This is a genomic window from Kribbella sp. NPDC050124, assembly GCF_044460355.1.
In the GTDB taxonomy this organism is placed as follows: Bacteria; Actinomycetota; Actinomycetes; order Propionibacteriales; family Kribbellaceae; genus Kribbella.
Genome location: NZ_JBITJU010000018.1, coordinates 1 through 55,988, shown reverse-complemented (window position 1 = coordinate 55,988; position 55,988 = coordinate 1). Strand labels below are relative to the sequence as shown.

Below are 55,988 nucleotides of genomic sequence, written 5' to 3'. Positions count from 1 at the left end.
CGCACCCGGAGGCGTTCCTGGCCGCGATGAAGGCGGTCGGCGAGACCGACCCGGCGCGCTGCCTGTTCGTCGGCGACCGGCTGTTCGACGACGTCTGGGGCGCGCAGAACGTCGGCATGCGCGCCGCCCACATCCCGCACAGCGCAATCCCGGTCGAGCAAGTCGGCCACACCGAGGGCACTCCGGACGCGACCGTGCGCCGCCTCGCCGAGCTGCCGGCGCTGATCGACCGATGGAACGCGGCCGCCGCCTGAACCGTCCCGTCACGTGCTCGACGCGCTACGGCTAGCCGCCGGACACCGACTCTGGTTAACGTCCAACCTCCGAACTCCCCGCCCATGGAGGTTTCCAACCATGTTCAGCACCCGTCGTAGATTCGCCGCGCTCGTCGCGGCGGCTGTCGCCGGCCTGACCCTGACCAGTGGCGTCTCCCAAGCCACCACCAACCAGTACGGCGCCCTCGCGCCTGCCGGTGGTGGCTCGGCGCAGCCGCTGCACGTGATGTCGTACAACCTGCGGTACGCCAGCGACACCCCGCCCAACGAGTGGAGCGCCCGCCGGCCCGTGATGCGGGAGCAGTTGCGCGAGGCGCGGCCCCAGTTGATCGGCACCCAGGAGGGGTTGTACGGCCAACTGCAGGACATCTCCGCCGACCTGGGGCCGTCGTACGACTCGATCGGGCTGGGCCGCGAGGGCGGCAGCAAGGGCGAGTTCATGATGATCTTCTTCGACACGCGCCGCCTGCAGCCGCTCGAGTACGACCACTACTGGCTGTCCGACACCCCCGAGGTGATCGGCTCGAAGACCTGGGGTGGCTGCTGCGCGCGGATGGTGACGTGGGTCCGGTTCAAGGACAAGGCGACGTCGAAGGAGTTCTACGCGATCAACACGCACCTGGAGGCATTCGACGCGACCGCGCGGTCCAAGTCGGCCGACCTCATCCTGCAGCGGATGGCCGCGCTGAACCCGGCGCTCCCGGTGATCATGACCGGTGACTTCAACGAGGCCGCGGCCGCGGGAGTGACCGTCTACGACAAGCTCGTGACCAGCGGCAAGCTCGCCGACAGCTGGGTGACGGCCGAGCGCCGCAGCGCCCTGTACGCCACCTTCCACGGCTACCGGCCGCTCACCCCGAACGGCGCCCGGATCGACTGGATCCTGACCACGCCGGGACTGCGCGTCTCGGAGGCGTCGATCAACACCTTCAGCAAGGACGGCCAGTTCCCCAGCGACCACCTGCCGGTCGAGTCCTGGATCCACTGGTCCTAGGCATGTGAAAGGACCCCCGGCCGCGATTGCGGCTCGGGGGTCCTTGCTGGGGGTTTCGGGGTGTGGCTTACGCGGCCAGGGTCGGGTCGGCGAGCAGGCGCAGCCGGCCCAGGGCCTCGCGTTCGATCTGGCGGACGCGCTCGGCGGAGATGCCGTGCACGGCGCCGATGTCGGCGAGCTTCGCCTGGCGGCCGTCGTGCAGGCCGTAGCGGCGCCGGATCACGTCCGCGGACCGCGGGTCGAGCTGGTCGACCAGGCTGAACAGGCCCGAGCGGTCCGACGCGTCCGCGACCAGTTGGTCCGGACCCGGCGCGGTCTCGGCCGCGATCAGGTCACCCAGCGAGGTCTCGCCCTCGTCGTCGATCGGGTTGTCCAGGCTGATGTGGTCCCGGCCGATCCGGATCAGCTCGGTGACCCGCTCCTCGTCCAGGTCCAGCTCCGCCGCGATCTCGTCGATCTCCGGCTCCCGCCCGAGCTTGCGCTCCAGCGTGCGCCGGGCCGACCCGATCTGGTTCAGCTGCTCCACCACGTGCACCGGCAGCCGGACCACGCGGGCCTGCTGCGCGATACCGCGGGTGATGGCCTGCCGCACCCACCAGGTCGCGTACGTCGAGAACTTGAATCCCTTGCGGTAGTCGAACTTCTCCACCGCCCGGATCAGACCCGTGTTGCCCTCCTGGACCAAGTCCAGCAGCGGCATCTGGGATCGTCCGTAGCGGCGCGCGATCGACACCACCAGCCGGAGGTTCGCGGTCACGAACCGCTGCTGCGCGCGCTGGCCCTCGTCGGCCAGCCACTGCAGCTCTTCCTCCGTCGCATATTTGGGCGCTCCGCCCTTCTTGCGTCCAACCCGCCCCTCGGCCAGCAGCTGCTCCGCGAGGAGACCTGCCTCGACCGTCTCAGCGAGCTCGACCTCTTCCTCAGCCGTCAGCAGGGGCGTGCGCGCGATCTCTTCGAGGTAGAGACCGACGCTGTCCTTGCCGTCGATACCGTCGTCCGCGGTGCGGACACGAGTCGTGCGAGCCACCGAAACTCCCTTCGTCGTTACATGGAGAGCAACGCTCGAGTGAGGTTCAAGATTCCACGACGAGTGTGTAAACAGCCTGAACGTTCCCTGAGAGTTCCCGGCACCGATCAGGTGCGGAAACCAGGGTCTGCCTGCCCGTTCGCGGCCGCTTGCCGGACGCCGCGGCCCGAACGTGCGCGCATTTCGGCGTGATCACGCAACTTCTGCGGTGGTTGCACCGGAATTCCGCCGGCGGAGTCCAGCGGCGCACCGGTCCCGAACCTGAGAATCTGGCCAGAATCCGGGTATTTCCGACCGCACAATGTGTTGCACGACACACGGTTGATCTCTCCGTAGTACAGCAACGCCGCAAGTACCCGCCGTGTTCCCGCGCGAAACCGTCACTCGCCGACATCGGGTGGCTCCCTTTGGTGGGGACTGCCGGGGGGATCGGCAGGCCCCACCAAAGCGTTAGGTCAGGCCGAGAGTGTCGAGCTCCCAGGAGAGGGTGAAGGCCAGTTCGCGCCAGGCGTCGTACCGTCCGGAGCGGCCGCCGTGGCCGGCTTCCATCTCGGTCTTGAGCAGGACGTCGACGGCTCCGGTCGCGGTGGCGCGCAGCTTCGCGACCCACTTGGCCGGCTCGACGAAGAACACCCGGGTGTCGTTCAGGCTGGTGATCGCCAGGATCCGCGGATACTGCTGCGCGGTGACGTTCTCGTACGGCGAGTAGGACTTCATGTACTCGTACACCGCGGCGTCCTCGAGCGGGTTGCCCCACTCCTCCCACTCGATCACGGTCAGCGGCAGCGACGGGTCGAGGATCGTGGTCAGCGCGTCCACGAACGGCACCTCGGCGACGATCCCGCCGAAGGCGTGCGGCGCCAGGTTCGCCACCGCGCCCATCAGCAGGCCGCCCGCGCTGCCACCCTGGGCGACGATCCGCTCCGGCCGCGTCCAGCCCTCCTTGACCAGGTGCTCGCCCGCCGCGACGAAGTCGGTGAAAGTGTTCCGCTTGGTCAGCATCTTGCCGTTGTCGTACCACTGCCGACCGAGCTCGCCGCCACCGCGCACGTGCGCGATCGCGAACACGACACCGCGGTCCAGCAGCGACAACCGCGGGATCGAGAACCACGGATCCATCGAGCTCTCGTACGAGCCGTACCCGTAGAGCACGACCGGCGCGTTCCCGTCCTTGATGACGTCCTTGCGGGCAACCAGCGAGATCGGCACCGACGTCCCGTCCGCCGCCGTCGCCCACTCCCGGTACTGCGTGTACGCGCCGAGGTCGACGCCACCGAGCACCGGCTGCTGCTTGAGCAGTCGCCGCTCGCCGGTCGCGAGATTCACGTCGTACGTCGAACCCGGGGTCACCAGCGACGTGTAGCCGAACCGGTAGCGGGTGTCGTGCCACTCGTCGTTGCGACCGGGGGAGACGGTGTGGATCGGCTCGTCGAACTCCAGCGCCTCCGGCTCGCTGAAGCCGTCCGCCGTACGGCGCATGATCGCGAGCTCGGTGAGTGCGTCGCGGCGGCGGTAGAGGATGACGTGATCGGCGAACGCGTCGACGCCGAGCAGCCGGCTGGTCTCGTCGCCCTGGATCAGCGTGGTCCAGGAGGCGGGGGAGTCGAGCGGCGCGGTCGCGAGGGAGAAGTTGGCGGCGTCCGCGTTGTGCGTGATCAGCAACTGGTCGCCGGCGTGCTCGACGTCGTACTCGACGCCCTCGCGGCGGGGCGCGACCACCACCGGCTGACCGGCCGGGTCGTTGGCGTCGAGGAGCCAGACCTCGCTGGTCAGCTTGCTGCCGAGGCCGATCATGATCGCCTGCTCGTTGCGGGTCAGGTCGACGCCGACCCAGAACCGCTCGTCGGGCTCCTCCATCACCAGGACGTCGTCGGTCCCGCCGAGGGTGTGCCGCCAGACCTGGTACGGCCGCCAGGCGTCGTCGACCTTGGTGTAGAAGATCGTGGACCCGTCCGCGGACCAGGCCGAGCCGTAGTGCACCTCGGGCAGCTCGTCCGGCAGCAGCTCACCGGTCGCCAGGTCCTTGATCCGCAGCGTGAACCGCTCGTCGCCCTTGAGGTCGACCGAGTAGGCGAGCAGGCGGCCGTCGGGGGAGACGTCGACCGTGCCGAGCGAGAAGAACTCGTGGTCGCCGGCCACCTCGTTGCCGTCGAGCATCACCTCTTCGCCCGGGATGTCGCCGTCGGTCGCCGGCGGCTCGTGGTCGTCGGCCTTCACCCGGCAGTGGATCGCGTACTGCTTGCCCTCGATCGTGCGCGAGTAGTACCAGTACCCGCCGTGCCGGGCCGGCACGCTCAGGTCGGTCTGCAGCGTCCGGTCCGAGATCTCCTTGAAGATTGCCTCACGCAACGATTCCAGGTGCTCGGTGCGCGCCTCGGTGTAGGAGTTCTCCGCGCGCAGGTACCCCAGCACCTCGTCGTCGGACTTGTCCCGCAACCACTCGTACTCGTCGACGAACACGTCACCGTGGTGACGCCGCTCCACCGGCTTGCGGGCCGCAACCGGCGGCTTCAAAGACTCAATCTCGGACATGCCGCGAGACTACCCGGCACACCCCCCTCCGGCGTACGCGAGTTTCCCCGGACCGGCCTGTTGACCGCGTCCGCACGCGGCGAGACGCTGATCCCGGGGGTAACAGCATGACCACACAGGGGGAATCCGGCCGGTCGCTGCCTGAGTGCGACGTGATCATGAAAGGCGGCATCAGCAGCGGGATCGTCTACCCGCGCGCCGTCTGCACACTGGCCGAGAAGTACAAGCTCCGCCGCCTCGGAGGAGCGTCGGCCGGGGCGATCGCGGCCGCGATCGCAGCCGCCGCCGAGTACGGCCGCGACCGTGGCGGCTACCAGAAGCTGCATGCTGTGCCGACCGAGCTCGGCAGCACGCTGGCCGACCTGTTCCAGCCCTCACGCGGCACGAGCTCGGCGTTCGCCGTACTGAGCTCGTGGCTCGAGCCGGACTGGCCGATCCGGCGGAAGCTCCGCGCGGCCTGGCAAACAGTCGTCCGCTGTACGGCGTGGGTCTTCACCGGGACGCTGGTCGCGCTGCTCGTCCCGGCACTCCTGATCACGCTGATCAGCAGAGGTCTGCCGAGCGACCTGGGCGGCTGGCTGGGAGTGGTGCTGACCGGGCTGGTCTGGAGTCCGCTCGCGCTGATCCTGGCGACTGCGGTGTCCGTGGTGGTCTTCGCTCGCCGGAGTCTCGCGGGCCTGCAGGCGAACGGGTACGGGCTGTGCGACGGCCACACCCAGGATCCGGCGGTCGGCAAACCACCACTCACGGACTGGCTGGCCGCCAAGCTCGACGAGATCGCCGGCCTGCCGGCCGACCGCCATCCGCTGACCATCGGCGATCTGTGGGGCGACCACGCGGTCGAGCTCGAGCAGGCGATCGCCGACAAGAAGAACGGGCGGGTGATGCCGGAGGAGCGGCTCGCCGCACGGTCGGCACGACTGATCGAGCTCGAGGTGATGACGACCAACCTGACCCTGCGGCGGCCCTATCGCTTCCCGTTCAGCGAGCGGATCTTCTTCTTCTGCGAGCGGCGGCTGCGCGACTACTTCCCCGACCGGGTGGTCGCGCACCTGGTCGAGCACTCGACACCGGTCGACGACAAGACCGACAGCCGGGACGGCGCGACCGCGACGGTCTCGATGAAGTGTCCGTGTCACGACCAGCAGGTCCGCCGCCTGCCTGCGGCCTGGGACCTGCCGGTCGTGGTGGCGGCCAGGATCAGCCTGAGCTTCCCCGGCCTGATCAGCGCCGTGCCGATGTTCTGTGTGGACTGGTCGCGGGCCTTCGGCCGGCGCGGGCTGGTCGAGGTGTGGTTCTCCGACGGCGGGATCTCCAGCAACTTCCCGATGCACTTCTTCGACGCCGCGTGGCCGAGCCGGCCGACCTTCGGGATCAATCTCGGGTCGCCGCACCCGGATCTGCCCGGCCTGGTCTGGCGGGCATCGCAAGGCGCGAGTGGGGTATTGCCACCGGTGCACCCGATCGGCTCGGCCTCGTCCTTCCTGACCGCGATCGTGCGCACCATGCAGAACTGGGTGGACACCACGCAGCTCACCCTGCCCGGGTTCCGGGGCCGGGTCGCCGTGGTTCGCGAGCAGCCCGGCGAAGGTGGGATGAACCTGAAGATGAAGCCGGAGGTGATCGAGGACGTGGCGGACCGGGGCGCCGAGGCCGCCGCGCTGTTCGACGACTTCGACTTCGAGCTGCACAAGTGGGTCCGCTACCGGGTGGCGATGTCGGAGTTCGACGAGGTCCTCACGACCCTCAACGACGCCTACCTGAAGGGATACCAGGACTTCCTGAAGGAGTATGGCGTCACGACCGAGAACTACCCGGTCGGGGGCAAGGCAGTGACCGGCGCCGAACTGGCCCTGACCGACGCCTTGATGAAGCACGCGCACTCGGCTGCGTCGCAATCGCATCCGGCCGGCGCAGGCACGGTGCCGCATCCACGGCCTGCCTTCCGATTGGTGCCGAGGCAATGATCCGCCGGGAACGGACGCCGGCGCCGCCGGTCCTGGTCAGCCAGCGAAAACGTGCACTGGACCGCCTGCGCAGCTATCACCAAGGCGACACGAGGCAGAGCCGCTACCCGCTCGACCTGAAGCTCGTACGGCATCAGGCAGTCGTCGCAGCGTTGTCGACGATGTTCGACGAGAAGTGCGCGTACTGCGAATCACCGGCGGCCAAGGGGTTGGTCGAGTGGCATCGCCCGCCGCAGGAGGCGATGGGCGAGGACCGGGAGGTGTCGCGCGACCACTACTGGTGGCTGGCCTACGACTGGGACAACCTCTACCCGATCTGTACGGCGTGCCGCAGCAACAAGGCCCAGTGGTTCCCGGTGACCGCGCCGCGGGCCGAGCCGGAGGCGAGAGGACAGCAGCTGCTGGTCGAGGGACCGATGCTGCTCGATCCCTGCTACGACAACCCCGAGCACCACTTTCAGTACGAGGAGGACGGCACTGTCACCGGCATGGGCGGCCGCGCACTCCAGACGATCCAGATCCTCGGACTGAATCGGCCGAAGCTGCTCAAGGATCGGTCGGCCGCGGCGCAGCAGATCCGGAGAGCGATGGAACCCTTCGGCCTGCCGGAGGGATACACCTCGATCAGCGCGGCGCTCAAGGCGCTGACCGCCGACGACCAGCCGTTCGCCGGGATCCGGCGCTGGACCCTGCGGACGATCCTCCTGCAGCGGAACGCCAGTGTGGCGACGCGGCGCGCGTACGGCTTGGACGACGAGGTGGCGTACGACCTGGTGCGAGGCAGGCTGCCGGACGAGGCGGCCGGGCCGCGGCCGACCGTCCTCGTGACGCCGCCGCCGACGTCGGGTGGCGACGAACTGCTGGCGAACGTGAAGCTGGAACGGATCGAGGTCCGGAACTTCCGGGCGATCCGGGAGGTGGTTCTGGAGTTCCGGGACCCGTTGCCCGACAACGAACCGTGGCTACTGCTGCTGGGCGAGAACGGCGTGGGCAAGAGCAGTTTGTTGAAGGCCGTCGCACTGGCGCTGGTGGACGAGCGGGAGCGACAGCTACGGGAGCCGGATGCCGCCGCGGTCGTCCGGCACGGTGCAAAGACCGGTGAGATCCGGTTGGCGTTCACCGACGGGCGCGAGATCGTGCTGGGGTTCCGCCGGGGACGACCAGGTTTCACCTTCGAGGGCGACGTACCGGAGGTGATGGTGCTCGGGTACGGGCCGACCCGCCTGCTGCCGCCGGCCGGCACTCCGATGCGTTCCCCCCGCCGGGTCGACGTGGACAACCTCTTCGATCCGTGGTCGACCCTGAGTGACGCGGAGGCCTGGCTCGCCGACACCAAGGCCGTCCCTGCGCAGTTGTTCAACCTGCATGCGACCGACCTCAAGGCCCTGTTGCCGATGGAGCCGGATGACCGGCTGCTGCGACGCAGCGGTCGGCTGCACGCGACGTCGTACGGGCGTTCGGCGCCACTGGCCGATCTCAGCGACGGCTTCCGCTCGGTGATCGCGCTCGCCGCAGACGCGATCCAGCACCTGGCCACCTACTGGCCGAGCATGTCCTCCGCGGAAGGCCTCCTCCTCATCGACGAGCTCGAGGTCCACCTGCATCCCACGTGGCGAATGGCCATCGTCTCGCTGCTGCGCACGGTCTTCCCGCGAGTCCGAGTGATCGCGACAACGCACGACCCCCTGTGCCTCCAGCAAACGGAGCCGGGCGAGGTCGTGCTGCTGCGCCGTACCGGCAACACCGGAGTGGAGGCAGTGCCGCGTGACGTGCCGAAGGGACTGCGTGCGGATCAATTGCTCACCGGCGACTGGTTCGGCATGAGCACGACCACCGACCGGGACACCGCAGAGCTCGTGGACGAGCACAGCAGGATCTTGCTCACCCGGGACCCGACGCCGGCGCAGCGCCGCCGCCGGGCGGATCTCGAGGAACAGCTTCGCGCCCGGGTCGGGACGTTCGCGGAGACGTCCGTGGAGCGTCTCGCCCAGAGTGTGGCCGCGCAGGTGATCCGTCAGGAGGCGGTCGACCTCGGTCAGGCCGACGAGCTCGAACGCGCCCGGATCGCCGCCAGCGTCGCCGCCGCGGTCCAACGCCGGCGCGCCAGAGAGGGTGGTCGCCGATGATGCTGCACAAGCGCCCGGCTCGTCCGGACGCCTTCGTGACCAAGGTCGCCGCCGAGATCGCAGCTCTGCGCGCGGCGCACGAGCGAGGCGAGGAGCCCAAGATCACCAAGGCGATCTGGCAGGATTTCAAAGCCGCCTTCAGCGCTGCCCAGCATGGCCGCTGCGGGTACTGCGAGCTTCCGGTCGTCGCCGGCCAGCACGGGGATGTCGAGCACTTCGCGCCGAAGGCGGCGGTGACGGAGTTCGTGAACTGGGAGGCCGAGCGGGGCCGGGAGACCGCCGACCTGGCGAAGCTGACCGGCCGGAGCCCGTCGAAGCGGTTGCCGGCCGGCTACTGGTGGCTGGCGTACGACTGGACCAACTACCTGCTGGCCTGCGCGGTCTGCAACTCGGTCTGGAAGGGCAACCTCTACCCGGTGAAGCAGCCGCCGGTGCGCGGCAACCCCGACGAAGCACAACACGAGACGCCGCTGCTGCTGAACCCGTTCGGACGGCGGGATCCAGCCCGGCATCTACGCTTCGGCATCGACGGCTCGGTCGAACCGCTGGACCAAAGTGACTTCGGCCGGGAGACGATCCGGACGTGTGGACTTGGCCGCCTCGCGCTGGTGCAGGAACGCAACTTCAGCACCACCTCTGCCTTCGGAGCGGTGCAGCAGACCCGCAAGGAACTCGCGGCAGGTGTGCTGCCCGAGGACAGCGAGGGGCTCGCGGACCTGCATCGGCTCGGTCGGCTCGGGGCACCCTTCCCGGGAGTCGTCCGCGCCATCATCCGGCAGGAGCTCGGGCCGCTGACCTGGCAGCAGCTGGACGACCTGTTCGGTGAAGCCGTCGTACCTGTCGACTTGCGTCGGCGGCAGCCTGCCTAGGCGTCGTACGTCGCTACGACCGGGGCGTGGTCGCTCCAGCGTTCGGCGTAGGTGGGGGCTCGGCGGATGGTGCAGGTGGTCGCCGCGGTGGCGAGGTCGGGGGAGGCGATCTGGTAGTCGATGCGCCAGCCGGCGTCGTTGTCGAAGGCCTTGCCGCGCCAGGACCACCAGGAGTACGGACCGGGGCCTTCGCCGCCGAAGCGCCGGCCGAGGTCGACCCAGCCGGAGTCGAACAAGCGATCCATCCAGGCGCGTTCCTCGGGCAGGAAGCCGCTCTTCTTGCGGTTGGCCTTCCAGGCCTTCAGGTCGACCTCGCGGTGCGCGATGTTCAGGTCGCCGCACATCAGCACGTGCCGCCCGTCGGCCCGCAGCTCGGCGAGCCGTGCGGTGATCGCGTCCAGGAACGCGTACTTCTCCTCCTGCCGCGGCGGCGTCTCGAACTCACCGGTGAAGACGTACGTGCTCACCGCCGTCAACGTCGACCCGTCGTCCAGTACGACGTCGGCCTCGATCCACCGCCCGCACCCGGCGAAGCGAGCCGGACCGATGTCGTCGCGCTCGTCCTTGATCGGCCGCCGGGACGCGATGGCCACTCCGGCGCGGCCCTTGTGCCCGTCGATCGTCGGCTCGGCGTGCGCGATGTGCCAGTCGCCGCCGAGGTGCTCCCGCAGTACGTCGTCGGTCGCCCGGACTTCCTGCATCAGCAGCAGATCCGGATCGGTCTGCTCCAGCCAGGGCGCCATCCCTCTCCGGTAAGCAGCCCTGATCCCGTTCACATTCACCGTGGCGACCGTCAGCACGCCCAAACCCTAACGTGCGACCACCGACAGTCTGCGCAACGCCAGGTACCCGCCGATCGCCGGCACGAACGCGAGCAGCTTCGCCCGCCGCGACGCACCCGCCGTGGACAGCGCCGTCACGATCGTCACCAGGTACGCCGTCCCGTGCGTCGGCCCGAGCGCGGACGAGACGGCCGGCCAGTGCACCGTGAACAGGTTGAGAAAGAGCAGACACACGCTGACCGCCTCGATAGCAGCGGCGACCTTCAGCAGGCGAATCATCAGACCCCCGTCGTCGAGCCGGGCCGGACGATCATCAGCACCACGACGACCGTCCACAACAGGGCGAAGACACCGGTGGTCATGGACAAAGCCTTTGCCTGGGGCATCGACTGCGCGCGCAGTTCGGGGGCGGAGCCGGCTGCATCGAGGACTCGCGCCTGCGCCGGAAGCACCGCGAAGGCGAGAACTGCGGCGGCGATCGCGGTGAGCACCATCGAGATGATCAGCCAGTAGTCCGTCAGCACCCCAAGGCCCACCGCGACCGCTATGCCGAACACCGGCACCGTCAGGCCGCCGATTGCGTACCCGCGACTGATCCGGTGCAGCACCTTCAGCACCCCGGTCTCCGGCTGGTCGGACGCCAGCACGCGCCGGGCCAGCGGTGGGAACATGCTGGCCGCGACGGTCACCGGTCCGACGAAGATGATGGCGGCGATCACATGCACGCTGAGCAGGACCTTGTTCATCCGGGATCCGATCTCGGGTGGGCGAGTTTCAGGCAGACTGTAACTCATCTATCAGTCAAGCTGAAACTCGACCCGCCTGCCATGATGTGCCGATGACTCTGCCGACGGATGGGACCGGTCAGCCGCCGATCAGCCCCGCGCTGCTGCTGATGATGCTCGGTCGCCAGCTCCGCGACCGGGCCGACGCCGAGCTCCGCCGGCAGGGCCTGACCATGCGGCACTTCTCGGCCCTCGGCCACCTCGCCCACCAACCCGGTCTCTCCTACAGCGAGCTGGCCCGCCGCGACGGCATCACCGCCCAGAGCATGCAGTCCACTCTTCTCCAACTCCAGGAGATGGGAGCCGTGGAACGCCGTACCGCCCCTGGTCGCGGCCGCACCGCCGACCTCCAGGTGACGGCGTCAGGTCACGAGCTCCTCAACCGCTGTCGAGCCGTGCTGAACGACGTCGACAAGAGCCTCCGCGAGGCTGTCGGCGCGGACATGGCGGATCGGATGGCGATGGCGACTCTCGAGGCCCTGACCGCCTTCAGTGAGTCGTAGCGAGAAGCGCGTCGAGCGAGCGCTCGCAGAGGTCTTCGAGCGTTTCGGCCGGGAGCGTGGGGTTGTCGATCCAGGTCATCAAGGTCTGCTCGACGTACCCCTGCCAGCCGTGGCAGACGAGTTCGACAGCCGGTGTGATCTCGATGCCGCGCTGGCCGACGGCGCCGACGACCCAGGTGCTGAACACCTGCCGGATCTCCGAGTGCAACGCCCGTACGGCGGGATCGCCGGCGGCTGACATCAGCAGGGTCGCCCGGTACAGCTGTGGTGCCTCGAGGACGGCGCGGACGAACGCGCGGATGCCGGAGCGGAGTTGCTCCTCGGGCTGCAGCGACGGATCGGGGGCGGTCCGCAGCATGACTTCCGCGGCCGCTTCCTCGATGACGGCGTACTGGAACTTCTTCTTCGAGCCGAAGTAGTGGAACAGCAGGGCGGGGGAGACGCCGGCCTCGGTCGCGACCAGCTCGACGGTCAACTCGCGGTGCGGGTCCGCGACCAATACCCGGCGAGCGGCCTCGAGGATCTGCGCACGCCGCTGGTCGGGGCGCAGCCGGGCGGACGAGGTCTGGGTCATTCGGCCAGTCTATTGAGTAAATGGTCAATACGCGATTACTGTTGAGTACCTACTCAACAAAGCTGGAGGTCCCCCGATGCGTCCGTTGCCCGGTCAGGTCGTCCTCATCACCGGAGCGTCCCGTGGGATCGGGGCTGCCGTGGCCCGCAGGCTTGCGCAGAACGGCGCGAAGCTGGCGCTGATCGGCCTGGAGCCGGACGAGCTGAAGAAGGTCGCCGAGGACTGCGGCCCGGACGCCGGCTGGTGGGAGGCCGACGTCACCGACACCGAGTCGCTGCGGACCGCGATCGAGGGCGTGGTCGAGCGGTACGGCCGGATCGACGTGGTGATGGCCAACGCCGGGATCGCAGCGCCCGGTTTCAGCCGGAGCATGGACCCGAAGGTCTGGGAGCGAGTGCTCGACGTCGACTTGTACGGCGTCTGGCGCACGGTCCACCTGACGCTGCCGCATCTGCTGGAGAGCAAGGGGTACCTGTTGCTCGTGTCCTCTCTCGCGGCGATCGTGCACATCCCCGGACTCGCGTCGTACAACGTCGCCAAGGCCGGCGTCGAGGCGATGGGTGACACGCTGCGGGTCGAACTCAAGCATCTCGGCGTCCGGGTCGGGGTGGCGCACATGACGTTCGTGGACACCGACATGGTGCGCGGGGTGGACGAGCACCCGGTGTTCGGCAAGGTGCGGACCGGGGTGCCGCTGGCCGGCAAGGTGTATCCGCTGGAGTTCGCGGTGGAGAAGTTCACCCAGGGCATCCGGAAGCGGTCGCGGACGGTGCACGTGCCGGGGTGGATCGGTGCGATGAAGGTGTTCCGCTGGCTGATCCCGCACGTGATCGAGGCCGGCTCCCGATTCAGCGTGCCGAAGGCCGACCGGGCCGCGCTGGCCGACATCCAGGCTCGCGGCGCCGCCGAGTCGACCCGGGCATCCGGCGCCGGTGGACTCGCCGACACCGAGAAGGCCGCGGGACGATGAGCCGCCAGTACGACGTGGTGCTGCTCGGAGCCAGCGGGTTCACGGGGGCGCTGACCGCGGAGTACCTCGCCGAGCACGCGCCACCGAACCTGACCTGGGCAGTTGCCGGCCGCAACAAAGCGAAGCTGGAGCGCTCCGGCAAGGACGTCCTGCACGCCGACGTCACCGACCCGCAGTCGCTCCGCGCCCTCGCCGAGTCCACACGGATCGTGGTCACCACCGTCGGCCCCTACGTCCAGTACGGCGAGGCGCTCGTGGCCGCGTGTGCGGACGCTGGGACGGACTACCTCGACCTGACCGGCGAGCCCGAGTTCGTCGACCGGATGTACGTCCGCTACCACGAGCGCGCCGTACAGACCGGTGCGCGGATCATCCACGCCTGCGGCTTCGACTCGATCCCGTACGACCTCGGCGTACAGTTCACCGTCGAGCAGTTGCCCGAGCGCGTGCCGATCCAGGTCAACGGCCTGCTCCGCGGCGGCGGGCGGCCCTCCGGCGGCACCTTCCACACTCTGATCACGGGGTTCTCCCGGCCGAAGCAGAACCTCGAGGCCCATCGCGCCCGGCGCCGCGTCGAGCCGCGTCCGGAGGACCGATCGGCGAAGGCGGTGCCGGGCAAGCTCCACCGCGAGCAAGGCTTCTGGGCGGTACCGCTGCCGACCATCGACCCGCAGATCGTCGGCTACTCAGCCCGTCTGCTCGACCGCTACGGCCCCGACTTCCGCTACTCGCACTACGCCGCGGTCAGACACTTACCGGTGGTTGCCGGAGGCATCGGTGGGGTCGCGCTCCTGTTCGCCGCCGCGCAGCTCCCGCCGGCCCGCAACGCACTCCTCAACCGTCTCAAGCCCGGCGACGGCCCGAGTCCGGAGCGCCGCGCCAAGTCGTGGTTCAACGTCCGCTTCGTCGGTCGCGGCGGCGGCAAGCAGGTGATCACCGAGGTCGCGGGCGGCGACCCCGGGTACGGCGAGACCGCCAAGATGCTCGGCGAAAGCGCCCTCTGCTTGGCCCTCGACGACCTCCCCAAAACAGCCGGCCAGACCACCACAGCCGCCGCCATGGGCCCCACCCTCCGCAACCGCCTCGTCAAAGCAGGCCTGACCTTCGCCACCCTCAGCCAAGACGACTACTAGCAGACCGTCGACACACGCACACCGCCTCCGGCGGCGGCTGCTCCCCGCGCCTTCGGCGGCGGCTGTTCCTTGCGCCTTCGGCGAGCCGCTTGAGCGGGCTCCGCTGCGGGATCGTGCTAGTCGGGGCGGCGTGCGTCTGCGCTGCAATCGGCCGGTTGAGAATCGGGACCGTGGCGGCGTGGCGGGGCCTTGAACACGTTATTGCTTGTTCGAGGGCTCCGGCTCGCGGGTCTGGACACCACAGTTGGCACAGGGGGTCAGGGGTGTGCGGTGGTTGACCCGGAGTGGGCCCGGAGTGGGCCCGGAGTTGGGGCGGGTGGGGCTGAAGAGCACCCCGGGGGGTGGCAGGCTGGAGGGTATGAGGACGCTTCTCAATGTGATCTGGCTGGTGCTGGCCGGGTTCTGGCTGGCGGTGGGGTATGCGGTCGCCGGCATCATCTGCTGCGTGCTGATCGTGACGATCCCGTTCGGCATCGCGGCGTTCCGGATCGCCGGGTACACGCTCTGGCCGTTCGGGCGGACGATCGTCGACAAGCCGTCGGCCGGCGCCGGCGCGGTGCTCGGGAACATCATCTGGCTGATCTTCGCCGGCTGGTGGCTGGCGCTCGGCCACCTCGTCACCGGGATCGCGCTGTGCGTCACGATCATCGGCATCCCGCTCGGCCTGGCGAACTTCAAGCTGATCCCGATCTCGCTGCTGCCGCTGGGCAAGGACATCGTTCCGAGCGACCAGCCGTTCGCCGTCCGGTGAGCAGACCCGCGAGGTCGCTCACCGTCCTGGGGTCGTGCGGCGCCTGGCCTGAACCCGGTCGCGCCTGCGCGGGCTTCCTCCTGGACTACGACGGCTTCAAGGTCGTCCTGGATCTCGGGTACGCCGCCCTGCCACAGCTACTCCGCCACCACCCGACCGGCGACATCGACGCGATCATCGTCACGCATCAACACCCCGACCACTGCGTCGACGTGAGCGCCCTCGCCCGAGTCCGGTACTACGAAGCACGCGAGGCGCCCCCGATCCCGCTGCACTGCCCGCCGGGCGTTGTCGACGTACTGCGAGCCCTCGAGCCGAACCCGGATCCGGCCACCGTCTTCGACATCCACGACCTCGCGACGACCACCCAGGTCGGGCCGTTCACGGTGGAGACCGTGCTCCTCCCGCACTACGTCACCAACCTGGGCGTGCGGCTGACGGCGCCGGGCCTGTCCGTCGCCTACACCGGCGACAGCGGACCCTCAGAGGACCTCGCGAAGCTTGCCCAGGGCACCGACCTGTTCATCTCCGACGCGACCCTGCAAGGCCCGTCACCACAGACCACACCCCGCTACGTGATGACCGCAACCGAAGCAGCCCGCGGCGCCTGCGAAGCGAACCGCCTGTTGCTGACGCATTTCTGGCCGGGCTCCGACCGCGCGATCTCGCTCGCCGAAGCCCGCCAGGAGTTCGACGGCAAGGTCATCGCAGCCGAGGAAGGCCTCACGATCCCGTTGTGAACCGGGTCAGGCCGATTCGACGATCTTGCGGACGTTGGCGATGTCGCCGCAGCCGGAGTCGATCAACCGGGCCCGTTCCTCGGCGAACGCGTCACCGAGTTGCCGGCGGACCTCTTCGGTCACGTCGGTCCGAGCCGGGTTGAGGACATCGCGCTCCTCCTCGTCGAGGTGGTGCAAGAGCGCCTCGGAGAGCTCGTGCAGCTTCTCGCTGAACTCCTCGCTGCCGGTGTCCTCGACCTCCATCAGCTCGAGCAAGGCCTGGTTCCCCTCGTCGTGCTCGTGCTCGGAGTGCTCGACCTCCTCGGCATCGATCGCGTCCTTGCGCCGCAGGCTCGGGTACACCTTCGACTCCTCGGCCTCCGCGTGCGCGATCAGCACCGTGGCCAGATCGGCCAGTACGGCGGACCGGTCGCTCTGCACGTCGCGCAGCTCACGCAGCGCCTCTTCGAACCACCGGTGGTCCGCGAGGATGATCTCCACCACGTCGCCACCCGTCGCCGGCAGGATCTTCGGCATTCGTTGCCCTCCGTTCTCGAAACGTCTGCCGCGCCGGTACCCCGGATAACCTGCACGCATGCCGACAGCCCTGGTCAGACAGCCCAGCCCACGCCTCGCCGACGGTCTCATCACCCACATCGAACGCAAACCGGTCGACGCCGACCTCGCCGTACGCCAATGGCACCAGTACGTCGACGCGCTCCGGGCGACCGGGTGGACGCCGGTCGAGGTGCCGGCCATCGACGAGTGCCCGGACGGTGTCTTCATCGAGGACACGATGGTCGTGTACGGCGACCTCGCGCTGATCGCCCGGTCCGGCGCCGACCAGCGCCGCCCGGAAGCCGCAGCCGCCGAGCAGACCGTGGCCGCGCAGGGCTACCGGATCGCGCACATCACCGAACCGGGAACCCTCGACGGCGGCGACGTCCTCAAGATCGGCTCCACCATCTACGTCGGACTCGGCGGCCGGACCAACGAGGAAGGCATCCGCCAACTGGCCGAGGCCTTCGGCCCGCTCGGTGCGACTGTGCGAGCCGTGCCGGTGCGCAAGGTGCTGCACCTCAAGTCCGCGGTGACCGCACTCCCGGACGGCACGGTCATCGGATACGAGCCGCTGGTCGACGATCCGCAGGCGTTCGACATCTTCAAGCCCGTCCCCGAGGAGTCCGGGTCGCACGTCGTACTGGTGGGGGAGGACCGGTTGCTGATGGCAGCCTCGGCGCCGAAGTCTGCGGCGCTCTTCGAGTCGATCGGTTACACGCCGGTCGTCGTCGACATCAGCGAGTTCGAGAAGCTCGAGGGGTGCGTCACCTGCTTGTCGGTGCGTCTGCGCGGTTGAGCAACGGACGGGCAGCCTCGGCCGCCTGCACATCCCGCTTCTTGCCCCGGGCCTCGGCGACGTCGCACGCCTCCACCAGCGCCGTGCGATAGACCGCAGTGTCCGGGTGCGAGGGGCCGAGTGCCTTGTCGGCCTCGCCGACGGTCTGGGCCAGCGCCTCGATGGCCGGCGCGATCTCGCCGCCGGCCAGCAGCGCCCGGCCCAGAGCCGCGCGATCGCGAAGGAGCTGGGGATCGTGCGGGTCGAGGTCCTGCTCGTCGACGGCGACGATGTCCGCGAGCAGCTTCGCCTCGGACCGTGGCCCGCCGACCATCAACCGTGCACCGGTCACCGCCTCGGTCGCGGCTCGGGTCAGCTCGTGGTTCGGCCCGAACACCTCCACCAGTTGAGGTGTCACCAACTCGAACCACGCGATCGCCCGGCCGTAGTTCGCAGTTGCCAGCAGCCCTTGGGCGACCCGCAGTCGCACGCGCAGCGTGGCGGGGTCGTCAGCCGGCAACGCCTTCTCCCGCTCGACCAGCGCCGACTGGTAGAACGGCAACGCCTGACCGGGCTCGCTGTCCGCCCAGTACGCCTCGGCCTGCCGGTACGACGGGTCGCTGTCGAACTCGGAGTGCTCCGTGCTCGGGGAACGCCGTACGACGCCTTGCACCGGCTGGTCGACGACCTTGCGGCCGATGTAGTTGCGGCCGCCGGTCGGGATGATCCGGAACCGGCCCTTCTTCGACACCGGGATCCACAGGACCGTCGCGTACAGCGTGCGGACCGACGACCCGCAGCTCTCGCAGACGTCACGGTGCCCTACGAAACGCGTCCCGGTCGGACCGGTGCCGGCAGGCACGCGCCACGCGGTCGACGACGCCGTACAAGCTGCACAGAACGGGTAGACCCCCCGCCGTTCCTCATTCATTCGGCCTATTGTCGTCATCTTCGGGTTCGTCGTCCTCATCGGCTCCGATGGTTGCTGCTTTGGCGAGGGCGGGATCGTCGACGGCGAAGGTTCGCACCGGGCCTGGCGGCGTGTCCGCGGTCTCGAACCGTACCGTCACCCGGCCGAGGCCGGAGCCCCAGACCCACCCGCGGCCGTAGTCCGGGTGGACGACGTCCTGGCCGGGGTAGTAGCCGCTCAGGTCGCGCGCGCGGTCGGGGAGCACGACCACTTCGGGTGCCTTGCCGTCGTCCTCGCTGTCGGTGAAGAGGTCGTCCTGGATCCAGTCGGCCAGTGACGACACGCCTACACCGAGCAACCGGATGCCGCCGGAGATATCGCTCTCCTCGAGCAGTCGGCGTGCGACCCGGGCCACCACCCGCGCGTCGTCGGTCGGCCCGGCGAGAGTGGACGACCGGGTGTGCGTGGTGAAGTCGTGCATCCGGGTCTTCACCGTCACGGTCCGGCCGGACAGCTGGGCCTTCTGCAGCCGCTCGGCGACGCGGTGCGCCATCCGGTCCGCGATGGCCGACAGCAGCGAGCGGTCGACGATGTCGGTCTCGAAGGTGTCCTCGACACTGACCGACTTGGTCTCCCGGTCGCTCACCACCGGGCGGTCGTCGGCGGCGATCGCCAACCGGTGCAGGCTCGAGCCGTGCGCCGACCCGACCTGGCGGATCAGCTCGTCCTCGTCCAGCTGCTGCAGATCCGCAACGGTCCGTACGCCGGCCATGCTGAGCCGCTGTGCGGTCGCGGGGCCGACACCCGGGATCACCGTCACCTGCATCGGCGCGAGGAACTCCGCCTCGGTCCCTGCCGGTACGACGACCACGCCGTCCGGCTTGTCGAGATCGCTGGCGATCTTCGCGATCAGCTTCGACGTCCCGGCGCCGACCGACGCGGTCAGGCCGCCACTGGCCTTGCGGATCGCGTCCTTCAGGTCCTGCGCGATCGCCTGCACGTCGTCGACCGTGAGCCCGGTCAACCCGGACGCGGCCAGGTCGATGAACGCCTCGTCCAGCGACAGCGGCTCGACCAGCGGTGACAAGGCCCGCATCTCGGCCATCACCGCCTGACTGGTCCGCCGGTACACCTCGAAGCGGGGGCCGAGGTACGCGGCGTGCGGGCACCGGGACCGCGCCTCCGCGGTCGACATCGCGGACCGGACGCCGTACTTGCGGGCCTCGTACGACGCCGTCGACACCACGCCGCGCAGACCGACACCGCCGACCACGACCGGCTTGCCTCGCAACGACGGTTTGTCGCGCTGCTCGACGGCCGCGAAGAACGCGTCCAGGTCGACATGCAGCACCGAGGGTTCACCACGCACGGCACCAGTCTCGCCGGTTGCGCCGACAAAACCGGGTACCGGTCAGGCAGACTGAAGTTACGTCGTACCCCGCACACTCCGACAGGGAGGCGCAGATGGGTGAGGAAGTCGACCGGGTGGAGTTCACCCGGGCGGACCGGACCGCGTTCCGCGGCCAGGTCCATCGCAATCTGGACGCGTTCGCACGGATGTTGCGCGAGGCCCGGTTCGCCCCGGAGCGGCCGATGACCGGGATCGAGATCGAGCTGAACCTGGTCGACGAGAAGTGCGACCCGGCGTTCAAGAACTCCGAGGTGCTGAGCGCGATCGAGGACGACGCGTTCCAGACCGAGCTCGGTCAGTTCAACATCGAGATCAACGTGCCGCCCGGGCAGATCGACGGCATCGGGCTGGACACGATGGAGGCGAACATCCGCGACAGCCTGAACGCGGCCGAGGAGAAGGCGGTGCGGACCGGCTCGTCGATGGTCATCGTCGGCATCCTGCCGACCCTGCTCACCGAGCACATCCACCGCGAGGCGCTCAGCACGAACCCGCGCTACGCGTTGCTGAACGACCAGATCTTCGCCGCCCGCGGCGAGGACGTGCACATCGCGATCGACGGCATCGAGCGGCTCGCGGTCACCGCCGACACGATCGTGCCGGAGGCGGCCTGCACGTCGACGCAGTTCCACCTGCAGGTCACGCCGGAAGCCTTCCCGCGGTACTGGAACGCGGCCCAGGCGATCTCCGGTGTCCAGCTCGCGGTCGGCGCGAACTCGCCGTTCCTGTTCGGCAAGGAGTTGATGCGCGAGACCCGGATCGCGTTGTTCGAGCAGGCTGCCGACACCCGCACGCACGAGCTGAAGACCCAGGGCGTGCGGCCGCGGGTGTGGTTCGGTGAACGCTGGATCACCTCGATCTTCGACCTGTTCGAGGAGAACTCGCGCTACTACCCGGCGCTGCTGCCGGTCACCTCCGACGAGGATCCGATCGCGGTCCTGGACCGCGGTGACACCCCAGCTCTTTCGGAGTTGCGGCTGCACAACGGGACGATCTATCGCTGGAACCGCCCCGTGTACGACGTTGTCCGGGAGAAGCCGCATCTGCGGGTGGAGAACCGGGTGCTGCCGGCCGGCCCGACGGTCGTCGACACGATGGCCAACGGCGCCTTCTACTTCGGCCTGGTCCGGGCGCTGGCCGACGACGAGCGGCCGATCTGGTCGCAGATGTCGTTCAGCGCGGCCGAGGAGAACTTCCACGAGGCGGCTCGGCACGGCATCGACGCCGAGGTCTTCTGGCCGGGTGTCGGTACCGCGCGCGCGACCGAGCTTGTGCTAAGACGCCTGCTGCCGTTGGCCTCTCGTGGTTTGGACGCGTGGGGTGTGGACGCCGCCGTACGCGATCGGCTGCTCGGCATCATCGAGCAGCGCTGCCTCACCAACCGCAACGGCGCCGCCTGGCAGGCCGACGAGTTTCACCGACTGTATACAAGGGGTCCGCACGGTCGCCGGGACGCGTTGCGCGGCATGCTCCGCCGGTACTCCGAGCACATGCACGAAAACACGCCTGTGCACGCGTGGCCGATCGACTGAACCGGTTAGTAGATCCGGGACAACGTAGGACAGCGACGGTCACGCTGCGTCGGGTGCCCAAGGCAACTGGGTGGGGAGTTCGATAACGACCCGGACTACAGGGGTGGCGCGTTGGGTGACAGCCCTGCAAAGGTGTGGCCACCGGAAGGTTAGAGAGTGCCGACGCGGGTAGTACTCGGGCACCGGCGTGGCTGCCACAACGGTGGCCGGGCCGGTGGTGGAGTACTACCCGCACGACGATCAGCCCTCCGTCACCGTCGCGACACAACAGGTGCAAATGCAGCGGATGCCGACCACGGTCGGGAGCAGTATCGTTCGGAACGGGTCGACACGACACCCGGAGGTGAGGCAGGGCGATGACGACCATCGTCGTGGGTTACGTGCCGAAGGCCGAGGGCCGTGCAGCCCTTCGGCGAGCGGCCGAAGAGGCAACGCTTCGTGAAGCCAAGCTCGTGGTGGTGAACTCGCACCGGGGCGGACGTAGCTTCGACAGCGACGAGGCCGCGGCGAGCGATGCCGCGTTGGCGGAAGTGCGGGAGCAGCTCGACTCGACCGGCGTGCCCTACGAGGTGCGGCAGCTGGTGCGTGGACTCGATCCGGCGGAGGACCTGGTGGCCGTCGCCGAGCAGGTGCACGCCGAGTTCATCGTGATCGGCCTGCGCCGCCGGTCCCCGGTCGGCAAGCTCATCCTCGGCAGCAACGCCCAGCGGGTGCTGCTCGACGCTCCGTGTCCGGTGCTGGCCGTGAAGGCCGACGAAGGGGAGGACTGAGGTGACTTCGACACGCAGCAAGAAGCTGTGCCTCGCACAGCAGCCCGACGCCGACGAGATGCTGAGCAGAGATCCGTTCGCACTCCTGGTGGGCATGCTGCTCGACCAGCAGATTCCGATGGAGCGGGCGTTCGCGGGCCCGGTCGCGATCGCGAAGCGGATGGCCGGACCGTTCGACCCGTCCACGGTCGCGCACTACGACCCGGACGCGTTTGTCGAAGTGGTGGCCGGCCCGCCGGCCGTGCACCGGTTCCCGACCGCGATGGCGGCCCGGATCCAGACCCTGGCCAAGCACCTCGACGAGGAGTACGGCGGTAACGCCTCGTCCCTGTGGTCCGATGTGAAGTCCGGGGACGACCTGCTGGCCAGGCTGTCGGCCCTGCCGGGCTTCGGCGCGCAGAAGGCGAAGATCTTCGTCGCGCTGCTCGGCAAGCAACTGAAGGTCCGGCCGCGGGGCTGGCGCGAGGCATCCGAGCCGTACGGCGAGGACGGCGCGTTCAAGTCCGTCGCGGACGTGATCGACGTGGCGTCGCTGGTGAAGGTGAGGCAGTTCAAGCAGGAGCAGCAGCTGGTTCAGCAGCGGGTGGTGGCGCGTCCGCTGCGGCGGACCCGCAACGGCTAGGCGGCTGAGAACGGCACCTTTGAACGTTGAAGTGCTCAGGCCCCGACCGGGCGGGAAGGACCGTCCGGGAGGGGCCTGAGCATGTCGTTCGGGGGGTCGCGGCGCGCTTGGACTTGGCTCGCGGATTACAATGTAGTGTTGCCGCCGCCTGACCAGCGAGCAGCCGCACACCGTCGTACCCCGAAGCACTCGCATCACCGCCGTAACGCCGTATTACAAACCCTGCGTCAGACGAGAGGTAATTCGTGTCGTCCAGCTCGTCCGAGAATCTTCCCGCCGAGTCAGCCCGGGCAGTGGCCGCCACCGCCCGCAGCACGGCTCCGAGGACCAGCGCCCGAGTGACCGACCCTGCTGCCAAGAAGGCGGCAGTGAAGAAGGCCGCGGCTCAGCCCGCCGGCACCAAGGAGGACGGTATCCCCGCGAAGAAGGCCGCCGCCGCCAAGAAGTCGCCGGCGAAGAAAGCCGTCCCTGGCAAAGTCACTGAGGCTGGTTTGTCGATCGATCCCAAGACCGGCAAGCCGCGCTCGCTCGACGACGTGGACGAGTCCGACTTCAAGCCCGACGCGGTGCAGGGGCTGGAGAAGGAGCTGACCGAGGACGAGGGTTTCGTCGTCTCCGAGGCCGACGAGACCGACGAGCCCGAGCAGCAGGTGATGGTCGCCGGGGCCACCGCGGACCCGGTCAAGGACTACCTGAAGCAGATCGGCAAGGTCCCGCTGCTGAACGCCGAGCAGGAGGTCGAGCTCGCCAAGCGGATCGAGGCCGGCCTGTTCGCCGAGGAGCAGCTCGGTGACGAGGCCGCCAAGCTCAAGGACAAGGTCCGCGACGAGTACGACTGGATCTCCGAGGACGGCCGGCGGGCCAAGAACCACCTGCTCGAGGCCAACCTGCGCCTGGTGGTGTCGTTGGCCAAGCGCTACACCGGTCGCGGCATGCTGTTCCTGGACCTGATCCAGGAGGGCAACCTGGGCCTGATCCGCGCGGTGGAGAAGTTCGACTACACCAAGGGCTACAAGTTCTCGACGTACGCCACCTGGTGGATCCGGCAGGCGATCACCCGCGCGATGGCCGACCAGGCCCGGACCATCCGGATCCCGGTGCACATGGTCGAGGTCATCAACAAGCTCGCCCGCGTGCAGCGGCAGATGCTGCAGGACCTCGGTCGCGAACCCACTCCGGAAGAGCTCGCCAAGGAGCTCGACATGACCCCGGAGAAGGTCATCGAGGTGCAGAAGTACGGCCGCGAGCCGATCTCGCTGCACACCCCGCTCGGTGAGGACGGCGACTCCGAGTTCGGCGACCTGATCGAGGACTCCGAGGCGATCGTGCCGGCCGAGGCGGTCTCGTTCACGCTGCTGCAGGAGCAGCTGCACGCCGTCCTGGACACGCTGTCCGAGCGCGAGGCCGGTGTGGTCTCGATGCGCTTCGGCCTCACCGACGGCCAGCCGAAGACCCTGGACGAGATCGGCAAGGTGTACGGCGTGACCCGCGAGCGGATCCGCCAGATCGAGTCCAAGACGATGTCCAAGCTGCGCCACCCGTCCCGCTCCCAGGTCCTCCGGGACTACCTGGACTGATCGATGACTCACGTGGTCGCCGGCGTGGTTGCGCTGGCGATCCCTGTCTTCGATACGGCTTCTCTGGCCGCCGCCGTGCTGATGGCGGCGGCCTTGCTGTTCACGTTGCTGCTGGTCGCCCGCGCGTCCGCGCCGGCGACGGCTCCGCTGCGGGCGATCGCGGTGTCGGTCCGGCACCGCGCGGAGGAGACTGCGTTCCTGCGGCTCCGCGACCCGGACGCGGCCGGTCGTCCACGCCCACGAGCACCAGGACGGTAGCGAGCAGTTCCGCTACCTGTTCCTACTCACCTCGTGGAGTCTTGCTGTGCCTTCCTTTCTGGAGGCACCGGTCGCCGGTGCCTATCACCTGATCTCGTCTCTCGTCACCGCCATCGAACCGCTGGCCGGCGCCTACGCCGCCGTGGTCGCGATCGTCTTGTGCACCCTCGCCGTGCGCCTGCTGCTCCTGCCACTCAGCCTCCGGGCGCATCGCGGCATGCGCGCACGGGCCGCACTGATGCCGCAACTGAAAGCGATCACCGATCGCCATCGGGACAACCCGGAGCGACTGCAGCGGGAGGTCGCCAAGCTGCAGGCCGAGTCGGGGACGACGTTGTTCGCCGGCTGCCCGAGCACGGGATCCACTGGCCGATGCTGGCGGTTGCCGTGGCCGGTCTGACCGCGTTCGTGGTGTGGGAGCTGCGGACGGCGGTGCCGATGGTTCCGCTGGAGCTGTTCCGGGACCGCAACTTCAGCGGCGGCAGCCTGTCGCTCGTGCTGGTGCAGATCGCGAACGGCGGCCTGATCCTGGCGCTCACGCAGTACCTGCAGTTCGTGCTGGGCTACTCGCCGACCAAGGCCGGTCTGGCGCTGGCGCCGATGGCGATCGCGGTCATCTTCGTCAACGGCATCGGGGCCACGCTCGGGCAGAAGATCGGCAACCGTCCGATGACCGTCGTCGGCCTGATCGGGCTCGCCGGTGGGTTCTGGGTGATGTCGACGCTGTCCGCGGACGACGGCTTCGGCATGGTGACGATCGCGCTGGCGGTCTTCGGCGTCGGCGCCGGACTGGCCCAACCGGCGGCGACCGCTGCGTTGATGGGCTCGGTCCCGCACGAGCACGCCGGCGTCGGCTCTGCGCTGAACGACACCGTCCAGCAGGCCGGTGCCGCACTCGGCATCGCAATCCTCGGCTCCGCCCTGGCGAGCAACTTCACCGGCCGGATGCCCGAGGGGACGCCGGAAGCCGCTCGCGGATCGATCGGTGAGGCGCTGGCCGTGGCCGCAAGCACTGGCGACAACGCGCTCGCGGAGCTTGCCAAGACCACCTTCGCCAACGCGATGTCCGGCACCTTCGTCGCCAGCGCGATCGCCGTCCTCGGCGCCTCGGTCATCGCCTTCGCTCTGATCCGCGACAAGAAGAAGCCCGCGGACACGACCACCGAAATCCTCGTCTCCACCCTCTGACAGTTGCCATCGGCAAGAACTGTCTAGTGGGGTGCGGTCAGGGCTGTGGTGATGGCGTCGGCCTCGGACTCGAGCCAGGACTGACGGGACGTGATCTTGTCGCCGACGCCTTCGTCCCACATCCGCTGCCAGCCGCCGCCGAGGGTCTCGGCCCGGTACTTCATCAGATGCCACGCCCGTGCGTTGAGAGCGATGGCCAACTCCATCAGCCGGAGCCGATCGGATCCGGACATGCCGTAGGTGTCGGCGATCAGGCGGCAGCGGCGCCGGTGGTCCAGACCGCGCAGTTCGGGGTCGAGATCCGCATCGGCCCCGAACGGCGCCCACCACAGCATCAGGTTGACCAGGTCGCGCACCCGGCTGACCGGACGGGCCATGTCGAAGTCGATCAGGGCGAACGCCCTGCCGTCGCGGAAGACGACGTTCTCCGGCGTGATGTCCTGATGGCCGACGAGCTCCGGGGCGTCGTCGATCGCGGGCAGGCCGGACGGCTCGACCGCCGGCGGGAGGTCGCTGGGGATGCCGAAGCTCACGACGGCGTCGTGGTACGCGCGAACCAGTTCGGCGACCGAGATCATCCGGTCCTCGTCCGCGATCCAGTCCGGTCGTGGCCGCCCGGCGACCTCGCCGTCGACGTACGTCAGCACCTCGCGATCGGCCGGATCCACTCCGAGGAAGCGCGGCGCCCCCTCGAACCCGACCGACTCCAGGTGCTTCAGCAGCGCCCTGACCATCTCGGCGCGCTCACCGGGCGGTCGCCGTACGGTGTCGCCGACGCGGACCAGGCCCTCGGTCACGTCGCCGCCGACCAGGGGAATCTCGTCGCCGTCCTCGGTCCAGATCTGCACGATCCTCCATTCCACAGAGCCAACGATTTGTCTTGACATGTGTCGCGAGCTACCTGGAGCCAGCCGCACGCGGTTCCTGATCTTAGGACTCGCGTTCATAGGACCGTCACTGAATTACCTGGACCGTTGCCTGAGGCAATAGACAGGTTCTGACCGAGGGCTTGGCGGGGCGGGGCGGCGGCTGGCACGCTTCTTGCAGGGGACAGTGGGGGAGCGCTTGTCCTCGGGGGGAGTGGTCGCGCATGACTCTGTCGTTCGAACTCGCCATGACGCCCAGGTTCGGGCTCGAGGTGTCGCCGGCGCTGGTGACGTTCGGTGAGCTGCTGATGCTGCCGTACGCCGCGATGCAGTCGGTGGTCGCCGACGAAGTGAGTACGAACGACGCACTGGAGCGAGTCGACGCCACTGGCTGCCCGGTCTGCCGCACGAGCTGGCTGAGCAGATGTCCCGCGTGCTCGCCGCCGACACGCAGCGCGTCGGGCCCGGTCGGACTTGCGGCCGATGCAGCGGTCGACGAGCCGGACACGGTCGCGTTGCTGCGAGCGGTCCGGCTCGAGTTGGCGCCCGGCGACTGCCTGGTCGCGGAGTGCCTGATCGACTGTCTCGATCAGCACGGTCTGCTGGACTGCTCGGTCGCACAGTTCGCCGCCGAGTTCGGCGTCCCGGAGCCGGTGGTGAGCCGGGTCCTGGACGTGATCCGGCGGTGCGCGCCGCCCGGTGTCGGAGCGACGAGCGTCAACGAGTGCCTGCTCCTGCAGTTGGACGCTCTGGACCTGGACGACGAGTGCACCCAGCTGGCCCGAGCGGTCATCGCAGATCACCTGGAGGGGCTGGCCCGTGGTCACTTCGCCTCGATCGCGACCGCGCTTGGCGTCTCGCGGCAGGAGGTGAAGCGGGTGCTCGACCTGATCAGGGATCGCCTGCGCCCGTATCCGGCGTTCCACGGCAACACAGCGGTGCGTACGGCGTACGTCGTACCGGACATCGTGGTGCGGTCCGAGGACGGGCAATTCGTGGTCGAGTTGGTTGAGCCGGAGTTGACCAGGCTGCGGATCCGGGACGGTCGTGATGGTGTGTCGTCGGCCCGGTCGTTCGTGTCGCAGTTGCGTGACCGGTGGGACACGTTGCAGCGGGTCGCGGAGTACGCCGTACATCGGCAGCGCGGTTTCCTGCTGGAGGGTGACGGTGCCTTGGAGTCGTTGACTCGGGCGGAGGTCGCGGTGGCGCTCGACGTGCATGAGTCGACGGTGAGCCGGGCGGTGGCGGGGAAGTACGTGCTGCTGCCGGACCAGCGGCTGGTGGCGCTGTCGCGGTTCTTCGGTGCAAGCGGTGGGATCGACTACGTGTTGCGGGAGCTGCTCGAGTCCGCGGATGGTCCGCTCACCGACCAGCACCTGGCGGACCGGCTGCAGGCGAGGGGTTATCCGATCGCCCGCCGTACCGTCGCCAAGCACCGCGCTCGGCTCGGATTCGCGGCGGTCTCGCTGCGCTGAGCCGGATGGCACGGTTCTTGCAGAGATCCAGGGTGTGGCCGAGGGCCGGCCGTCCCTGGAGGTGTGGAGCCAGTGAGCAGCCACCTGACCGTGCGGCAGACGGAGCTGGCCTCGGAGCTGCTCGGCGTCGCCAGTGATCGCGAGCTGACCGAGTTCCTCGGCGGACTCGTGACCGAGACGGCCTGGCGACTGGGCGAGTTGCCGCCCGGCACACGGCACCGGCTGGTGCAGCAACTCCAGCGGACGGTGGCCGACACCGTGCCGACCGTCGCCGCGCTGGTCGGAAGCGGCCGGGCGGTCGACGCGACGGCCGCGGCCCGCTGGTACGGGCTCGAGCTGGAAGGCATGAGCGCGGAGGACCGGGACTACGAGATCGCGCGGCAGTTCGTCCGCCTCGCCCAGGCGGAGATCGCCGCGGCGGCCGGGAACCGGCCGCGCCGGACCACGTGACAGGCGGACGAGAGGGCGGAAGGGGCTCCAGATGTTCGAGACGAGTGCACCGACGGCGGAGTACGGCGGGGGCGCGTACGGCGAGGCGTCGTACGGAGAGACCTCGTACGGAGAGGCGCCGTACGGAGAGGCGCCGTACGGAGAGGCGCCGTACGGCGAGGGCCCGTACGAAGGCGAAGGCATGTACGAGGGCGAGGGCATGTACGAAGGCGAAGGCATGTACGAGGGCGAGGGTGCCTACGAAGGCCCGTACGAGGGCGAAGGGATGTACGAAGGGGAGGGCGCCTACGAGGGCTCGTACGAGAGCGAAGGCATGTACGAGGGCGAGGACGAGGGGCCGTACGAAGGCGAGGAAGAGGGGCCGTACGAAGGCGAAGGCGAGGACGAGGGCGAGGGCGAGGAGCAGTTCCTGCCGTTGATCCCGATCGCCGGCAAGGTCCTCGGCGGGCTGCTCGGCGGCCTGCTGAAGGAAGGCGAGAGCGAGGGCGAGGAGGAGTACGGCGCTCAGGGCGAAGCCGGCGAGGCCGAGGAGCAGTTCCTGCACAAGATCCTCGGCAAGGTGCTCGGCGGCGAGATGGAAGCCGGCGCCTCGCCGTTGTCCGAGGCGCAGGAGATGGAGTTCGCCGCGCGCTTGCTCGAGGTGCAGAACGACCAAGAGCTCGACCAGTTCCTCGGCGGCCTCGTCAACACCATCGGCAAGGTCGTTCAGGGCGTCAGCCGGGCCGCGAGCTCACCGCAGGGACAAGCGCTGATCCGCTCGATCAAACCGCTGGCCAAGGCCGCGCTTCCGGCCGTCGGTGGCGCGATCGGCACCTTCGTCGCACCGGGCATCGGCGGACAGATCGGGCGCACGATCGGTTCAGCGGCGAGCTCCTTGTTCGAGACCGAGAGCTCGGGGATGAACCCGGAGCAGCAGGATTTCGAGGTCGCGCGCAGGTTCGTCCGGATGGCCGCGTCGGCTGCGCAGGACGTGGCAACCGCACCGCCTGGCGCGCCCGCCGAGCTGGTCGGCGAGCTGAGCATCTTCCGCGCTGCGCGCAGGTTCGCGCCGTCGCTGTACCGCCGTGGCCTGCGATCCATCTCGCCGTTGGCACGCAGCATCTTCCGCGGCGGCTACGGATACCGGCGCCCCTACGGTCGTCGCTACGGGTACGGCTACCGCCGCTTCGGCCCGCGCTACCGCGGCTACCCGCGCTACGGCTACGGCTACGGCTACCGCCGCTACGGGCCGCGCTACCGCTCCTACGGTTACCCTGCGCCGACGTACGGCGCCCCCGAGCCGGCACCCGAGCCCGCTGCTCCCGAACCGCCACCGCAGCCAGGCTTCCGCTGGGTGGCCGTACCGATTGGTGAGCCGGCACCACCACCCCCATCGCCCGAACCTGCCCCGCCGGCCGGACCACCAGAGGGTGCCGCGCCCGAGGGGTCCGCGCCTACCGCCGGTCAGAGCGAGTTCGGCCGGTACCGCGGCGGCTACGGCCGACGTCGGCGCGGCGGGTACGGCGGGTACGGCGGCTACCGTGGCGGCTACTGGGGTGGCGGGAGCAGCAGCGACGACGGCGACGGGGGCAGCAGCGGACGGTGGGTTCGCCGCGGCGGCCGGATCATCCTGATGGACGTCTGAGTCATGACCATCGACCAGCCCGCGCCCTGGCTCCTGGAGCAGGAGACCCGAGCCATGCTGACCAGGCTCGCGCTGGTCGAACCGTTCGTGCTCCAAGAGACCTGTGTCGCGGCTGCCGCGCTCTCGCCGGCGGCCCTGTCCGGGATCGAGCAACACCTGATCGCCGGGCGGCACGACGTACGCAACCGCGCGCTCGAGCTCATCGCCTGGTTGCGTGGCCCAGGCGCGGCGGCCACACCGGCCGAGCAGCAGCGGCGGTTCTGGACCTTGCGGCTGGCCTTCCAGGACGCGCTCGGCCAGTTCGACCTGTTCTCCGAAGTGGTCACCCAGCGAAGCGAACGCGACAACGGCGTCCTGTTGGCCGGACTGGACGTGGCAGCGGCCGAGGCCTTGCGCTTGCCGGTCAGGTACTTCGACTCGCCACCCGTGGTCTGCTCACTGCACCGCGGGCTCGGCGGTGCGATTCGCCGGGCGCGCACCAGGCTGCCCGGCGGCGGTGACAACCCGGTCGCACTCATCCGGATCCCTCGGGAACGCATGATCGGTTACGGCATCGCGTCGTCGCTGGTGCACGAGGTCGGTCATCAGGCCGCGGCGTTGCTCTGCCTGACCGAATGCGTGCGGGAGCGGCTCGGGGGCCGGCGCCCGGCGAAGCGCCGCTCGTGGGCGCTGTGGGCACAGTGGGTGCCCGAGATCGTCGCCGACCTGTGGAGTATCGCGAGGATCGGCATCGGTTCCACGCTCGGCCTGGTCGGTCTGGTCAGCCTGCCCCGCGGGTTCGTCTTCCGGCCGCCCGACGAGGATCCGCATCCGATCCCGTGGTTGCGGGTGCTGCTGAGCTGCGCGATCGGCGACCGGCTCTACCCGGACCCGCAATGGAACCGGCTGGCCGCGGTGTGGCAGTCGATGTACCCGATCGCCGGGATCCGGCCGGAGATCCGCGCACTGATCGACGAGCTGCGCGCGACCATGCCCGACTTCATCTCGATCCTGGTCGGCGTCCGGCCGCAGCGACTCCGCGGTCGCACGCTGGGCGCCGTACTGCGCAATCCCCAGGTGCAGCGCGAGGCGTTGCTGGACCGCTTCCTGGACTGGCGAACCGAGCCGGACCGGATGGCGCTGGCGCCGCCGACGCTCGCCTTCGCGGTGCTGGGCCAGGCCCGCGCGAGCGGCCTGCTCTCACCTGAGCGCGAGAGCAGCCTGCTGCGGCGGCTGATCATCGCGTGGGCCGTCAACAGCGCACTCGCGACCGCGCGGGCCGGCGGACGGGCCGACGCCGGCATGTACCTGGGCCAGCCAATCATCTGGTCCGACGCAACCAACTGAAGGAATCCCGATGCCTAGAACCGCAGTACTACCAGGCCAGAACCTCAACACCGGCGAGGTCGACTTGACCGCGAGCCCGATGCGGATCACCCAAGGCGGCGTGGTCAGGCTGACCGCCACCGTGGCCCTCACCGGCAAGCACAAGGCGCGCTGGACCGTCACCGGCCCAGCTGTGCTGGCTGATCAGGACCTGCCGATCACGGTACTCGGCACGGCCATCGTCCACGGTGAGATCGATCTGCCGTCCCCGGGGCCGACCGTCATCGAGGCGACTCTGCACACCGGTTCGCTGGACGTGGGCGCCTGGACGGTCGGAATCGAGCTGACGCCGGAAGGCAGTAAGCCGTCAGTGGGCAGGAGCAGTGCGAACTACTACGGCGACGAGGCAGGCCCGATCGAGGTGTCGCAGCGGCCGTTCGCCGCCGGGGACGACGTCTCGGTGACGATGAAGCGGACCGCGGTGGCTGCGACCGAGGACCAGTCGCTGTGGGTGGCCGTCCGGAACAGCACCAACGCTCTCGGCTTCGACAACTACAGCAAGTTCCTGGATCGGGTGATGTGCGGTGACGGCCCGGGCGGGGAGGTCAAGGAGACGCTGCACAAGGTCAAGCGCCGTACGGCGTTGCCGTTCCCCAACGTGGATCGCTACCGGCTGCTGAAGGCGGCGACCGAGGTCTTCCTGATGCTGCACTGTGGTGTCGACGCGGACGGGTTCAGCCGGTTGAAGCTGGACCTGAACGAGGAGAGCCGGCGGCTGCAGCGCACGGTCCGGCCGGGTGACATCGAGGCGCAGTGGCGCGAGTACCTGGTCCGGGTCGCCACCGGTGACGATTCCGCGCTGGAGATCCTGCCGTATCTGGAGCTGATCCGGGCGAAGTTGCGCGACGTCGACGTGGTCGGGTTCGGCCGGCGCAACGACGAGGCCGAGGTGTGCTTCGGCATTCTCGCCGACAAGCTCTCGAACCCGTGCTTCCTCGAGCTGCTGTGGTCGTACTGGAACGACGAGTCCGGGCTGGTCCAGACCATCAACGCGATCACCTGGCGATTCCAGAACCGCCGGCACGGCGGGCCCGGCCGGGATCCGCTGGCCGGCCTGGAGATCGATCCGTTGCGGCCGCTGAACAACCTGCTCTGGGGCTGGATCCAGGACGCGCAGCACCGGCTCACCACGACCCGCCGGGCCTACGAGTACGACCACCACTACGGGCTGGTGCTGGCCTCCCGGCAGGGCCCGCCGGTCCGCGGCGCCGACTCGCGGTCCCGGTTCGTCGAGGCGCTGCACAACCTGCTGCGGCTGTGCGCGATCTTCTACCACTACGACGACGACACCACCCGGATCGCGGACGGCTTCAGCGTGCTGAACGCACTGAAGGAGACCCACCTGCTGCTCACCCAGGGCCAGCACAACCAGTACGGCGACCTGCCCTGGACAGCCCGGCACGAGATGCTGATGAACCAGTGGATCCTGGCCAGGCCGGAGATGCGCGACTTCCTGCCGACCCGGACCATGGTCGCCTACCCCGAGGCCTGGATGGACCGGGTCGAGGCGATGAACAAGCTGCAGGGCGGCTCGGACGCGTCGGTGCTGCACTTCCGCGACCTGGCCGTGTTCGGCGAGCAGCTCCTGCTCGGCATCCGGTTCGGCGCGTGGACCAAGGTGATCGAGCCGGACAAGGCGGCGAACTGGGCACGCTACTGGCGGGCCGAGGTCCAGGGCTACATCCACTCCTACCGAGCGGTGACCGGTGTCGACCTGACCCAAGGCGTCGACGGTTCGATGCCGGCGTACCACCTCCGCAGGCGGTACGGCGCTTACCGCGGCTGATCGTGATGCGCCGCGGGCGAGGTCCGTCCCGGGGCCGGCCGGCAGTGCCGATCATCGACGCGCACTGCCACGCCGGCCCCGGCGACGGCTTCACCGGGCCGTGGGACAGCTCGGCGCCGCTCACGTCGTACCTGCGCCGCTGCGACGCCGCGGGGATCAGCAAGACGAACTTGCTGGCCGCGTTTCACTCGGACTACGGCCTCGCGAACGAGGAGGTCGGGAGGATCGTCGCGTCCGACCCGCAACGGTTCTACGCGTTCGCCTTCGTGCATGCCGAGCGAGACCGTGGCCGGATCCTCCCGCTGGTTCGTCGCGCCGTCAGGGGTCTCGGCTTCTGCGGAATCAAGGTGCACCGCCACGATGCCCGGATCACCCGGGAGATCTGCGAGGTCGCCAGGTTGCTCCGGCTGCCGGTCATGTACGACGTGGTCGGTGAGGTGGCCTCAGCGGGACTGCTGGCCGCCGAGTTCCCCGACGTGAACTTCATCGTCCCGCACCTGGGGAGTTTCGCGGACGACTGGAGTGCGCAGCTGGCCTTGACCGGCATGCTCGCCGAGCACCCGAACCTGTTCACCGACACCTCCGGCGTACGGCGCTTCGACCTGTTGGTGACCGCGGTCCGGCGCGCCGGACCGGCCAAGGTGTTGTTCGGATCGGACGGCCCGTGGCTGCATCCCGGGCTCGAGCTGGAGAAGATCCGGCTGCTCGGCCTGTCGCCGGAGGCGGAGTCACTCGTCCTGTCCGGCAACTTCCTCCGCCTGACCGGGCCCGCGCGCCGCGCCCGGCTGTCGACGGGCGATCGATCGCTTCGCCCGCTGGAGCTGCCAGAGCCAGACGCGGCGAGCCGGCACGCCTAGCAGCCCGGCTGCCGCCTGGACGTCGTCACCGCTGTCGGCGAGGGCGAACCGCATGGCCGCCCAAGCCACCGCCGAGGTGATCTCGTCGAGGGTGGCGCCCCGGACCAGCGATCTGCGCACGCTGTCGTCCAGGCCGCGGTCCTTCCAGGCCGGTCCGTCCGGCCGGGCCGGGCGTTCGTGCTCCGGGATGTCCCCGACCGTGACGAAGCCGTCGGTGAGGTGGCGGTGGACGATCTGCAGGGCGAGGCTGCGCAGGTCGCGCACGTTGCCGGGATAGGCCCTGGTGAGGAGCAGGTCGCGGACGGCGTCCTCGATCTCGGGCGGCTCACGGTCCGGGTACACCTGGCGGAAGAAGTGCCGGAACAGCGGGACGATGTCCTCGGGGCGTTCGCGCAGGCTGGGCAGGTGCAGGGTGCTGCCGGCGATCCGGTAGTAGAAGTCGTTGCGGAAGCTGCCGTCCGCCCGGGCGGCGCTCAGGTCCCGGTTCGTCGCGCAGACGAGCCGGAAGGTGCTCTTGCGCCACAGGTTGCTGCCGACCCGCTTGTACGTGCCCTCCTGGATGACGCGCAGCAACTCGGCCTGCAGCGGGACCGGAAGCTCGCCCACCTCGTCGAGGAACAGGGTTCCACCGTCAGCCAGTTCGAACGCGCCCGCCCGGGCACTGGCGGCTCCGGTGAACGCGCCCTTCTCGTGGCCGAAGAACTCGCTGCCCGACAACGACGGAACGACCGTACTGCAGTCGAGGACGACCAACTGCCCCTTGCCCGGGCGCGGGTCGAGCTCGTGGATGAACTCCGCGACGCGTTCTTTCCCGGTCCCGCTCTCGCCGGTGATCAGCACCGCGGCCGACGTGAAGCGCGCGATCTCGACGGCCTCGCGCAGTACCGCTTGCCAGACCGCGCTGTCGCCGACCAGGAACTGCTGCACATGGCTGCACATGACCAGTTCGTCGATGGTCTGCCAGCGGCGCAGCCGGTCCGCGACGTGCTGCGCCGACTCGGCCGGATCGCGCCAGGTGAACACGTCGGAGGCGCCCGCCCGCAGCAGCCCCCAGCTGTCGTCGCCCCGCAGTCCACCGGCGGTGGAGAGGGCGAGCACCCGTCCCGGCAGCGTTGCCGCCAGCTCATTGATGCCGGCGGCAACATCCGGGGTGGCGGCGCCGAAGACCACCAGCCCGTTGTCCGCGGTTCCAGGTTCGGGCTCGGTCAGCTTGACGTCCAGCGCCTCGAGACCGTGCTGCACCGTCCGGACTGCCGCGTCCGGCGCTCCGATGACCTTGATCCAGGCATCCACTGGATTGCGTCAGCTGCTGCCGAAGCCGTCAGGTCCTCGCCGCCACGGATCGGGACCCGTTGCTGCGGCCTCCGAAGTGCAACGGCACCGTGTCCCGGATGACGAACTCGGTGTGGGTCACCGAGAACAACGACGTGTCGTCCTCGATCTTGGCGCCCTTGATGGCCTTCTTGAGGAGCTTGACGGCGACACGTGCCTTCTTCCGGGTGCTGTAGTCGCGTCCGCTGCGGGCAAGGATCCGGAGATTTCCGCCCTTCCTCCGCTGCACGAACATCCACGCGTAGCGCCCGTTGTTGAGGAGGATGATCTTGAACGAGAACGTGGTCACGATGGCTGTCCTTTCGGATGTCAGTTCGGTCGCGAGGCGCGGTAGGTCCGCAATGCCTGTTGCCCCGCCTTGCGGCGCCGGATCAGGACCTGCTGGACGCCGGGATCGCTCACCGGCCGGTTGAGGACTGCAGCCGGTCGTTCGAACCGGAGCAGGACGGCGTCGGACGCTTGGTCGAGGGTGACGCCGGGCGACCGCAGGACCGCGTTGACACCCCGGTAGCTCCCGCGCAACTCGGTGACCAGGTAGTCGACCTGTGCGTCGAGGTCGGTCAGGATCGCCGACCCCAGTTGGCGGCCGCGGTAGACGTGCCGGAACAGGCCTTCGCGCCGGTCACGGCTGGTCCACTGCGCGAGCCCGATCCCGGGATGGCGGGGACCGGTACGGCGGCTGTAGCTGCGGGTGCGGACCTGGTCGGGCGTGAAGTCGCGAATCCGGCCGCTGAAGTCGCGCGCCCGCATCGGCGTGGCCGAGTTGCTGCCTTCGATCCGGTTCGGCTGGACGCCTGACTCGGCGATCAGGTTGCCGACCAGCCCGGCGGCACCGTTGACGGGATAGCCATAGCGCCGTACCAGGAGTTCCATCACGCGAGCGATCCGGCCTTCCGTCGTCGCCGGGACTGAGCCGGGCGCTGGGGCCGGAGCGGGGGTGGCGGCCTGATCGGAGCGGCAGCGGACCACGGCGAAGAAGCGGCTCTGGTTGCCGGTGAGGTCGAGTCGGCCGTCGGGACGGGTGCGCAGCCACTTCTCGCCGACGGTCTGGCCGACGTTGCCGCCGATCACCCGGATCCGGCCCGGCTGGACCTCGGTCACCACGTCGCAGTGGGTGGCCCGGGTCTGCGGGTCGGAGATGTTGTCGTACGTCGCCCCGCTGTTGCTCCTGGACGCGCAGACCAGGTCGCCGATCCGCGGCGCGAGCTCGGTCGCGCGATAGGCCCAGAAGGGTTTCGACGTGTCGTTCGCGAGCCGGTTCTTGCGCGCCGCGGAGACGTAGGTCTGGTGTGCGGCCGAGTACCGGAATCCCGATCCGGCGCCCGCGGTGCGCATCACGTACGAGATGAACACCGCCGACCACGGATGCCCGGCCTGGTACGCCGTACTCTGCAACTGCGCGTCGGTGACCGTCACCCCGACCCCGACGCGGTAATACTCCCGAAGGATCGGGCTCGCGGCCGGCGACGTCTCGGTCAGCGCCGGTCCGCCCCCGGGTCGCCAGCGCCGGAACTGCTCCCGCGCGACGCGCGCGATGGCGGCACACAACGACGGACCCGCTGCCGCCTCCTTCTCCAGTACGGCGGTACGCGGCCGGGTCGCGCCCGGTAGGTCTGCACCTGGGTCGGCCAGCAGCCGCCAGCCGTAGGTCTGCGGGATGGCCATGTGAGATACCCCTGTCTGCTCGACCCGGAACCGCGCGGAGCCGGCGCCCAGCTCGGCGGCGACGCGAAGGCTGTTGCGTGCGGTCGGTTCACCCGGCCGGAACAGCACGCGCAGCGCGCCGGAGCCGGCCGCCTGGTGTCGGCGGGCCCACGCGATCAACGGGCCTGGATCGGTGTAGAGCGCGTCGAAGGTGTGCACCTCGTCCGGGTCGAGGTGCCGCAGGATCGCCATCAGCGCGGCGCCGCCACCCGAGTGGGCGGTCAGGATCAGCCGTCCGCGGGTCGCCTGGACTCCGGTTGCGGCGCGCAACCGGCGGAGCGCCTCGTCGACCAGCTTGGTCACGGCACCCGGCCGGGTGAGCGCCGGGAAGCTGTAACCACGCCCGGTCTTGCCACCGTGGAAGTGACCGCGGGGCAGCACCAGCAGCGTCGGTCTGGTGCGCCCCGGGGTCGACGGATGGCGCGGGTCGGCCAGGTCGAGGCCGCTGACCGGCGCGATGTCGCGGACCAGATGCATCGATCGGCCGCGGCGCGAGAACCCGTGCAGGTGTACGACGACGTCCACGGTCGCCTGCGTCGGCATCGCACTCCACCGCAGCAGCAACGCCGGGGGAGTGCCGCGGTGCGTGGCGAGCAGCGCGAGCTGGTCGACTACCACCTGCCCGGGACCGACGCGGCCACGCTGATCGGCCACCGGTATCAAGGATGCGGTCATGGGCTGACCTTCCTGCTGATCCGGCCGTTGTCCCATTCCCTGCAAGATCCGGGCCAGCCGGATCCCCCCGAAGAGCGACCGGTCACCCCGGTCACGCGTCTCCCTACCCCTGGTCAACGGTACCGGAGTTTTGTTCATCTGGGATCCGCTCACGGTTCATCGCAGGCGGCGACTCTGAGCGCCATGAGCACCCCCGATCTGGTTCACGAGTTGGGTTTCCGGGTTCTGGATGAAGAGGACGACGACCCGGTCCTGATACGTGCCGACGGGACACCGGTCGACACCTGGCGGGAGGGCTACCCGTACGGCGAACGGCTGCCACGCGAGGTGTACGACCGGGACAAGCGGCTGCTGCAGATCGAGTTGCTCAAGTTGCAGTACTGGGTGAAGCGGACGCAGCAGAAGCTGGTGATCGTGTTCGAGGGACGCGACGCGGCCGGAAAGGGCGGCACGATCAAGCGCTTCATGGAGCACCTGAACCCGCGCGGCGCGCGCATCGTCGCGCTGGAGAAGCCGACCGAGCGCGAGCAGACGCAGTGGTATTTCCAGCGCTACGTCGAGCACCTGCCGGCCGCGGGGGAGATGGTGCTGTTCGACCGGTCCTGGTACAACCGCGCGTGCGTCGAGCGGGTGATGGGCTTCTGCTCGCAGGACGAGTACGAGGAGTTCATGCGCCAGGCGCCGGAGTTCGAGCGGATGCTGGTCCGGTCCGGTATCAAGCTGGTCAAGCTGTGGTTCTCGGTGTCGCGGGCCGAGCAGCAGACCCGGTTCACGATCCGCCAGATCGACCCGGTCCGGCAGTGGAAGCTGTCGCCGACCGACCTGGCGTCGCTGGACAAGTGGGCTGCCTACACCGAGGCCAAGGAAGCCATGTTCCACTACACCGACACGCCGCACGCGCCGTGGACCGTTGTCAAGAGCAATGACAAGAAGCGCGCCCGCCTGGAGGCGATGCGGCACGTCCTGAGCCTGCACGACTACCCGAACAAGGACCACGACCTGGTCGGCCGCCCGGACCACAAAATCCTCGGCCCCGCCGCCGAAGTCCTCGAACACGGCGAATCCGCCAACCGCTTCTTCCCCGTGCTCTAGCCGGCGCTCGTCCGAGGTCAGTCCATCCTGACCAGTGCCTTGACGAACCCGTCAACGTGTTCGGGTGGCCGGACCTCGGTGTCCTCGAGTTTCGAGGTCGCCGGTGCGACCAGGACGCTGCGGCGGGCAAGCTGGGCGTCGTTCACTTCACGGCTCCTTGCATGAGCGCCTTGACGAAGTTGCGCTGGAAGATCAGGAAGATCACCAGCGAGGGCAGGATGATCAGCAGCGAACCGGCACACAGCAGGACGATGTCGGTGCCGTACTGCCCCTGGAAGGCGCCGAGCCCACCGGCCACCGTTCGCTTCGCCGGATCGTCGACGAGGACGAGCGGCAGCAGGTACTGGTTCCAGCTGGCGAGGAAGAAGAGCACCGCCAGCGCGGACCACGCCGACGTGGCCAGTGGCAGGTGGATCCGGCGGAACGTCTGCCAGGTGCCGGCGCCGTCGACCTTCGCTGCCTCGGTGAGGGCCGGCTCGGCGCCGAGGAAGTGCGCCCGCATCCAGAACACGCCGAACGGCATGAGCAGCCCGATCAGCGGCAGCACGATCGCAAGCCGCGTCCCGAGCAGTCCCATGCTCCGGAGGTCGTAGTACAGCGGGGTGATCAGTGCCTCGAACGGCAGGGTGAGACCGACGAGCAGGAGACCGTAGATCACCTTGCCGAACGGCACGTCGAGCTGAGCGAGGGCGTAGCCCGCCGCGGTGGCCATTGCGACTGTGGCCGGGACGACACCCAGCACGATGAGCGTGCTGGAGCGGAACAGGGCGAGAAAGTTCGCCGCGCTCCACGCGTCCACGAAGTTGCTCCAGTGCGGGTCGCTCGGCCAGCTGAGGCCCTGCGGTGTGCTGCCCGGCGCGGCCAGCGCCGTGGTGAACATGCTCAGCAGCGGTACGACCGCGAACAGCATCAGCGCGAGCAGAATCCCGGTCCGGGTGACCCGCTGGGCGATCATCTCTCCCTCCCGAGCCGCTGGATCGGCCAGATGACCACGAGCACGAGGACGGCCAGCAGCACCGCGAGCGCAGAGGCCTGGCCGACGTGCTGCTGGAGGAACGTCAGCCGGTAGATCTGCACGCCGGGCACCATCGTCTGGTAGCCGGGACCGCCCTGCGTCGCGATCTGGACGACGTCGAAACTGGCCAGCGCCGCGATCATCGTGAACGTCGTACACACGACGAGCTCCCGCCGCAGTCCCGGGAGCGTCACGGCGAAGAACTCGCTGATCCGGCCAGCGCCGTCCAGACGAGCCGCCTCGTAGAGCGCCGGGTCGATCTTCCCGATGCCCGCGAGCAGCAGCACCGTGCAGAAGCCGAGCATGACCCAGACCCCGATCACGCCGACCGCCGGTAGGGCGAAGGTGAAGTCACCCAGCCACGCCCGGGTGTACCGATCGAGGCCGACCGCGCGCATCACCTGGTTGACCAGGCCGTCCGAGGAGTACATCCAGGTCCACGCGATGCCGGCCGCGACCAGCGGCAGCACCTGCGGGATGAACAGCATCACCCGGGCTGTTGTGCTGAACGCGCCGGGCCGGAGCTCGCGGATGAGCGAGGCCGCGATCAGCCCGAGCCCAACCGGCAGGACCGTGTAGAAGAAGACCAGGATGAACGCGTGCACGAGGGATTGCAGCAGCTCCGGCCGGGTGAAGATCGCCTTCCAGTTGTCCAGTCCGGCCGGTGTCGCCGGGCCGATGCCGTCCCAGTCGTAGAACGAGTACTGCACGGATTGCGCCATCGGGAACAGCACGAACACGGCGTACATGCCGAACGCCGGTGCGACCCAGAGCAATGCGCTCCAGCGACGCCGACGGCGCCGTACGGCAGGTCGTCTGGCCGCCGGCTCTCTCGGCAGCTCCGTCACAGGTGGAGTCTGTTCCAGCACCGATGGACTCATTGGCCTAGATCGCGTTCGTAGTCGGCCTGCACCTTCGCCGCGAACGCTTCCGGCGTTGTCTTGCCGGCCAGCAGCAACTGCGTCTGTGGGATCAGGCTGTTGACGTGGATCGAAGCGGTCGCATCGGCCATGAAGCCGACCAGCCCGTTGCTCTTCAGCAACTCCTGGAACGCGGCGACGGTGGCGGCGACCGCCGATCCCTCGGGCGCGGTCGGAGCGGACGCGTCCGATGGTCCGGCGGGCACGAGGCCGCCGAGCGTCACGGTGTTCTGCCGTGCCTGCGCATCGGTCTGCACGAAGTCCAGGAACGCGGCCGCGACGTCGGCGTTGGGCGACTTCGCCGGGATCCCCAGATTGGCAGCGGCGGTCATCGCGTACGACGGTCCGCCTGCCTCGCCGGGCGGGAAGAGGAAGAAGCCGAACTGTCCGGCCCCGGCCTTGTCCAGTCCGGGTGCCTGCCAGTTGCCGCTCGGGAAGAAGACGCCCTTGCCCTCGAGGAACTCGGCCGGTGCCCGGGTCTGGTCGATGTCGTTGACGTCAGCCGGCAGGTAGCCCGCCTGCCCCCAGCGCTGCAGCGTCGTCGCGCCCTTCACGGTCGACTCGTTGTCGATGCTCGCGCCGGGCTTGGCGTAGTTCCAGTCCTGAACGGCCTGTGCGTCGCCCGCTGCCGACATCACCAGGTTCTGCAGTGGGTAGACGCTGCCGCCGTCCTTGCCGTTGATCATGATCGGCTGCAGGCCGGCGTCCTTCGCCTTTGCGAGCAGTTGCTCGAACTCGGCGACCGTCGCCGGCGGTTGCGTCATGCCGATCCGCTGGGCGAGCGCCCGGTTGTAGTACACGCCGGTGAGCCCGAAGCCGGGACCGGCAGCATAGAGCGATCCCGTCCCGCGCTGCTTGCCGTCCGGGGCGACGCGGGTCGAGGCGAACTGCGACTGCGGCCACTTGTCCCACCCGTACGCCGCGGCGTACGGGTCGAGGTTCGCCAGCAGGTGGTCCCCGGTCAGGTTGCCCAGCTGGGAGACCCGGACCAGGTCGGGAACGTTGCTCCCAGCAAGAATGTGCGCGATGTTCGTGGTGAGCGTGGCGTAGTCCTGGTTCTCCACCTTGACGGTGACGTTGCCGTACTTGGCGTGGAACTGCTCGCCGAGCGCGGTGTAGAACGCGACGTCGACGCCACTGTTGACGAGCAGCTTCAGCGTCACCGGCGCACTGCCGACACCGGTGGTCACCGGCTTGGACGGCGCCGGGCCGGCGTCGGAGTTTCCACCCGGTGCGCAGGCGGCGAAGATCAGGACGGACGTCAGGGCGGCCGCGGCCGCCTGGACGATTCTGCGGTACCGCGTCAGCGATCGCACGACAGCTCCTTGGAAGTCTCGATCGGGTGGCTGGTCTGGAAGGCCCGGCGAACGGCGTCACCGGCCGCAGCCACGGCATGATGGGCATCGGTCATGACGGCGAACATCTCGAAGAACCCGTGGATCTGGCCCGCGTACTCGTGCACCTCGACCGGTACATCGGTTGCCCGCAGCCGCCGGGCATAGTCCTCGGCCTCGCCGCGGAGGAAGTCGTGCTCGGCGATCACGATCGTCGCGGGGGCGACGCCGTACACGGACTCAGCATGGAGCGGGGACACGTACGGCGCCTTGCGAGCCGCCGGGTCGGGAACGTAGGTCGCCCAGATGTGCTGCAGCCGCCGGTAGCTGTTGGCGCCGAAGCCCGTCCGGCCCGCGAAGGTCGCGTACCGCCGGCGAAAGTCGACCTTGTAGGCGGTGTCTTCGATGCTGTCGAGGGCCGGGTAGACCAGCAGTTGGGTCGCCAGCTCGACACCTTCGTCACGGGCCTTGAGCGCAGTCGCAGCAGCGAGATTCCCACCGGAACTGTCACCGCCGACGGCCACGCTGTCGAAGGATCGCCGAGCCCAGGTGACAGCGGTCCACAGGTCGTCGAAGCCGGCCGGAAAGGGATGTTCGGGCGCGAGCCGGTAGTCGACCGACAGGACAGCGCACCCGGCCCGGTACGCCAGTGCGCGGGCAACACCGTCGGCGGTGTCGAGGTCGCCGTGGATCCAACCGCCGCCGTGCGCCCAGACCAGCAGGTCTCGTTCCGCTCCGCTGGGACGGTACAGCCGGCCCGGTACGCCGTCCACGTCGATCGACTCGACGAACGCCACCGGCGTGGGCTCGCCGGACACCGCCAAGACCTTCTCGCGGGCGTCCGCGCGCACGCTCGCGATGTCGGCGCTCCACGGGTCGGGCGACGGGTCGACACTGTCCAGGAAGGCCTGGACCTGCTCGTGCGGGCGGGGCTGAGTGTCCGCATCGCCGACGACCGGCACTTCCGGCCAGGACGCTGAGTTCATTCGGATCGGTCCCTCCTCATTACAGACTGAGTACTCGGTCTGTTTTGCAAAAGCTACCGAGTACTCAGTCGGTTGTCTATGCTTGGCGGCGACCGTCCCGACCACCGCGAGGAGATCGACCGTGCCCGCTGCTCAGCAGCCCAAGACCTCGGCCAAGGGCCTGGAGACCCGGGAGCGGATCGTCGACGTCGCCGTACGCTTCATCGCACGGAACGGGGCGCGCGGCACGAGCCTCGCGGACATCGCCGCCGAGGCCGGGGTGTCACAGACCGGCCTGCTGTATCACTTCCGCAGCAAGGAGGCACTGCTGAACGCGGTCCTGGACCGCCACCTGGCCTTCACCGAGGAGTGGCTGTGGGGTGACGGGCCCGACCCGGGCGTCAAGATCGTGGACATCATCGCCCGGCACATGGCGAGCTGGCCGAGCCAGCACGACGACAAGGTGGCCAGCCTGCTCGGGATGAACACCGTCGTCCTCGGCGAGAACGTCAGCCCTGACACCGATCTCCACCCGCGTTTGGTCGAGGGCTACCAGACGACGATCGACCGGGTGACGGCTACGCTGCACGCCGCGCAGGATCGCGGTGAGATGCGCACCGACATCGAGCCGCGGCTCAAGGCGATGGAGATCATCGCCTTCTGCTACGGGCTCGAGGCGGCGTGGTTGGTGGATCCGACGATCCCGGTCGTCGATGCGGCCGCCCGCTGGGCCGCGGAGCAGACCGCTCAGATGACCTCCTGAGAGCGACCTCAGCCGTTCAGCGGTAGGTGGACGGTGAAGGTTGCGCCGTGCGGGGACGTGTCGGCGACGGTGACTCGGCCGTGGTGGGCGGCGACGAGGGCGGCGACGATCGAGAGGCCGAGGCCGGAGCCGCCGGTTGCGCGGGTGCGGGCCGAGTCGGCTCGGTAGAACCGCTCGAAGACGCGTGCTTTCTGCTCGTCGGTCAGGCCGGGGCCGGTGTCGCTCACCTCGAGGATCGCGTCGCCGCCCCGGGTGCCGATCGAGACGGTGATCGGTGCGTCGACAGGGGTGTGGTGCAACGCGTTGCTGACCAGGTTGCCGAGCACTTGGCGCAGCCGGGCCTCGTCGCCCTCGACCACCGGCGCCTCGGAGTCCGGCAGGATCTTCAGCGAGATGTTCCGGTCCGGCTGGACCGCCTGGGCGTTGTGCAACGCGTCCGCGGCGATCGGGAGCAGGTCGACCGGCTCCATCCGAAGCGGCCGCTGCTGATCGAGGCGCGCCAGCAGGAGCAGGTCGTCGACGAGCAGGCCCATCCGCTTCGCCTCGTCCTCGATCCGCCGCATGATCTCCGGATCGGTCGAGTCACCGCGCTGCCGGCTGAGCTCAGCAAACCCACGGATCGACGTCAGCGGCGTGCGCAACTCGTGCGAGGCGTCGGCCACGAACCGCCGCATCCGATCCTCCGACTGCCGGGCCGCCTCCTCCGAACGACGTGCTGCGTCCTCGGATCGCCGCGCAGCGAACTCCGACGCGGTCCGCTGCGCGAAGGCGTTCTCGATCTGGCCGAGCATCTGGTTCAACGCGACCGACAGCCGGCCGACCTCGGTGCGTGGGTCCCGCTGCGGAACGCGCCGGCCCAGGTCTCCACCTGCGATCGCGACGGCGGTGTGCTCGACGTCCTCGAGCCCGCGCAGACTTCGCCGTACGACGAAGGTCCCGACGCCGGCCAGCAACACCAGGAGGATGAGTCCGGCGGCCGCCTGGACTCCGATCAGTCGCTGGATGGTCCGATCCAGGTCGCCGAGGCTCTGCGCCACCATCACCGAGCCTTGGCCGTTGTTCAGCGGCACCGCCACGACTCGCCAGGTCGCGTCGCCTGAGATCGCATCGGTGTTGAACGCCTTGCCGTCGAGGGCGCGGACCTGGTTCAGGTTCAGCTTCGGAAGGTCCGGCAGCGGGTCGGTCTCGGCCAGCGGCGCCCGGAACGGCGAGTCGTCGGGGTCGCCCTCGGAGTCGTTGAACTGTACGACGATGAGGCTCGGCAGCGGCCGGTTCCGCCCCGGACCAGGCCGGAGGGGACGGTTGGTGGCGCTGTTGTCCTGCTGGAAGGCGGCGGCGGTCTTGGTCAGCTGAGTGTCCACCCGGTCGACCAGGTAGCCGCGCATGATCGTGGTCGCCAGGACGCCGGACGCGACAAGCGCTACTGCCACCAGCGTCAGCAGGACGACGACGATGGTGACGCGAAGCGGGTACCGGTCGGTGAACCGCCGGTGGGTCAGCTGCATCAGTTGGGGCCTCGTGGGGTGCGGAGGACGTAGCCGACCCCGCGGACGGTGTGGAGCAGCTTCTGGTCGCCGGTGTCGACCTTACGGCGCAGGTAGGACATGTACGACTCGACCACGCCGGCGTCCCCGGCGAAGTCGTAGTTCCAGACCGCGGACAGGATCTGGCCCTTCGACATCACCCGCTCGGCGTTCTCCAGCAGGCAGCGCAGCAGCTTGAACTCGGTGAGCGACAGCTGGACCGCATGGCCGGCCTTGAACACCTCGTAGCTGTCCTCGTTGAGCTCGAGGTCGGCATAGCGCAGTACGGCGGCCTCGGTCGTGGTCTGCTCGCGGTGACCGGATCGGCGGAGCAAGGCGCGGACCCGGGCGACCAACTCGTCCAGGCTGAACGGCTTGGTCACGTAGTCGTCGCCGCCGGTGTGCAGACCGAGCACCTTGTCCTCGACCGCGTCCCGGGCGGTGAGGAACAGCACTGGCACGTGCCGGTCTTCGCTACGGAGCCGCCGTACCACCTCGAAGCCGTCCAGGCCGGGCATCATGACGTCCAGCACGACCAGGTCCGGCTCCACCTCCCGGGCCTTGCGCAGCGCCTCCGCGCCGTGGGTCGCCGTGGTCACCTCGTACCCGGCGAAACGCAGACTCGCGGACAGCAACTCGACGATGTTCGGCTCGTCGTCGACCACCAGCAGATGCGGGCTCATGCCCTCAGTCTGCCGCCGCAACCCGTGCGAACCCTGCAAGCTTCCTGGCAATCACCTGTGAGTCACCCGTCCGCCCGGCCGCATTTGACTGGCTGACCAACCGAATGCGGGGTTTGCTACCCGGAACCTGGGTGGCAAACCCCTCACCTCGTAGGTCAACCAGCCAAAATGCGGGTCAGCGGGGGCCGCGGCCGAAGCCCCAGCGGTCGCGGGCGGCGTCGCGGACGGTGCCGTCGTTGACCGAGGTGGCGGTGGCCTTGCCGTCCGCGACCACGGCGAAGACGGACACCGTGTTCCCGGTCTTCACGTCGTCGATGCCGTCCCGGGCTGCGTTCACCAAGGTGTCCTCGGTGAGCGTGTAGGTCCGGCTGTAGCCGTCCTCGCTCTTCACCGTGATCGACTCCTTGCTGACCGCGGTCACCTCGCCGCGCTGGGTGGCGACGGTCTGGTAGCTCCCGTCGTCCTTCTTCACCACAAACTCACCATGCAGCGCGCCGCCGAGCCCGAACTGCCCACCCCGGTGCGGCCCCTTGCCCGGCTCACCCGGCTTGTCCGGGGTCGTGGACGGCGAGGCCGAGGGGGACGGTGTAGGAGTCGGGTCCGCGCTACCCGCCGCCCAGGCGACGCCGCCGGCCACGCTCAGGACCGCAACCGCAGCCGCCGTGCCGGCCACCCGCCAACGATTCTCGAAAACCTTCTGATACGACACCATGCCTCAGCCTGACCCACCAACCTCCGGTGCACCTAAGAACACCCTGGCAATCAGATAACGCTTGGTACGGCCGTTGGACGGTACTGCGAGAACGCTGGCAATCGGGGCGTTGCGGACGGTGACTAGACCACGAACAGTACGGCGCCCAGCCAGACGGCGGCCGCGAGCGACGTGCCGATGAACTCGATCAGGATCGACAGCCCGGTCGCCCGCAGCGCGTGCTTCGTCGACCCCCAGGCGTCGGCGTGGCGACCGAGCCGCTGCCGCTCGGACAGGTACACGCCGAGCGGGAAGCCGACGAACATACCGACCACAGGGATCACGAAGAACCCCACGATGCCGAGCACGACGCCGACGAACATCGACCGCCGCGGCACCCCGGACTCCCGGAGCCGTCGCTCCGGTACGACGTACTTCACCACCTGGCTCGCCCCGATCAGCACGATGGCGGCGGCGAGCACGATCCAGCCGGTCGGGCTCTGCTCCGCCAGCGCCCAGATCAGGATCGCCGCCAGGCTGAGCAGGGCGCCCGGCAGCACCGGGATGACGATGCCCGCGATCCCGACGAAGATCGCCACACCGACGAGGAACGTCGCAACACTGTTCACGGTCCCCACTCTGCCGCACGGTGGGGCCCGTAGGGTGGGGCACATGCCCCAGCTGCACGAACTGGTCATCGCACTCGCTGCTCCCTGGGTGGTTCTCTCGCCCCGCTCCGGTCAGCTCACCGGCACCGGCTCGGAGGGCGTCTATGCCCGGGACCGGCGCATCCTGTCCCGGCTGAGCGTCACCATCAACGGTGAACCGCCGGTCCCGATCCACGCCGACGAGCGCTCGGCCGCGGTCCACGAGTACGTCGCCGTGGTCGAGGGACTGGGCGACTCCAACCGGCACGACCCGACCGTGATGCTGTACCGCACCCGTGAGGTCGGCTCCGACGGTCTGACCGAGCGCATCCGCCTGGTGAACCGCTCCCGCGCGACGGTCGAGTGCCGCCTGGACGTTGCCCTGGGCACCGACCTGGCGGGTACGGCGGCCGTCCGCAGCGGCGCCGCCGCGGACCTGCCCGAGCTCAGTCCCGCGTACGACGGCCCGGCCCGCCTGCACTGGGACAACTCCGGCACCCGGGTCACCGTGCACCTCGACCCCGGCGTGACCGCGACCCCGCGGCTGGAACCGGGGGAGGAGTTCACCGTGACTCTCCAGGTCAGCGCCGACTTCCCGAAGCCGACCACCGGCTTCAGCATCGACCCACCGGCCGACCGGCAGCCCTACACCTTCGCCGTCGACTGCAACGACAAGCGTGTGGACCGCTGGGTGAGCCGGTCACTCGCAGACGTGCAGGCCCTGCAGCTCGCAGCCGGCGACGACCGCTACCTCGGCGCCGGACCGCCCTGGTACCTCACGCTCTTCGGCCGCGACTCGCTGATCTCCTCCGGCATGCTGATCCCGGTCGACCCCGAGCTGGCCGCCGGCACACTCCGAGCACTAGCTGCCTGGCAGGGCACCAAGGTCGACCCCGACTCCGCCGAGCAGCCCGGCAAGATCCCGCACGAGCTCCGCGCGGAGGTCGCCGACCACGGCGGCGGCTTGGTCCTGCCCGCGGCGTACTACGGCACGCACGACGCGACCCAGCTCTGGATCATGACCCTGCACAAGGCGTGGCGCTGGGGCATGCCCGCCGACCAGGTCCGGGACCTGCTGCCCAACCTCCGCAACGCTCTGACCTGGCTGAAGGAGTACTCCGACCCGGACGGCGACGGCTTCCTCGAGTACATCGACGAGTCCGGCCACGGCCTCGCCAACCAGGGCTGGAAAGACTCGGTCGACGCAGTGCAGTGGCCGGACGGCACGATCGCCTCCGCGCCGATCGCACTGTGCGAGGTCCAGGGCTACGCGTACGCCGCAGCCGTCCGCGGAGCCGAGTTGCTCGAGGCCCACGGCGAGTCCGGTGACGAGTGGCGCGTGTGGGCCGCCGCACTGCAGGAGCGGTTCCGCAGCGCCTTCTGGGTCGACGGCTATCCGGCCATCGCCCTCGACGGCGAGAAGAACCCGGTCGCCGGCCGCGCCTCGAACATGGGCCACCTGCTCGGCACCGGACTGCTCGATGCCGATGAGGAGCTGACGGTCGCCGAGGTCCTGGCCGGCGCCGACCTGGACAGCGGCTTCGGGCTGCGAACGTTGACCACGGCAATGACCCGGTTCAACCCACTCGGCTACCACACCGGCAGCGTCTGGCCGCACGACACCGCGATGGCCGTCCAAGGCCTGTACGCGACCGGTCACGGCGCACGCGCGTCGTCGTACGTCGAGGGCCTGATCCGGGCCGCGGAGGCGTTCGACTACCGGCTGCCGGAGCTGTACGGCGGCCGCGGACTGGCGGACGAGTCGACGCCGACGCCGTACCCGTTGTCATGCTTCCCGCAGGCGTGGGCGGCTGCCTCCGCCGTCGCGGTGGTCGTCGCGGCACTGGGGATCGAGCCCGACGTCCCGGGCGGCACGCTGGTGCTGAACCCGGCGGACTCGATGCCATGGGAGTCGCTGAGGGTCTCTGGTCTGCGGCTGGGAAGCGACAGGCTGTCCCTGCACTGGCAGTCCGGCGAGCTGACGGTGCTGGAGGCCCCGGAGGGCCTCCAGCACTGAGTCAGCTCAGACGGTCAGGACGGCGGCGGTCGCGAGGGCGAGGTAGACCGCGGCGACGATGCGGTTGCGCCACCGGCTGGAGGTCCGCGCCGACCGGACCCGGCGGCCGATCGCGTCGGCGCCGACGGCGTAGCAGAGGTCGAGGGTGAGGCCGATGACGAGCGCGCCGACACCGAGCAGCAGCATCTCGGTCCGCAGCTGGTCGGGTCCGGCGCCGCGGCTGGTGAACTGAGGGAGAAAGGCCAGGAAGAACAGGGCTGCCTTCGGGTTGAGCAGGTTCACCACGACGCCGTCGCGGAAGACGCGGCCCAGCGGCGCGGGCGGGACACCACCGGCGGTCTCGGTCGCCGGCATCCTCAGCATCTTGACGCCGAGGTACGCCAGGTACAGCGCACCGGCGATTGTGATCGCCGTGAACAACATCGGCGAGGCCTTGACCAGCGTCGCGAGCCCGAGCGCGGCGACGACGATGTAGACGAGGGTGCCGGTCTCGATCGCGAGCGCGGACACCACTCCGGCGCGGCGTCCCTGGGTGAGGGAGCGGAGCGAGATGTAGAGATTGTTCGGCCCCGGCATCCCGACCAGCACCACCGTCGTGCCGGCGAACCCCAGCAGCTGCGCGATCCCCATGATCCTTCTCCCTCTCGAACTGGACTGGCTTGTGGTACTAGCCTGGCCGCGGGAGAAGCAGTCCACCCGAGCCAATAAGGGGAGAAGTGGACCGTTCTGGAGATGCTGCCGCACTGGCGGACCTGATCGGCGGCCGGCTGACCGGACCGGGCGGCGGCCTGTATCGCCGGCTGGCCGACGCGATCGCCGGCCTGATCGGCTCGGCCGAGCTACCGGTCGGCGCCCGCCTGCCCGCCGAACGCCGCCTCGCCGAGGCCCTCGCAGTCAGTCGCTCGACAGTCGTCGCGGCGTACGACGAGCTCCGCGCCCGCGGCCTGGTCGAGAGCCGCCGGGGGAGCGGTACGACGATCGCCCGGGCCGCGAGCCGTGGTCGTTCACGAGCGGACAAACGGATGCCGGTCGGGTACGGCGAGTCGTTGTTCCACCGGATCGCGGTCGGTCCGGGCGAGGTCATCTCGCTGACGTATGCCGTCGACCCAGGGATGCCTGAGTTGGCCGCGGAGCTGATCGATCTGGCGAGCAGCGACTTGCCGACACTGCTGGACGACGTCGGCTACCACCCGCGTGGTCTGCGGGTGTTGCGTGAGCGGATCGCCGAGCACTTCGAGGAGTCGGGGCTGCCGACGGCACCGGACGAGATCGTGGTGACCACGGGTGCGCATCAGGCGATCGCGTTGGTGACCCAGATGTACTTGCGGACCGGGGCGGCTGTGGTCATCGAGCAGCCCAGTTGGCCCGGTTGTTTCGATCTGTTCGGGGCGGCTGGTGGCAGGGTAGTCGGCGTACCGCTGGATGATGCCGGGGTCCGGCCTGATCTGCTGACGGCTGCGTTCGCCGAGCACCAGCCGGCGATGCTTTTCGTGATGCCGACGTTCCACAACCCGACCGGGCGGCTGATGTCGGCGAACCGGCGGCGGCAGGTGGCCGAGTTGGCCGCGAACCACGGCGTCGTGGTGGTCGAGGACAACGCGTACTCGGCGTGGGATCCGGCCGGACCGGCGATCCCGCCACCGCTGGCGGCGTACGCGCCGGACGGCAGCGAGGTGCTGACGATCGGATCGGTGTCGAAGGCGGTGTGGGGTGGACTGCGGATCGGCTGGATCCGCGCGTCGCGGCCGCTCGCCGAACGGCTGGCGCGGCACAAGGCGCTGGCCGATCTCGGCAGTCCGGTGATCGACCAGGCGCTCACGGCGCGGTTGCTGCCGCGGCTGGGGGAGCTGACGTCGGCGCGGGCGCGGGTCGCGACGGCTCGGCGGAAGTTGATGGGGCAGTTGCTGACCGAGCGGCTACCGGACTGGGAGTGGTCTGAGCCGGAAGGTGGGTCGGCGTTGTGGATCCGGCTGCCGGACACCGACGCCCGGGTGTTCGCGCAGGTGGCGCTGCGCCATGGCGTCGAGGTGGTCGCGGGCCGCGCGATGGATCCCACCGGCCAGCACGACGACCACCTCCGAGTCCCATTCGCCTACCCGGAACCTGTCCTGGATGACGCGGTGGCGAGGCTCGCCCGGGCTTGGCAGGAACTCCGCCGCCACGGGCCGCCTCCCGACGTACCACTGATCTGAGAATGAAGGATGGCGGCCACCCCCTTGGGGTGACCGCCATCACAGCCTCTATGACTTTGGCGCCGTCGTTGGCGCGTTTGTGAAGCTTGGGCTTACCGCTCGTCGTCCGCGGCGACGCTCGGGGTGGCTTCGAGCCGGCCCGTCTCGTCGTGGATGGTGATCGCGATGTTGCGCAGCTTCTCCGCGTGCTCCCGGCTGTGGTGGGCGCAGAACAGCAGCTCCCCACCGGAGGTCAGGGTGACACGGACGTAGGCCTGCGCGCCGCAGCGGTCACAACGGTCCGCAGCCGACAGGGTCGAACTCGGGGCGAGTGCTGTAGTCACTTGAGGCCTCATCTCATCTAGTTCCGTACTCACCAGATAGCAACATCCTGACATGCGGATCACTTCCCGGTAGGGGCAGCGTGTCCGTATGTGAGACGAACCACCTGTTCCCGTATGACGCATCTTGACGAGGAATCGTTTCGGAAGCGGGCGAATTCATGTTTCCAGCGGGTGTCGGGCGTGTCTTCTCTCACTGTGCGCCATGGTGCCGTCACCGTGTGCTGATGTTCGGAGTGTCGTACACCACTCCGGATCGAGTCCGGATCGATACCTGCCAAAACACCTTTCTCGTCGGGCGATCCGCTGCGACCCCGGTACCCGGTCGCACGCCCGCCACAGCCCCGCCTGCAGGGTTTTGGGGGTCGGGCCGCATAGTCTGTGAACAGGTGTTCGGACCCCGGCCGGGTCCGGATGCGTGGCAGTGAGTTTGTGAACCAGTGAAGGAGCCCAGTGGCCGCCCCGACGCCTCGCAGTACCGAGCTAGACCCGACGTACAACGCCCGTCACCTCCTCGTCCTCGAAGGACTCGAGGCGGTGCGCAAGCGGCCGGGTATGTACATCGGGTCCACCGACAGCCGCGGCCTGATGCACTGCCTGTGGGAGATCATCGACAACGCCGTCGACGAGGCCCTGGCCGGGCACGGCGAGCGGATCGACGTCGTCCTCTACAAGGACGGCTCGGTCGAGGTGATCGACCGCGCCCGCGGCATCCCGGTCGACATCGAGCCGAAGACCAAGCTCAGCGGGGTCGAGGTCGTGTTCACCAAGCTGCACGCCGGCGGCAAGTTCGGCGGCGGCTCCTACAACGCCTCCGGCGGTCTGCACGGTGTCGGCGCCTCGGTGGTGAACGCGCTGTCCGCGCGGCTCGACGTCGAGGTGGACCGCGGCGGAACGGTCTGGACCACCTCGTTCCGGCGCGGTGTTGCCGGTGAGTTCGACGGCGAGGGCGCTGCGGCCGGGTTCACGCCGGCCAAGGGTCTGCGCAAGGCCGGCCGCGCGAAGAAGGGCGTCACCGGGACCCGGATCCGGTACTGGGCGGACCGGCAGATCTTCACCCGGGACGCGACCTTCAACTACGACGAGCTGGTCACCCGGGCGCGGCAGACGTCGTTCCTGGTCCCCGGGCTCGAGCTGGTGATCCGCGACGAGCGCGGCGACGAGGTCACCGAGGAGACCTTCAAGCACGACGGCGGGATCAGCGAGTTCTGCGAGTTCCTGGCCACCGACCAGAAGGTCACCGAGGTGATCCGGCTGACCGGAACCGGCCACTTCACCGAGACCGTGCCGATGCTCGACGACGCCGGGCACATGACCCCGACCGACGTCGAGCGCGACCTGGACGTCGACGTCGCGGTCCGCTGGGGCGACGGGTACGAGACCGAGCTCCGCTCGTTCGTCAACATCGTGGCCACGCCGAAGGGCGGCACCCACGTGGCCGGCTTCGAGCGAGCCCTGTCGAAGAGCTTCACCAACGCCCTCGACGGCACCCGGTTGCTGAAGAGCGGCGAGGAGATCATCAAGGACGACGTCCTCGAGGGCCTGACCGCGGTCGTCACGGTCCGGCTGGCCGAGCCGCAGTTCGACGGCCAGACCAAGGAGGTCCTCGGCACACCGGCTGCCTCGCGGATCGTCGCGAAGGTCGTGCAGGGCGAGCTGGAGTCGTTCCTCACCTCGACGAAGCGCGAGTACAAGGCGCAGGCCCGCGCCGTACTGGAGAAGATCGTCGCCGCCTCCCGGACCAGGGTGGCCGCGCGTCAGCACCGCGAGCTGCAACGACGCAAGACAGCGCTGGAGTCGTCGGCGCTGCCGGCGAAGCTGGCCGACTGCCGCAGCAACGACGTCGACCGCTCCGAGCTCTTCATCGTCGAGGGTGATTCGGCGCTCGGTACGGCGAAGCTGGCCCGGAGCTCGGAGTTCCAGGCCCTGCTGCCGATCCGGGGCAAGATCCTGAACGTGCAGAAGGCGTCGGTCGGCGACATGCTGAAGAACGCCGAGTGCGCCTCGATCATCCAGGTCGTCGGCGCCGGGTCCGGTCGCAGCTTCGACCTCGAGCAGGTCCGCTACGGCAAGATCATCTTCATGGCCGACGCCGACTCCGACGGCGCGCACATCCGCTGCCTGCTGGCCACGCTGTTCTTCCGGTACATGCGGCCGCTGGTCGAGGCGGGCCGGGTCTACACCGCCGTACCGCCGCTGCACCGGTTCGAGCTGACGAACCCGAAGAAGGGCCAGGAGAAGTACCTGTACACCTACAGCGACGCCGAGTACCAGCGGAAGACGGCCGAGCTGATGAAGAAGAACGTGCGCTGGAAGGAGCCGCCGCAGCGCTACAAGGGTCTCGGTGAGATGGACGCCGACCAACTGGCGGAGACCACCATGGACCCGCGACACCGCACGCTGCGCCGCATCACCGTCGACGACGGCGAGGCCGCCGCCCAGGTCTTCGACCTCCTGATGGGCAACGATGTCGCCCCCCGCAAGGAGTTCCTCGTCCAAGGCGCCTACGAACTGGACGAAAACCGCATCGACGTCTGATGGCTCGGCTGGCTTGCTTCGACCTGGACAACACGCTGATCGATCGCGATGGCGCGTTCCTGGCCTGGGCTCGGTGGTTCGTGGACCGGGGCGGGTTGGGGGACGACGCGGTCGAGTGGTTGCTTGCCCATGACAACGGTGGGTTCACGCCGCGGGAGCAGCTGTTCGCGGGGTTGCGGTCGGCGTTCGGGTTGAGGGCTTCGGTTGGGGAGTTGGTGGAGGCGTACGACCGGGAGCATCCGCCGTTCACGTGGGTCGAGCAGTCGGTGCTCGACGGGCTGGCTTCGTTGCGTACGGCGGGATGGCGGGTGGCCGTGGTGACGAACGGGAACGTCGTACAACAGACCGGCAAACTCGAGCACACCGGCATTGCCGCGGCCGTCGACTACTGCTGCATCTCCCAGGCCGCCGGCGTACGCAAACCCGACCGCCGCATCTTCGAACTCGCCGCATCCCAGACCGGCACCACCCTCACAGACGGCTGGATGGTCGGCGACCACCCGTCGTACGACATAGCCGGCGGCCTCAACGCCGGCCTCAAAACCATCCGCATAGGCCACCACCACACCCTGAATACCCCAGCAGCCGACCACCACTTCGACTCAGTCCTCAAGTCCTTCCCCGTCATCCTCGCCAGCTGACTCCTTCCTACGCCACGAGGAGGGCGGTGGCGGCTTTCGTGGTCGCTGGCAGGTTGCAGCACGTCAGCGGTGAAACAACCTGCCAGCCGGCCGGCCTGCGGTGGTCGAGCGGCCCGTCAGTTGCATTTGAGTCCAGCAGGTGCTGTACGACGAGGTAGTGGGTGGCCCCGGGGGTGTCCGTGGGTGCGGTCACTGCGTGAATCAGCTGTCGTTGGGACGGACCGGGCTACCTGCGGTTGGGGCATAGGGTGATTGCATGGCTTTGGGGCTTGTGCAGGTTAATTTCAAGGCGGGGGATGACTCGGCTGTCGGGCGGTTTTGGGCTGAGGCGTTGGGGTGGGGGGATTTCAGTTCGGAGCCTGGTGCTACCGGGGTCATGCCGGTGGGGGCCAAGTGGCCGGTGGATGGTGTGGTGTGTATTGATGTGATCCGGGTTCCGGAGCCGGAGGCGGTGAAGAATCGCGCGCATCTTGAGCTTGCGACCAGTTCCGCGGCGCATCACGAGGAGTTGGTTGCGCGGTTGAAGGAGCTTGGGGCGACGGTTGCCGAAAGCCAGCGGGAGGTGCCGTGGACGGTTTTGGGTGATCCGGAGGGGAATCTGTTTTGTGTGTTGGAGCCTCGGGACATCTACCGGGACACCGGGCCGATTGCCGCGGTGGTTGTGGACTGTGCGGAGCCGCGGACCATGGCTGGGTTCTGGGGTGGGGCGATGGGGTGGACCTTGCACGCGGTGAGTGATGATCGTGCGTTGCTGCGTTCCGCCAAAGGGACCGGGCCGTATCTGGAGTTTCTCCGGTCGCCCCACGGGTGTTGACCGTCGTTCTGGATGACGACCTGGTGGTCGGCGTACGTCGTTGAGGTTGCTGACGACGGCTGGGCGCAGGTGTTGGTGTTGATGTTTG

General features: G+C 69.1%; 54 protein-coding genes (1 of these 54 running past the window's edge). 30 read left to right on the top strand and 24 right to left on the bottom strand.

All coding sequences use genetic code 11. The annotated features are described in order from the left end of the window. Window positions 1-254, top strand: the final stretch of a protein-coding gene (locus ACIBL3_RS32295) for an HAD family hydrolase (RefSeq protein ID WP_396357557.1). Its footprint begins 463 nt before the window's first position; only the last 254 of its 717 coding nucleotides appear in the window; the start codon falls outside the window, past its left edge; its stop codon occupies window positions 252-254. 100 nt (window positions 255-354) lie between these two features. Beyond that, window positions 355-1,269 (top strand): endonuclease/exonuclease/phosphatase family protein, encoded by a 915-nt coding sequence (locus ACIBL3_RS32290; protein WP_396357555.1) that lies wholly within the window; start codon window positions 355-357, stop codon window positions 1,267-1,269. Between the two features lie 67 nt (window positions 1,270-1,336). Here ACIBL3_RS32290 and ACIBL3_RS32285 read toward each other — a convergent pair whose 3' ends face one another. Beyond that, window positions 1,337-2,296, bottom strand: coding sequence for a sigma-70 family RNA polymerase sigma factor (locus ACIBL3_RS32285; protein WP_360523741.1), 960 nt, complete (start codon window positions 2,294-2,296; stop codon window positions 1,337-1,339). 450 nt (window positions 2,297-2,746) lie between these two features. Beyond that, window positions 2,747-4,828 (bottom strand): S9 family peptidase, encoded by a 2,082-nt coding sequence (locus ACIBL3_RS32280; RefSeq protein WP_396357554.1) that lies wholly within the window; start codon window positions 4,826-4,828, stop codon window positions 2,747-2,749. Window positions 4,829-4,935: 107 nt separating this feature from the next. Here ACIBL3_RS32280 and ACIBL3_RS32275 point away from each other — a divergent pair, with 107 nt between their 5' ends. Genes ACIBL3_RS32275 through ACIBL3_RS32265 form a run of 3 tightly spaced genes read left to right on the top strand, consistent with a single transcriptional unit; the run spans window position 4,936 to window position 9,790 of the window. Next, complete coding sequence (locus tag ACIBL3_RS32275; RefSeq protein WP_396357553.1) at window positions 4,936-6,795, top strand: hypothetical protein; 1,860 nt, start codon at window positions 4,936-4,938, stop codon at window positions 6,793-6,795. Continuing rightward, a complete protein-coding gene (locus ACIBL3_RS32270) occupies window positions 6,792-8,921 on the top strand; it encodes an AAA family ATPase (protein ID WP_396357552.1) in 2,130 nt (709 codons plus the stop codon). Before ACIBL3_RS32275 ends, ACIBL3_RS32270 begins: the two co-directional genes overlap by 4 nt. Further along, complete coding sequence (locus ACIBL3_RS32265; RefSeq protein ID WP_396357551.1) at window positions 8,918-9,790, top strand: hypothetical protein; 873 nt, start codon at window positions 8,918-8,920, stop codon at window positions 9,788-9,790. Before ACIBL3_RS32270 ends, ACIBL3_RS32265 begins: the two co-directional genes overlap by 4 nt. Here the strand turns inward: ACIBL3_RS32265 and ACIBL3_RS32260 are convergent. Genes ACIBL3_RS32260 through ACIBL3_RS32250 form a run of 3 tightly spaced genes read right to left on the bottom strand, consistent with a single transcriptional unit; the run spans window position 9,787 to window position 11,318 of the window. Further along, the gene (locus ACIBL3_RS32260) at window positions 9,787-10,590 is read right to left on the bottom strand and encodes an exodeoxyribonuclease III (RefSeq protein ID WP_396357550.1); all 804 of its coding nucleotides are present in this window, start codon (window positions 10,588-10,590) and stop codon (window positions 9,787-9,789) included. The genes ACIBL3_RS32265 and ACIBL3_RS32260 overlap by 4 nt on opposite strands. A 9-nt stretch (window positions 10,591-10,599) precedes the next feature. Further along, complete coding sequence (locus ACIBL3_RS32255; RefSeq protein ID WP_396357549.1) at window positions 10,600-10,851, bottom strand: DUF3817 domain-containing protein; 252 nt, start codon at window positions 10,849-10,851, stop codon at window positions 10,600-10,602. After that, window positions 10,851-11,318, bottom strand: a complete 468-nt coding sequence (locus ACIBL3_RS32250) for a DUF2269 family protein (protein WP_396357548.1) — start codon at window positions 11,316-11,318, stop codon at window positions 10,851-10,853. Before ACIBL3_RS32250 ends, ACIBL3_RS32255 begins: the two co-directional genes overlap by 1 nt. A 92-nt stretch (window positions 11,319-11,410) precedes the next feature. Here ACIBL3_RS32250 and ACIBL3_RS32245 point away from each other — a divergent pair, with 92 nt between their 5' ends. Further along, complete coding sequence (locus tag ACIBL3_RS32245) at window positions 11,411-11,860, top strand: MarR family winged helix-turn-helix transcriptional regulator (protein ID WP_396357547.1); 450 nt, start codon at window positions 11,411-11,413, stop codon at window positions 11,858-11,860. Here ACIBL3_RS32245 and ACIBL3_RS32240 read toward each other — a convergent pair. After that, window positions 11,847-12,434, bottom strand: coding sequence for a TetR/AcrR family transcriptional regulator (locus ACIBL3_RS32240; protein WP_396357546.1), 588 nt, complete (start codon window positions 12,432-12,434; stop codon window positions 11,847-11,849). The two genes, ACIBL3_RS32245 and ACIBL3_RS32240, sit on opposite strands and share 14 nt — an antisense overlap. A 76-nt stretch (window positions 12,435-12,510) precedes the next feature. Between ACIBL3_RS32240 and ACIBL3_RS32235 the strand changes: the two genes are divergently transcribed. The 4 genes from ACIBL3_RS32235 to ACIBL3_RS32220 all read left to right on the top strand — a co-directional run bounded on the left by ACIBL3_RS32235 (window position 12,511) and on the right by ACIBL3_RS32220 (window position 16,028). Then, window positions 12,511-13,404 carry an SDR family oxidoreductase gene (locus ACIBL3_RS32235; RefSeq protein ID WP_396357545.1) on the top strand — a complete coding sequence of 298 codons (894 nt, stop codon included), beginning with the start codon at window positions 12,511-12,513 and terminating at the stop codon, window positions 13,402-13,404. Next, a complete protein-coding gene (locus ACIBL3_RS32230) occupies window positions 13,401-14,537 on the top strand; it encodes a saccharopine dehydrogenase family protein (protein WP_396357544.1) in 1,137 nt (378 codons plus the stop codon). Before ACIBL3_RS32235 ends, ACIBL3_RS32230 begins: the two co-directional genes overlap by 4 nt. Before the next feature lie 358 nt (window positions 14,538-14,895). Continuing rightward, window positions 14,896-15,288, top strand: coding sequence for a YccF domain-containing protein (locus ACIBL3_RS32225; protein ID WP_396357543.1), 393 nt, complete (start codon window positions 14,896-14,898; stop codon window positions 15,286-15,288). Further along, window positions 15,285-16,028, top strand: coding sequence for an MBL fold metallo-hydrolase (locus ACIBL3_RS32220; protein ID WP_396357542.1), 744 nt, complete (start codon window positions 15,285-15,287; stop codon window positions 16,026-16,028). The genes ACIBL3_RS32225 and ACIBL3_RS32220 overlap by 4 nt, the downstream gene beginning before the upstream one ends. Before the next feature lie 6 nt (window positions 16,029-16,034). Here ACIBL3_RS32220 and ACIBL3_RS32215 read toward each other — a convergent pair whose 3' ends face one another. Beyond that, window positions 16,035-16,544, bottom strand: a complete 510-nt coding sequence (locus ACIBL3_RS32215) for a hemerythrin domain-containing protein (RefSeq protein ID WP_396357541.1) — start codon at window positions 16,542-16,544, stop codon at window positions 16,035-16,037. 58 nt (window positions 16,545-16,602) lie between these two features. On the opposite strand from ACIBL3_RS32215, the gene ddaH reads away from it, so the two are divergent. Next, window positions 16,603-17,364 (top strand): dimethylargininase, encoded by a 762-nt coding sequence (gene ddaH, locus ACIBL3_RS32210; RefSeq protein ID WP_396357540.1) that lies wholly within the window; start codon window positions 16,603-16,605, stop codon window positions 17,362-17,364. On the opposite strand, the gene ACIBL3_RS32205 is transcribed toward ddaH, so the two are convergent. Beyond that, complete coding sequence (locus ACIBL3_RS32205; RefSeq protein WP_396357539.1) at window positions 17,333-18,274, bottom strand: hypothetical protein; 942 nt, start codon at window positions 18,272-18,274, stop codon at window positions 17,333-17,335. The genes ddaH and ACIBL3_RS32205 overlap by 32 nt on opposite strands. Continuing rightward, a complete protein-coding gene (locus ACIBL3_RS32200; RefSeq protein WP_396357538.1) occupies window positions 18,267-19,622 on the bottom strand; it encodes a DNA polymerase IV in 1,356 nt (451 codons plus the stop codon). Before ACIBL3_RS32200 ends, ACIBL3_RS32205 begins: the two co-directional genes overlap by 8 nt. 95 nt (window positions 19,623-19,717) lie before the next feature. On the opposite strand from ACIBL3_RS32200, the gene ACIBL3_RS32195 reads away from it, so the two are divergent. The 7 genes from ACIBL3_RS32195 to ACIBL3_RS32165 all read left to right on the top strand — a co-directional run bounded on the left by ACIBL3_RS32195 (window position 19,718) and on the right by ACIBL3_RS32165 (window position 25,611). After that, window positions 19,718-21,196: a glutamate--cysteine ligase gene (locus tag ACIBL3_RS32195; RefSeq protein ID WP_396357537.1), complete on the top strand. Its 1,479-nt coding sequence runs from the start codon at window positions 19,718-19,720 to the stop codon at window positions 21,194-21,196. 356 nt (window positions 21,197-21,552) lie between these two features. Next, window positions 21,553-21,966 carry a universal stress protein gene (locus ACIBL3_RS32190; protein WP_396357536.1) on the top strand — a complete coding sequence of 138 codons (414 nt, stop codon included), beginning with the start codon at window positions 21,553-21,555 and terminating at the stop codon, window positions 21,964-21,966. 1 nt (window position 21,967) lies between these two features. Then, on the top strand, window positions 21,968-22,588 hold the full coding sequence (locus tag ACIBL3_RS32185; RefSeq protein ID WP_396357535.1) for an HhH-GPD-type base excision DNA repair protein: 621 nt from the start codon (window positions 21,968-21,970) through the stop codon (window positions 22,586-22,588). A 245-nt stretch (window positions 22,589-22,833) separates the two neighbouring features. Beyond that, on the top strand, window positions 22,834-24,165 hold the full coding sequence (locus ACIBL3_RS32180) for an RNA polymerase sigma factor (RefSeq protein ID WP_396357534.1): 1,332 nt from the start codon (window positions 22,834-22,836) through the stop codon (window positions 24,163-24,165). 3 nt (window positions 24,166-24,168) lie between these two features. Next, window positions 24,169-24,423, top strand: a complete 255-nt coding sequence (locus tag ACIBL3_RS32175; RefSeq protein WP_396357533.1) for a DUF6412 domain-containing protein — start codon at window positions 24,169-24,171, stop codon at window positions 24,421-24,423. A gap of 46 nt (window positions 24,424-24,469) precedes the next feature. Then, window positions 24,470-24,823 (top strand): YidC/Oxa1 family membrane protein insertase, encoded by a 354-nt coding sequence (locus ACIBL3_RS32170; RefSeq protein WP_396357532.1) that lies wholly within the window; start codon window positions 24,470-24,472, stop codon window positions 24,821-24,823. Further along, the gene (locus tag ACIBL3_RS32165; RefSeq protein ID WP_396357531.1) at window positions 24,796-25,611 is read left to right on the top strand and encodes an MFS transporter; all 816 of its coding nucleotides are present in this window, start codon (window positions 24,796-24,798) and stop codon (window positions 25,609-25,611) included. Before ACIBL3_RS32170 ends, ACIBL3_RS32165 begins: the two co-directional genes overlap by 28 nt. Before the next feature lie 23 nt (window positions 25,612-25,634). Here ACIBL3_RS32165 and ACIBL3_RS32160 read toward each other — a convergent pair whose 3' ends face one another. Then, window positions 25,635-26,459, bottom strand: coding sequence for a phosphotransferase (locus tag ACIBL3_RS32160; protein ID WP_396357530.1), 825 nt, complete (start codon window positions 26,457-26,459; stop codon window positions 25,635-25,637). 242 nt (window positions 26,460-26,701) lie between these two features. Here ACIBL3_RS32160 and ACIBL3_RS32155 point away from each other — a divergent pair, with 242 nt between their 5' ends. The 5 genes from ACIBL3_RS32155 (at window position 26,702) to ACIBL3_RS32135 (ending at window position 33,177) form a co-directional block, all read left to right on the top strand. After that, a complete protein-coding gene (locus ACIBL3_RS32155) occupies window positions 26,702-27,952 on the top strand; it encodes a hypothetical protein (protein ID WP_396357529.1) in 1,251 nt (416 codons plus the stop codon). 72 nt (window positions 27,953-28,024) lie between these two features. Then, a complete protein-coding gene (locus ACIBL3_RS32150) occupies window positions 28,025-28,402 on the top strand; it encodes a hypothetical protein (protein WP_396357528.1) in 378 nt (125 codons plus the stop codon). 31 nt (window positions 28,403-28,433) lie between these two features. Then, window positions 28,434-30,026 carry a hypothetical protein gene (locus ACIBL3_RS32145; protein ID WP_396357527.1) on the top strand — a complete coding sequence of 531 codons (1,593 nt, stop codon included), beginning with the start codon at window positions 28,434-28,436 and terminating at the stop codon, window positions 30,024-30,026. Between the two features lie 3 nt (window positions 30,027-30,029). Then, a complete protein-coding gene (locus ACIBL3_RS32140; protein ID WP_396357526.1) occupies window positions 30,030-31,352 on the top strand; it encodes a hypothetical protein in 1,323 nt (440 codons plus the stop codon). Between the two features lie 10 nt (window positions 31,353-31,362). Continuing rightward, on the top strand, window positions 31,363-33,177 hold the full coding sequence (locus ACIBL3_RS32135) for a hypothetical protein (protein WP_396357525.1): 1,815 nt from the start codon (window positions 31,363-31,365) through the stop codon (window positions 33,175-33,177). 728 nt (window positions 33,178-33,905) lie between these two features. On the opposite strand, the gene ACIBL3_RS32130 is transcribed toward ACIBL3_RS32135, so the two are convergent. The 3 genes from ACIBL3_RS32130 to ACIBL3_RS32120 are packed head-to-tail and all read right to left on the bottom strand — an operon-like array spanning window position 33,906 to window position 37,745. After that, a complete protein-coding gene (locus tag ACIBL3_RS32130; RefSeq protein ID WP_396357524.1) occupies window positions 33,906-35,327 on the bottom strand; it encodes a sigma 54-interacting transcriptional regulator in 1,422 nt (473 codons plus the stop codon). 28 nt (window positions 35,328-35,355) lie between these two features. Further along, on the bottom strand, window positions 35,356-35,655 hold the full coding sequence (locus ACIBL3_RS32125; protein WP_396357523.1) for a hypothetical protein: 300 nt from the start codon (window positions 35,653-35,655) through the stop codon (window positions 35,356-35,358). A gap of 20 nt (window positions 35,656-35,675) precedes the next feature. Further along, window positions 35,676-37,745, bottom strand: coding sequence for a phage tail tip lysozyme (locus tag ACIBL3_RS32120; RefSeq protein WP_396357522.1), 2,070 nt, complete (start codon window positions 37,743-37,745; stop codon window positions 35,676-35,678). A gap of 183 nt (window positions 37,746-37,928) precedes the next feature. Here ACIBL3_RS32120 and ppk2 point away from each other — a divergent pair, with 183 nt between their 5' ends. Further along, the gene (ppk2, locus tag ACIBL3_RS32115; protein WP_396357521.1) at window positions 37,929-38,837 is read left to right on the top strand and encodes a polyphosphate kinase 2; all 909 of its coding nucleotides are present in this window, start codon (window positions 37,929-37,931) and stop codon (window positions 38,835-38,837) included. A 17-nt stretch (window positions 38,838-38,854) separates the two neighbouring features. Here the strand turns inward: ppk2 and ACIBL3_RS32110 are convergent, their stop codons facing one another. Genes ACIBL3_RS32110 through ACIBL3_RS32090 form a run of 5 tightly spaced genes read right to left on the bottom strand, consistent with a single transcriptional unit; the run spans window position 38,855 to window position 43,092 of the window. After that, a complete protein-coding gene (locus tag ACIBL3_RS32110) occupies window positions 38,855-38,983 on the bottom strand; it encodes a hypothetical protein (protein WP_396357520.1) in 129 nt (42 codons plus the stop codon). Next, entirely contained in the window at window positions 38,980-39,792 is an 813-nt protein-coding gene (locus ACIBL3_RS32105; protein ID WP_396357519.1) for a carbohydrate ABC transporter permease, read from the bottom strand. Before ACIBL3_RS32105 ends, ACIBL3_RS32110 begins: the two co-directional genes overlap by 4 nt. Next, complete coding sequence (locus tag ACIBL3_RS32100) at window positions 39,789-40,700, bottom strand: carbohydrate ABC transporter permease (protein WP_396357518.1); 912 nt, start codon at window positions 40,698-40,700, stop codon at window positions 39,789-39,791. The genes ACIBL3_RS32105 and ACIBL3_RS32100 overlap by 4 nt, the downstream gene beginning before the upstream one ends. A gap of 29 nt (window positions 40,701-40,729) precedes the next feature. Beyond that, on the bottom strand, window positions 40,730-42,088 hold the full coding sequence (locus ACIBL3_RS32095; RefSeq protein WP_396357517.1) for an ABC transporter substrate-binding protein: 1,359 nt from the start codon (window positions 42,086-42,088) through the stop codon (window positions 40,730-40,732). Further along, window positions 42,076-43,092, bottom strand: coding sequence for an alpha/beta hydrolase (locus ACIBL3_RS32090; protein WP_396357516.1), 1,017 nt, complete (start codon window positions 43,090-43,092; stop codon window positions 42,076-42,078). Before ACIBL3_RS32090 ends, ACIBL3_RS32095 begins: the two co-directional genes overlap by 13 nt. A 121-nt stretch (window positions 43,093-43,213) precedes the next feature. On the opposite strand from ACIBL3_RS32090, the gene ACIBL3_RS32085 reads away from it, so the two are divergent. Then, entirely contained in the window at window positions 43,214-43,834 is a 621-nt protein-coding gene (locus tag ACIBL3_RS32085) for a TetR/AcrR family transcriptional regulator (RefSeq protein ID WP_396357515.1), read from the top strand. A gap of 8 nt (window positions 43,835-43,842) precedes the next feature. Here ACIBL3_RS32085 and ACIBL3_RS32080 read toward each other — a convergent pair whose 3' ends face one another. The 4 genes from ACIBL3_RS32080 to ACIBL3_RS32065 all read right to left on the bottom strand — a co-directional run bounded on the left by ACIBL3_RS32080 (window position 43,843) and on the right by ACIBL3_RS32065 (window position 47,360). Continuing rightward, the gene (locus ACIBL3_RS32080) at window positions 43,843-45,339 is read right to left on the bottom strand and encodes a sensor histidine kinase (RefSeq protein ID WP_396357514.1); all 1,497 of its coding nucleotides are present in this window, start codon (window positions 45,337-45,339) and stop codon (window positions 43,843-43,845) included. Further along, the gene (locus ACIBL3_RS32075; RefSeq protein WP_396357513.1) at window positions 45,339-46,040 is read right to left on the bottom strand and encodes a response regulator transcription factor; all 702 of its coding nucleotides are present in this window, start codon (window positions 46,038-46,040) and stop codon (window positions 45,339-45,341) included. Before ACIBL3_RS32075 ends, ACIBL3_RS32080 begins: the two co-directional genes overlap by 1 nt. A 175-nt stretch (window positions 46,041-46,215) precedes the next feature. Next, window positions 46,216-46,752: a hypothetical protein gene (locus ACIBL3_RS32070; RefSeq protein WP_396357512.1), complete on the bottom strand. Its 537-nt coding sequence runs from the start codon at window positions 46,750-46,752 to the stop codon at window positions 46,216-46,218. Window positions 46,753-46,874: 122 nt separating this feature from the next. Next, complete coding sequence (locus ACIBL3_RS32065; protein WP_396357511.1) at window positions 46,875-47,360, bottom strand: DUF456 domain-containing protein; 486 nt, start codon at window positions 47,358-47,360, stop codon at window positions 46,875-46,877. A 43-nt stretch (window positions 47,361-47,403) separates the two neighbouring features. On the opposite strand from ACIBL3_RS32065, the gene ACIBL3_RS32060 reads away from it, so the two are divergent. Then, complete coding sequence (locus ACIBL3_RS32060) at window positions 47,404-49,395, top strand: glycogen debranching N-terminal domain-containing protein (protein WP_396357510.1); 1,992 nt, start codon at window positions 47,404-47,406, stop codon at window positions 49,393-49,395. A gap of 6 nt (window positions 49,396-49,401) precedes the next feature. Here ACIBL3_RS32060 and ACIBL3_RS32055 read toward each other — a convergent pair whose 3' ends face one another. Beyond that, a complete protein-coding gene (locus ACIBL3_RS32055) occupies window positions 49,402-50,025 on the bottom strand; it encodes a LysE family translocator (RefSeq protein ID WP_396357507.1) in 624 nt (207 codons plus the stop codon). Between the two features lie 86 nt (window positions 50,026-50,111). Here ACIBL3_RS32055 and ACIBL3_RS32050 point away from each other — a divergent pair, with 86 nt between their 5' ends. Continuing rightward, complete coding sequence (locus tag ACIBL3_RS32050; RefSeq protein ID WP_396357506.1) at window positions 50,112-51,587, top strand: PLP-dependent aminotransferase family protein; 1,476 nt, start codon at window positions 50,112-50,114, stop codon at window positions 51,585-51,587. Window positions 51,588-51,679: 92 nt separating this feature from the next. Here ACIBL3_RS32050 and ACIBL3_RS32045 read toward each other — a convergent pair whose 3' ends face one another. Next, window positions 51,680-51,922, bottom strand: coding sequence for a hypothetical protein (locus ACIBL3_RS32045; protein WP_360536329.1), 243 nt, complete (start codon window positions 51,920-51,922; stop codon window positions 51,680-51,682). Between the two features lie 438 nt (window positions 51,923-52,360). On the opposite strand from ACIBL3_RS32045, the gene ACIBL3_RS32040 reads away from it, so the two are divergent. From ACIBL3_RS32040 to ACIBL3_RS32030, 3 genes are all read left to right on the top strand, one after another. Then, window positions 52,361-54,445, top strand: coding sequence for a type IIA DNA topoisomerase subunit B (locus ACIBL3_RS32040; RefSeq protein WP_396357504.1), 2,085 nt, complete (start codon window positions 52,361-52,363; stop codon window positions 54,443-54,445). Beyond that, window positions 54,445-55,086, top strand: a complete 642-nt coding sequence (locus tag ACIBL3_RS32035) for an HAD family hydrolase (protein WP_396357503.1) — start codon at window positions 54,445-54,447, stop codon at window positions 55,084-55,086. Before ACIBL3_RS32040 ends, ACIBL3_RS32035 begins: the two co-directional genes overlap by 1 nt. A gap of 256 nt (window positions 55,087-55,342) precedes the next feature. Beyond that, window positions 55,343-55,900: a VOC family protein gene (locus tag ACIBL3_RS32030; RefSeq protein ID WP_396357501.1), complete on the top strand. Its 558-nt coding sequence runs from the start codon at window positions 55,343-55,345 to the stop codon at window positions 55,898-55,900. Window positions 55,901-55,988: the final 88 nt, after the last annotated feature.

Coding starts and splice junctions, on each gene's coding strand:
- ACIBL3_RS32290 (WP_396357555.1), top strand. CDS start 355: ATGTTCAGCACCCGTCGTAGATTCGCCGCGCTCGTCGCGGCGGCTGTC.
- ACIBL3_RS32280 (WP_396357554.1), bottom strand. CDS start 4,828: ATGTCCGAGATTGAGTCTTTGAAGCCGCCGGTTGCGGCCCGCAAGCCG.
- ACIBL3_RS32275 (WP_396357553.1), top strand. CDS start 4,936: ATGACCACACAGGGGGAATCCGGCCGGTCGCTGCCTGAGTGCGACGTG.
- ACIBL3_RS32270 (WP_396357552.1), top strand. CDS start 6,792: ATGATCCGCCGGGAACGGACGCCGGCGCCGCCGGTCCTGGTCAGCCAG.
- ACIBL3_RS32265 (WP_396357551.1), top strand. CDS start 8,918: ATGATGCTGCACAAGCGCCCGGCTCGTCCGGACGCCTTCGTGACCAAG.
- ACIBL3_RS32255 (WP_396357549.1), bottom strand. CDS start 10,851: ATGATTCGCCTGCTGAAGGTCGCCGCTGCTATCGAGGCGGTCAGCGTG.
- ACIBL3_RS32250 (WP_396357548.1), bottom strand. CDS start 11,318: ATGAACAAGGTCCTGCTCAGCGTGCATGTGATCGCCGCCATCATCTTC.
- ACIBL3_RS32245 (WP_396357547.1), top strand. CDS start 11,411: ATGACTCTGCCGACGGATGGGACCGGTCAGCCGCCGATCAGCCCCGCG.
- ACIBL3_RS32240 (WP_396357546.1), bottom strand. CDS start 12,434: ATGACCCAGACCTCGTCCGCCCGGCTGCGCCCCGACCAGCGGCGTGCG.
- ACIBL3_RS32235 (WP_396357545.1), top strand. CDS start 12,511: ATGCGTCCGTTGCCCGGTCAGGTCGTCCTCATCACCGGAGCGTCCCGT.
- ACIBL3_RS32230 (WP_396357544.1), top strand. CDS start 13,401: ATGAGCCGCCAGTACGACGTGGTGCTGCTCGGAGCCAGCGGGTTCACG.
- ACIBL3_RS32225 (WP_396357543.1), top strand. CDS start 14,896: ATGAGGACGCTTCTCAATGTGATCTGGCTGGTGCTGGCCGGGTTCTGG.
- ACIBL3_RS32215 (WP_396357541.1), bottom strand. CDS start 16,544: ATGCCGAAGATCCTGCCGGCGACGGGTGGCGACGTGGTGGAGATCATC.
- ddaH (WP_396357540.1), top strand. CDS start 16,603: ATGCCGACAGCCCTGGTCAGACAGCCCAGCCCACGCCTCGCCGACGGT.
- ACIBL3_RS32205 (WP_396357539.1), bottom strand. CDS start 18,274: ATGAATGAGGAACGGCGGGGGGTCTACCCGTTCTGTGCAGCTTGTACG.
- ACIBL3_RS32195 (WP_396357537.1), top strand. CDS start 19,718: ATGGGTGAGGAAGTCGACCGGGTGGAGTTCACCCGGGCGGACCGGACC.
- ACIBL3_RS32190 (WP_396357536.1), top strand. CDS start 21,553: ATGACGACCATCGTCGTGGGTTACGTGCCGAAGGCCGAGGGCCGTGCA.
- ACIBL3_RS32175 (WP_396357533.1), top strand. CDS start 24,169: ATGACTCACGTGGTCGCCGGCGTGGTTGCGCTGGCGATCCCTGTCTTC.
- ACIBL3_RS32165 (WP_396357531.1), top strand. CDS start 24,796: ATGCTGGCGGTTGCCGTGGCCGGTCTGACCGCGTTCGTGGTGTGGGAG.
- ACIBL3_RS32155 (WP_396357529.1), top strand. CDS start 26,702: ATGACTCTGTCGTTCGAACTCGCCATGACGCCCAGGTTCGGGCTCGAG.
- ACIBL3_RS32145 (WP_396357527.1), top strand. CDS start 28,434: ATGTTCGAGACGAGTGCACCGACGGCGGAGTACGGCGGGGGCGCGTAC.
- ACIBL3_RS32140 (WP_396357526.1), top strand. CDS start 30,030: ATGACCATCGACCAGCCCGCGCCCTGGCTCCTGGAGCAGGAGACCCGA.
- ACIBL3_RS32135 (WP_396357525.1), top strand. CDS start 31,363: ATGCCTAGAACCGCAGTACTACCAGGCCAGAACCTCAACACCGGCGAG.
- ACIBL3_RS32120 (WP_396357522.1), bottom strand. CDS start 37,745: ATGACCGCATCCTTGATACCGGTGGCCGATCAGCGTGGCCGCGTCGGT.
- ppk2 (WP_396357521.1), top strand. CDS start 37,929: ATGAGCACCCCCGATCTGGTTCACGAGTTGGGTTTCCGGGTTCTGGAT.
- ACIBL3_RS32105 (WP_396357519.1), bottom strand. CDS start 39,792: ATGATCGCCCAGCGGGTCACCCGGACCGGGATTCTGCTCGCGCTGATG.
- ACIBL3_RS32090 (WP_396357516.1), bottom strand. CDS start 43,092: ATGAACTCAGCGTCCTGGCCGGAAGTGCCGGTCGTCGGCGATGCGGAC.
- ACIBL3_RS32080 (WP_396357514.1), bottom strand. CDS start 45,339: ATGCAGCTGACCCACCGGCGGTTCACCGACCGGTACCCGCTTCGCGTC.
- ACIBL3_RS32075 (WP_396357513.1), bottom strand. CDS start 46,040: ATGAGCCCGCATCTGCTGGTGGTCGACGACGAGCCGAACATCGTCGAG.
- ACIBL3_RS32070 (WP_396357512.1), bottom strand. CDS start 46,752: ATGGTGTCGTATCAGAAGGTTTTCGAGAATCGTTGGCGGGTGGCCGGC.
- ACIBL3_RS32060 (WP_396357510.1), top strand. CDS start 47,404: ATGCCCCAGCTGCACGAACTGGTCATCGCACTCGCTGCTCCCTGGGTG.
- ACIBL3_RS32055 (WP_396357507.1), bottom strand. CDS start 50,025: ATGGGGATCGCGCAGCTGCTGGGGTTCGCCGGCACGACGGTGGTGCTG.
- ACIBL3_RS32045 (WP_360536329.1), bottom strand. CDS start 51,922: ATGAGGCCTCAAGTGACTACAGCACTCGCCCCGAGTTCGACCCTGTCG.
- ACIBL3_RS32035 (WP_396357503.1), top strand. CDS start 54,445: ATGGCTCGGCTGGCTTGCTTCGACCTGGACAACACGCTGATCGATCGC.
- ACIBL3_RS32030 (WP_396357501.1), top strand. CDS start 55,343: ATGGCTTTGGGGCTTGTGCAGGTTAATTTCAAGGCGGGGGATGACTCG.